The organism is Veillonella sp. 3_1_44, assembly GCF_000163715.1.
In the GTDB taxonomy this organism is placed as follows: Bacteria; Bacillota; Negativicutes; order Veillonellales; family Veillonellaceae; genus Veillonella; species Veillonella parvula_A.
In genome coordinates this window covers 1-57,671 of the sequence record NZ_GG770201.1, presented here as the reverse complement: position 1 = coordinate 57,671, position 57,671 = coordinate 1, and the positions used below count along the sequence as shown (strand labels likewise).

At 41.2% G+C, this 57,671-nt stretch carries 49 protein-coding genes, 1 rRNA gene and 1 other annotated feature (1 of these 51 running past the window's edge); of the genes, 5 read left to right on the top strand and 45 right to left on the bottom strand.

Annotated features, from left to right (window positions below; genetic code table 11):
* From HMPREF0873_RS06885 to HMPREF0873_RS06850, 8 genes are all read right to left on the bottom strand, one after another.
* Window positions 1-2,113: the 5' end (the start) of an ESPR-type extended signal peptide-containing protein gene (locus HMPREF0873_RS06885; protein WP_008715136.1), read on the bottom strand. 2,846 nt of this gene lie to the left of the window's left edge; 2,113 of the gene's 4,959 nt are visible here — the first part of the coding sequence; the start codon lies at window positions 2,111-2,113; its stop codon lies beyond the left edge, outside the window.
* A gap of 499 nt (window positions 2,114-2,612) precedes the next feature.
* Window positions 2,613-4,343, bottom strand: coding sequence for an S-layer homology domain-containing protein (locus tag HMPREF0873_RS06880; protein ID WP_008715135.1), 1,731 nt, complete (start codon window positions 4,341-4,343; stop codon window positions 2,613-2,615).
* 736 nt (window positions 4,344-5,079) lie between these two features.
* Window positions 5,080-6,267, bottom strand: coding sequence for a flavodoxin domain-containing protein (locus HMPREF0873_RS06875; RefSeq protein WP_038125740.1), 1,188 nt, complete (start codon window positions 6,265-6,267; stop codon window positions 5,080-5,082).
* Between the two features lie 309 nt (window positions 6,268-6,576).
* Entirely contained in the window at window positions 6,577-7,116 is a 540-nt protein-coding gene (locus tag HMPREF0873_RS06870; RefSeq protein ID WP_012863703.1) for a hypothetical protein, read from the bottom strand.
* 230 nt (window positions 7,117-7,346) lie between these two features.
* Window positions 7,347-8,417 carry a 3-isopropylmalate dehydrogenase gene (leuB, locus tag HMPREF0873_RS06865; RefSeq protein ID WP_008715132.1) on the bottom strand — a complete coding sequence of 357 codons (1,071 nt, stop codon included), beginning with the start codon at window positions 8,415-8,417 and terminating at the stop codon, window positions 7,347-7,349.
* A gap of 284 nt (window positions 8,418-8,701) precedes the next feature.
* The gene (locus tag HMPREF0873_RS06860; RefSeq protein ID WP_008603290.1) at window positions 8,702-9,193 is read right to left on the bottom strand and encodes a 3-isopropylmalate dehydratase small subunit; all 492 of its coding nucleotides are present in this window, start codon (window positions 9,191-9,193) and stop codon (window positions 8,702-8,704) included.
* Between the two features lies 1 nt (window position 9,194).
* On the bottom strand, window positions 9,195-10,454 hold the full coding sequence (leuC, locus tag HMPREF0873_RS06855) for a 3-isopropylmalate dehydratase large subunit (RefSeq protein ID WP_008715131.1): 1,260 nt from the start codon (window positions 10,452-10,454) through the stop codon (window positions 9,195-9,197).
* A 1-nt stretch (window position 10,455) separates the two neighbouring features.
* Window positions 10,456-11,994, bottom strand: coding sequence for a 2-isopropylmalate synthase (locus HMPREF0873_RS06850; RefSeq protein WP_038125739.1), 1,539 nt, complete (start codon window positions 11,992-11,994; stop codon window positions 10,456-10,458).
* A gap of 154 nt (window positions 11,995-12,148) precedes the next feature.
* Window positions 12,149-12,350, bottom strand: a binding site (T-box leader).
* 157 nt (window positions 12,351-12,507) lie between these two features.
* Between HMPREF0873_RS06850 and HMPREF0873_RS06845 the strand changes: the two genes are divergently transcribed.
* Window positions 12,508-13,023, top strand: coding sequence for a DUF308 domain-containing protein (locus tag HMPREF0873_RS06845; protein WP_008603296.1), 516 nt, complete (start codon window positions 12,508-12,510; stop codon window positions 13,021-13,023).
* 135 nt (window positions 13,024-13,158) lie between these two features.
* On the opposite strand, the gene HMPREF0873_RS06840 is transcribed toward HMPREF0873_RS06845, so the two are convergent.
* Both HMPREF0873_RS06840 and HMPREF0873_RS06835 read right to left on the bottom strand, forming a co-directional pair.
* Window positions 13,159-13,572, bottom strand: a complete 414-nt coding sequence (locus HMPREF0873_RS06840; RefSeq protein WP_024062104.1) for a hypothetical protein — start codon at window positions 13,570-13,572, stop codon at window positions 13,159-13,161.
* Between the two features lie 387 nt (window positions 13,573-13,959).
* Window positions 13,960-14,592 (bottom strand): hypothetical protein, encoded by a 633-nt coding sequence (locus HMPREF0873_RS06835; RefSeq protein WP_038125738.1) that lies wholly within the window; start codon window positions 14,590-14,592, stop codon window positions 13,960-13,962.
* 185 nt (window positions 14,593-14,777) lie between these two features.
* Between HMPREF0873_RS06835 and HMPREF0873_RS06830 the strand changes: the two genes are divergently transcribed.
* The 3 genes from HMPREF0873_RS06830 (at window position 14,778) to HMPREF0873_RS06820 (ending at window position 15,913) form a co-directional block, all read left to right on the top strand.
* On the top strand, window positions 14,778-15,059 hold the full coding sequence (locus HMPREF0873_RS06830) for a type II toxin-antitoxin system RelB/DinJ family antitoxin (RefSeq protein WP_004697933.1): 282 nt from the start codon (window positions 14,778-14,780) through the stop codon (window positions 15,057-15,059).
* 6 nt (window positions 15,060-15,065) lie between these two features.
* The gene (locus tag HMPREF0873_RS06825; RefSeq protein WP_008603303.1) at window positions 15,066-15,338 is read left to right on the top strand and encodes a type II toxin-antitoxin system YafQ family toxin; all 273 of its coding nucleotides are present in this window, start codon (window positions 15,066-15,068) and stop codon (window positions 15,336-15,338) included.
* A gap of 227 nt (window positions 15,339-15,565) precedes the next feature.
* On the top strand, window positions 15,566-15,913 hold the full coding sequence (locus tag HMPREF0873_RS06820) for a hypothetical protein (RefSeq protein WP_008715128.1): 348 nt from the start codon (window positions 15,566-15,568) through the stop codon (window positions 15,911-15,913).
* 57 nt (window positions 15,914-15,970) lie between these two features.
* Here HMPREF0873_RS06820 and HMPREF0873_RS06815 read toward each other — a convergent pair whose 3' ends face one another.
* From HMPREF0873_RS06815 to HMPREF0873_RS06755, 13 genes are all read right to left on the bottom strand, one after another.
* Window positions 15,971-16,462, bottom strand: a complete 492-nt coding sequence (locus HMPREF0873_RS06815; protein ID WP_232192017.1) for a hypothetical protein — start codon at window positions 16,460-16,462, stop codon at window positions 15,971-15,973.
* Between the two features lie 218 nt (window positions 16,463-16,680).
* Window positions 16,681-17,421 carry an ABC transporter ATP-binding protein gene (locus HMPREF0873_RS06810; protein ID WP_038125737.1) on the bottom strand — a complete coding sequence of 247 codons (741 nt, stop codon included), beginning with the start codon at window positions 17,419-17,421 and terminating at the stop codon, window positions 16,681-16,683.
* 1 nt (window position 17,422) lies between these two features.
* Window positions 17,423-18,190, bottom strand: a complete 768-nt coding sequence (locus tag HMPREF0873_RS06805) for an ABC transporter ATP-binding protein (protein ID WP_038125736.1) — start codon at window positions 18,188-18,190, stop codon at window positions 17,423-17,425.
* Window positions 18,183-19,706 carry an ABC transporter substrate-binding protein gene (locus HMPREF0873_RS06800; protein WP_038125735.1) on the bottom strand — a complete coding sequence of 508 codons (1,524 nt, stop codon included), beginning with the start codon at window positions 19,704-19,706 and terminating at the stop codon, window positions 18,183-18,185. Before HMPREF0873_RS06800 ends, HMPREF0873_RS06805 begins: the two co-directional genes overlap by 8 nt.
* 66 nt (window positions 19,707-19,772) lie before the next feature.
* Window positions 19,773-20,582, bottom strand: a complete 810-nt coding sequence (locus HMPREF0873_RS06795) for an ABC transporter permease (protein ID WP_008715125.1) — start codon at window positions 20,580-20,582, stop codon at window positions 19,773-19,775.
* Window positions 20,575-21,525, bottom strand: coding sequence for an ABC transporter permease (locus tag HMPREF0873_RS06790; protein WP_038125842.1), 951 nt, complete (start codon window positions 21,523-21,525; stop codon window positions 20,575-20,577). Before HMPREF0873_RS06790 ends, HMPREF0873_RS06795 begins: the two co-directional genes overlap by 8 nt.
* A 232-nt stretch (window positions 21,526-21,757) precedes the next feature.
* Complete coding sequence (locus HMPREF0873_RS06785) at window positions 21,758-22,345, bottom strand: hypothetical protein (RefSeq protein WP_038125734.1); 588 nt, start codon at window positions 22,343-22,345, stop codon at window positions 21,758-21,760.
* Window positions 22,346-22,612: 267 nt separating this feature from the next.
* The gene (locus tag HMPREF0873_RS06780) at window positions 22,613-23,374 is read right to left on the bottom strand and encodes an SDR family oxidoreductase (protein WP_008715120.1); all 762 of its coding nucleotides are present in this window, start codon (window positions 23,372-23,374) and stop codon (window positions 22,613-22,615) included.
* Between the two features lie 112 nt (window positions 23,375-23,486).
* Complete coding sequence (locus HMPREF0873_RS06775; protein WP_004694327.1) at window positions 23,487-24,245, bottom strand: SDR family NAD(P)-dependent oxidoreductase; 759 nt, start codon at window positions 24,243-24,245, stop codon at window positions 23,487-23,489.
* Window positions 24,246-24,612: 367 nt separating this feature from the next.
* Entirely contained in the window at window positions 24,613-25,614 is a 1,002-nt protein-coding gene (locus HMPREF0873_RS06770; RefSeq protein WP_024061032.1) for an electron transfer flavoprotein subunit alpha/FixB family protein, read from the bottom strand.
* Window positions 25,614-26,603, bottom strand: a complete 990-nt coding sequence (locus HMPREF0873_RS06765; RefSeq protein WP_038125732.1) for an electron transfer flavoprotein subunit beta/FixA family protein — start codon at window positions 26,601-26,603, stop codon at window positions 25,614-25,616. The genes HMPREF0873_RS06770 and HMPREF0873_RS06765 overlap by 1 nt, the downstream gene beginning before the upstream one ends.
* Before the next feature lie 4 nt (window positions 26,604-26,607).
* Complete coding sequence (locus HMPREF0873_RS06760) at window positions 26,608-26,886, bottom strand: ferredoxin family protein (protein WP_008715118.1); 279 nt, start codon at window positions 26,884-26,886, stop codon at window positions 26,608-26,610.
* Window positions 26,883-28,190 (bottom strand): FAD-dependent oxidoreductase, encoded by a 1,308-nt coding sequence (locus HMPREF0873_RS06755; RefSeq protein WP_008715116.1) that lies wholly within the window; start codon window positions 28,188-28,190, stop codon window positions 26,883-26,885. The genes HMPREF0873_RS06760 and HMPREF0873_RS06755 overlap by 4 nt, the downstream gene beginning before the upstream one ends.
* A gap of 388 nt (window positions 28,191-28,578) precedes the next feature.
* On the opposite strand from HMPREF0873_RS06755, the gene HMPREF0873_RS06750 reads away from it, so the two are divergent.
* Window positions 28,579-29,040, top strand: coding sequence for a helix-turn-helix transcriptional regulator (locus tag HMPREF0873_RS06750; RefSeq protein WP_008715114.1), 462 nt, complete (start codon window positions 28,579-28,581; stop codon window positions 29,038-29,040).
* A 169-nt stretch (window positions 29,041-29,209) separates the two neighbouring features.
* Here the strand turns inward: HMPREF0873_RS06750 and HMPREF0873_RS06745 are convergent, their stop codons facing one another.
* The 22 genes from HMPREF0873_RS06745 to rrf form a co-directional block, all read right to left on the bottom strand.
* Entirely contained in the window at window positions 29,210-30,532 is a 1,323-nt protein-coding gene (locus tag HMPREF0873_RS06745; protein WP_008603324.1) for a pyridoxal phosphate-dependent aminotransferase, read from the bottom strand.
* A 436-nt stretch (window positions 30,533-30,968) separates the two neighbouring features.
* Window positions 30,969-32,837 carry a TonB-dependent siderophore receptor gene (locus HMPREF0873_RS06740; RefSeq protein WP_038125731.1) on the bottom strand — a complete coding sequence of 623 codons (1,869 nt, stop codon included), beginning with the start codon at window positions 32,835-32,837 and terminating at the stop codon, window positions 30,969-30,971.
* Window positions 32,838-32,857: 20 nt separating this feature from the next.
* Window positions 32,858-33,769 (bottom strand): ABC transporter substrate-binding protein, encoded by a 912-nt coding sequence (locus tag HMPREF0873_RS06735; RefSeq protein WP_008715111.1) that lies wholly within the window; start codon window positions 33,767-33,769, stop codon window positions 32,858-32,860.
* 1 nt (window position 33,770) lies between these two features.
* Complete coding sequence (gene cobN / locus HMPREF0873_RS06730) at window positions 33,771-37,394, bottom strand: cobaltochelatase subunit CobN (protein ID WP_008715109.1); 3,624 nt, start codon at window positions 37,392-37,394, stop codon at window positions 33,771-33,773.
* 3 nt (window positions 37,395-37,397) lie between these two features.
* Complete coding sequence (locus tag HMPREF0873_RS06725) at window positions 37,398-39,425, bottom strand: VWA domain-containing protein (RefSeq protein ID WP_008715107.1); 2,028 nt, start codon at window positions 39,423-39,425, stop codon at window positions 37,398-37,400.
* Between the two features lie 2 nt (window positions 39,426-39,427).
* Window positions 39,428-40,357: an ATP-binding protein gene (locus HMPREF0873_RS06720; RefSeq protein WP_008715104.1), complete on the bottom strand. Its 930-nt coding sequence runs from the start codon at window positions 40,355-40,357 to the stop codon at window positions 39,428-39,430.
* Between the two features lie 96 nt (window positions 40,358-40,453).
* Window positions 40,454-41,299 (bottom strand): ABC transporter ATP-binding protein, encoded by an 846-nt coding sequence (locus HMPREF0873_RS06715; RefSeq protein ID WP_008603335.1) that lies wholly within the window; start codon window positions 41,297-41,299, stop codon window positions 40,454-40,456.
* Window positions 41,299-42,336, bottom strand: a complete 1,038-nt coding sequence (locus HMPREF0873_RS06710; RefSeq protein WP_008715103.1) for an iron ABC transporter permease — start codon at window positions 42,334-42,336, stop codon at window positions 41,299-41,301. The genes HMPREF0873_RS06715 and HMPREF0873_RS06710 overlap by 1 nt, the downstream gene beginning before the upstream one ends.
* Window positions 42,329-43,282 (bottom strand): ABC transporter substrate-binding protein, encoded by a 954-nt coding sequence (locus HMPREF0873_RS06705; protein ID WP_008715102.1) that lies wholly within the window; start codon window positions 43,280-43,282, stop codon window positions 42,329-42,331. The genes HMPREF0873_RS06710 and HMPREF0873_RS06705 overlap by 8 nt, the downstream gene beginning before the upstream one ends.
* Window positions 43,283-43,325: 43 nt before the next feature.
* Complete coding sequence (locus HMPREF0873_RS06700; protein ID WP_008715101.1) at window positions 43,326-45,308, bottom strand: TonB-dependent siderophore receptor; 1,983 nt, start codon at window positions 45,306-45,308, stop codon at window positions 43,326-43,328.
* A 143-nt stretch (window positions 45,309-45,451) separates the two neighbouring features.
* A complete protein-coding gene (locus tag HMPREF0873_RS06695; RefSeq protein ID WP_008715100.1) occupies window positions 45,452-47,395 on the bottom strand; it encodes a TonB-dependent receptor in 1,944 nt (647 codons plus the stop codon).
* Window positions 47,396-47,413: 18 nt separating this feature from the next.
* Window positions 47,414-48,175 (bottom strand): ABC transporter ATP-binding protein, encoded by a 762-nt coding sequence (locus HMPREF0873_RS06690; RefSeq protein WP_008715099.1) that lies wholly within the window; start codon window positions 48,173-48,175, stop codon window positions 47,414-47,416.
* Window positions 48,175-49,221 (bottom strand): iron ABC transporter permease, encoded by a 1,047-nt coding sequence (locus HMPREF0873_RS06685; protein WP_008715097.1) that lies wholly within the window; start codon window positions 49,219-49,221, stop codon window positions 48,175-48,177. Before HMPREF0873_RS06685 ends, HMPREF0873_RS06690 begins: the two co-directional genes overlap by 1 nt.
* Window positions 49,222-49,233: 12 nt before the next feature.
* Window positions 49,234-50,256, bottom strand: coding sequence for an ABC transporter substrate-binding protein (locus tag HMPREF0873_RS06680; RefSeq protein ID WP_008715095.1), 1,023 nt, complete (start codon window positions 50,254-50,256; stop codon window positions 49,234-49,236).
* On the bottom strand, window positions 50,256-51,593 hold the full coding sequence (locus tag HMPREF0873_RS10080; protein WP_008715093.1) for a TonB-dependent receptor domain-containing protein: 1,338 nt from the start codon (window positions 51,591-51,593) through the stop codon (window positions 50,256-50,258). Before HMPREF0873_RS10080 ends, HMPREF0873_RS06680 begins: the two co-directional genes overlap by 1 nt.
* A gap of 8 nt (window positions 51,594-51,601) precedes the next feature.
* Complete coding sequence (locus HMPREF0873_RS10075; RefSeq protein ID WP_232192016.1) at window positions 51,602-52,708, bottom strand: TonB-dependent receptor; 1,107 nt, start codon at window positions 52,706-52,708, stop codon at window positions 51,602-51,604.
* A gap of 130 nt (window positions 52,709-52,838) precedes the next feature.
* Window positions 52,839-53,591, bottom strand: a complete 753-nt coding sequence (locus tag HMPREF0873_RS06670) for a TonB family protein (RefSeq protein WP_038125730.1) — start codon at window positions 53,589-53,591, stop codon at window positions 52,839-52,841.
* 4 nt (window positions 53,592-53,595) lie between these two features.
* Entirely contained in the window at window positions 53,596-54,000 is a 405-nt protein-coding gene (locus HMPREF0873_RS06665) for a biopolymer transporter ExbD (RefSeq protein WP_004694375.1), read from the bottom strand.
* Entirely contained in the window at window positions 53,997-54,608 is a 612-nt protein-coding gene (locus tag HMPREF0873_RS06660; protein WP_004694376.1) for a MotA/TolQ/ExbB proton channel family protein, read from the bottom strand. Before HMPREF0873_RS06660 ends, HMPREF0873_RS06665 begins: the two co-directional genes overlap by 4 nt.
* A 630-nt stretch (window positions 54,609-55,238) precedes the next feature.
* The gene (locus tag HMPREF0873_RS06655; protein ID WP_038125729.1) at window positions 55,239-56,411 is read right to left on the bottom strand and encodes a M48 family metallopeptidase; all 1,173 of its coding nucleotides are present in this window, start codon (window positions 56,409-56,411) and stop codon (window positions 55,239-55,241) included.
* Window positions 56,412-56,565: 154 nt separating this feature from the next.
* Window positions 56,566-56,937, bottom strand: a complete 372-nt coding sequence (locus tag HMPREF0873_RS06650; RefSeq protein WP_004694380.1) for a CGGC domain-containing protein — start codon at window positions 56,935-56,937, stop codon at window positions 56,566-56,568.
* Window positions 56,938-57,403: 466 nt separating this feature from the next.
* Window positions 57,404-57,520: ribosomal RNA gene (gene rrf / locus HMPREF0873_RS06645) — 5S ribosomal RNA — on the bottom strand.
* Window positions 57,521-57,671 lie beyond the last annotated feature (151 nt).

The following is a 57,671-nucleotide window of genomic DNA, read 5'->3' as shown; positions in this document are numbered from 1 at the left end:
GTCCTAAGTTAATATCTTTTTTAAGTTTAACATTTAGTTGAGTACCATCAGATTCTACACCAATATTATTATCTGTCAAGTCCGCAGAAGCGCCACCCTTAATAGATAACTTATCACCCAATTGCTTATTAATATCTGTACCAGTATCACCAGCGAAGTTCAATCCTTTTGCAATAGTAGTATTGATATTTGTGATATTTGTTGTATTGGTATCTTGTTGTACTTTGGATGCGATATCTGTCAATGTAACTTGTTTTTTATCGCCTTTATCATTAGCTACAGTCAATACCATGTTGCCATCACTGTCAACTTTATATTTACCTTGGCTATTTAAATCAGGGTTTGCTACCAAACGATAGTCCCCTTTTCCCACTTCGGTAAATACATTACTCAAATCAACATTGACTTTACCTGTATCGTTACGTTCCAATGTCAAAGTTTTACCATCATTGGATACACTACCACTTGTAACAAAGTTATTTTTAAGGCCTGTCACATTAGCGGTCAAACCGTTTGTACCGGTTAGATTTGCAATGCCGTCACCATTAGCTTGATAAGTTGCTGTACCACCGGTCACGTATTTATCCTTTGCATCAACGATACGGTTGATATCTCCGATATTAGCACCATTTGTAATGACATCTCCACCGCTAGCAACGCCTGTAATCTGTTTGTTCCCCGCATTAATACCATCTTTTACGATTTTTGGACCTCCGGTAATAGTCACACCGTCAGTATTCATAACCGTATTACCAGTTGTTACACTAGTCAGATTGTTAAGTTCTTTAGCCAATTTAACATTCAGCGTATTTATTCCATCGGATACCACACCAATATTGTTGTCGCTCAATTTAGATACATCTGTTACCCCGCCAACAACATTAGTTTGTGCACCTAGTCTTTGAATAAATTTATTATCCGTAGCTCCTGCAGCCTTTACATCACCTGCATACACTACGCCTTTATTCACTTCAGTATTCACCGCATATAATTGGCTACCATTTATAGCATCGGTAGATGTAGCAGAAAGACGTCCAGCTGCTACGTTAGTAATGGTACGCTCTACACCTGTCTTGCCAACACTTACTGTAGAAGTAGGATTAATGCCTGCAAAATTATGTATTTCTCCATTGACCGTTTCAGACGTAGTACCAACTGCTGTTGCAGTTTCAGATCCAGAACCGATAGCTACAGCATTTTCATTCTTTGCATTTGCTTCATTACCGATAGCTACACCATTCTTTACTGTTACGTTAGCCTTATTACCTATTGAGGTACCATTTAATCCAGTAACAGAAGTCGAAGACCCTATGGCAGTGCCATCTACTGCAGTAACATTCGTGAGTCTACCAAGTGCCGTTGCTCCTAAAGCTTTTGCTTTGGCTTGATAGCCAACAGCTGCAGACTGCCCACTCGTAGCATTTGACCATGTTCCAATCGCCACACTAGCATCATCTTCAGCCACCGCATTTGTTCCCATAGCAATAGACCATCTTCCCTTTGCCTGCGCATTACCACCAATTGCATAAGCATAGGTATTTGTAGCTTTCGCTAAACTTCCCATCGCCAAAGAAGATTCTTCTTGAGCATGAGCAACGCTACCAATAGCAATAGCATGAGTCTTATCCGCTTTTGCGTCTCCACCAATAGCAGCAGCATATTCTCCAGAAGCTTTAGCATTTGCACCTACAGCAACTGCATTTTTAGCTGATGCATATGCTACGCCACCAATAGCAGTAGCATTTTGAGCCGTAGCATTTGAGCCTCCACCAAGAGCAGTCGAATATTGAGCCGAAGAATTACTATGAGCACCTATCGCCAAAGCAACTGCACCTAAAGACTTAGCATAACCACCTATTGCCACATTATTAGGATCAGATCCTGTCTCAGTTCCATTTCCCAATGATATACCTGATCCTGTTCCTTCAGGAATTACTGCATGAACAGTGTTCAATGGCAGTGCTATACTTCCCACCAATGCAAGTGCACATAAAACAGTACACGCACTCGTTCCACCACTTCCGCTGATTTTTCCACGATTATTGGCAAATTCCGAAACAACCACATAACATTTTTTCACCCGACTCCAAATGACTTTATAAATCCGGTTCATAACACTCCTCCTAAATTTTTTCTGTTACACTAACTAATTACACTAAAAATACACTATATATTAAGATAAAAGATATATACTCTCTGCCAAAAACACCTCTTCAAAAACAGGTAAGTATATATTTTAAAATCATTATTACATTATTATTATAATAATAATTCAAGAACCCCAAAATCTTAATTATTATGCAATTCTATTTATAGTGCTAGAAAACAAAATAAGGCTACTTTGATTTGTAAAAGTTTTGTAGAAAAACCATATAAATCAAGGCAGTCTTTTTTAAATTTCATTATAACATAAAGAAAAACATCTGAAAAGGAGCATAAAAGAGGCTTCGTCAAATATTGGGACATTTATCTCACAAATCTTTTTTCATTAAAAGTAGAATACGTATTCAAAAAACATATAAGATAATACAAAAGCATATTAGACAAAAAAACAGGATGTATCAAAAGATACATCCTGTTTTGAGTTTTTACAAACTCTAGAAAAGTTAATTCTATTGATTATTGTATATACGGGAACCGTATACGTCACGTTCATTTTTAGGTTCGTTATTAACGCGAACACGTTCAGTTTTATGACGATCGTTATCATCACCAGAAATACGATCAACACGGAAGTGGTTAAGACGAATATTTTGTAATTCAGGACCGAATTCATTCAATGCACGTTTCATGTTGTCGTCAATAGGAGCACCATTTTGAAGTGCACGGTACAACATGGTAGCGAATTCGTAACGAGTCATCTTAACATCGCCTTTGAATGTGCCATCAGGGTAGCCAACAAGGATACCATTACCAGCCAATTGGCTAATATATTGGTAAGCCCAGTGGTTGCGAGGAACGTCTGGGAATTCAGCAGTTTTGCTTGGATCAATTGCATGTGGAGTCAAGATTTGTAACAAGTTATTATATTTGTTTTCCATATCTTGAAGACGTGCGTTCAATTCAGCAATTTCACGACCCATAGCTACGCGGGAACGGGATTCAGGGGAACGTTTACCTAGGCGAATAGATACACCTGCGTTCAATTGAGTTTCACCAGTACCTACAGTGCCACCAACGGAGAACATTGTATCTTCGTTAGGGCGGTAGAATGCGCCCAACGCAGCGGAGTTAGCATTATGGTAGTGACCATAACCAGCAGCAATTGTCCATTTGTCATCTGGGTTGAAGTCCAATGGATGCAATGCAGCCAATGCAGCGGAACCTGCGCCTACTTTGTTAACACGTCTTTCAACAGTACCAACACGATTAGTCAAGTTCTTAATATTGTTATTAATTTGGCCAGGTGTGGAATTGTTGATTTGTGTTTGTAAATCATTAGCTACGGAATATAATTGGCTACCGTTTACAGCATCTGTAGAAGTAGCGGAGATTTCTCCAGCCGCAACATTTTTAATTTGACGTTCAGCACCAGCTTTACCTACAGACACGGAACCATTAGCTGCAGAACCTACGCCAGCAAAGCCACCAAAGGTATGACCAGCGATGGTTGCACTACTTTGAGCTGTAGCTTCACTTGTAGTGGAACCTGTACCTAAAGCGATAGAGTTTAAATGTGTTGCATTTGCATGATCACCAATCGCCATAGCATAGTCAGCTGTAGCACTTGCATCAGAACCAAACGCATTAGAACGCACGTTAGTTGCCTGTGCACCAGCGCCAAATGCTTGAGCATGATCACCAGATGCAAGAGCAGAGGAACCCATAGCAACAGAATGATTATTGGTTGCTTGTGCGCTAGAACCAATCGCATTAGATTTATAGCCAGATGCTAACGCTTCATAGCCAATAGCTTGTGAGCGAACTTCGGAAGCCTTTGCACGTGTACCAATAGCAGTAGACCATGTACGTTGTGCTTCAGCAGAATGACCAATAGCAATAGATTCATTCATCAACGCTTTGGAAGAATTACCCATTGCTAATGCAGAGGTACCTGCAGCAGTATTGTTAACACCAATAGCAACAGAATTACTTTTCCAGTCACCAGTTTTCTTTGTAGCATCATCTGGCTCATTTTCATAATCACGATCACGGAAGTTTGCAGCAGATTCTTTTACAGTATTACCGCTACCATACGCAACTGCATTATTAGTACCTGTAACAACATTAGTGTTGTCCATTACAACAGAAGCAGCGTCTACCGGATTAACATTCGCACCAACAGCAGTGACAGCAGCTAATACAGCAAACGCTAATTTTTTGGAATGTTTCATTTCTCTCATCTTACACCCTCACTAAATTAAAAAATCATCCAAATTACAATACAATTTTTCATTCTCTCTATGTTCCGTCTCTCACCTCGGTCTGAACAGGTGATATTCTAAATTAGCATAAAGAAATACCCCTATATCAGTTTAAGAAAAATTTATATTGTCGATTACTCGCATAGAATATCAAAGTTTTACGATATACACAACCCTTTTTTCTAACACAAACCAAATTACCAAGTCTTTATACCTATCAAAATCCGCTTTATTCCTAGCTTTACAGGGAAATAAATTTTACTCATTATTTCCCCTTATGAGTTAAATTTTTCGCAACTTTGTAAACTTTTCTCATATAACAAACTGTATAACTTATAAATAAATAACCACCTTATAAGTACGCAAAATATACCTTATATCCTCATTAATTCACATTCACACTTAATTCATGAATTATATGTGAATTAAACTGTTTTGTATATTTAATCAACAACTTAACATTTTATTATAATTTTATATTTCTATAGCGCCAGTATCTATCAATGCAAATCGGTGCCCCAAAAAACGCTAACGAGAATGTTATGAGAATAAACATGACAAATACAATTTATATTGACTAATATTTTATGTATATGTTTAAAAAAAGAAGGCCCCTATTCTTCATGAAAATACCCCTTTTACTGATTATCCAGTAAAGGGGGTACATATCAAAAATAGGGGTTTTATAACAAGAATCTTTCTTTATTATATGTAATTATGCTAATAAGGCGCTTACAAGTGCTTCTGCTTTATTAAAATCGGATTCTTCTGGGTTCCAGTTGCATTTGATTTCAGGTTCTACTACAGAGAATCCATATTTAGTCAACTCTTCACGGAGTACCTTTGTAGATTCACCAGACCAACCATAGGTACCGAATACAGCAGCCTTTTTATTTTTAAATTTCAACTCACGCAAGAAATCGAGCCAACCAGCTACGGAAGATAATACGCTATTACCTACTGTTGGGGACCCTACAGCAATGGCTTTAGACTTAAAAACTTCCGTCATGATGTCATTTTTATTGGTTTTGCTAATGTTAAAAATCTTAACACGTGTTTCAGGGGATTGTTTCGCAATTTCTTCAGCAATCTTATGGGCCAATTTCTTGGTGCCATCCCACATCGTGTCGTATACAATTGTGACTTGGTCTTCTTGATACGCTTGAGACCATTCATAGTATTTTTCTACGATTTGCATTGGATTTTCGCGCCAAATTGCACCATGACTTGTAGCGATGATATCGATTGGCAAATTGAGTTTTTGAATTTCTTCAACTTTGGCTTTTACCAATGGAGAGAATGGGTTCAAGATATTAGCGTAATACTTCATCGCCTCTTCCCATAGACGGCATTGATCCGCCTTGTCTGCCCACAGTTCTTCTACGGCAAAATGTTGACCGAATGCATCGTTGGAGAACAAGATATTGTCCCCTGTCATATACGTCGCCATGGAATCAGGCCAGTGAAGCATGCGCATTTCTACGAACACCAAGGATTTTCCGTTTCCAACATCTACGGAATCCCCTGTTTTAACGGTTTTAAAGTTCCATTCAGGGTGATGATATTGACCAACCAAGGACTTAACAGCATTTTCCGTACAATAAATAGGCGTATTAGGGATTTTTTCCATTAAAGCAGGCAAGGAGCCACTGTGATCTACTTCGCCGTGGTTACATACGATGAAATCAATCGTATTCAAATCAATTTCAGATTCCAAATTATCAATGAACTCAGAGGAATGAGGTTTCCATACAGTATCAATGAGGACCGTCTTCTCCTCTTCAATCAAATAGGCATTTTGGCTAGACCCATTATTAATGGTGTAATCGGAACCGTGAAACTCTTGCAATTCCCAGTCGATTTTACCAACCCATGATACGTTGTTTTTAATGTGCTTTCTCATAATAACCTCCATGTTCTGTGAAAGTTGATGTGCTTAACTCAGATTTTTTAATGAACCTATATAGAAACACGAATGATAGAAGCAACTTTCACCGATAATACCAAATATATGGCCAAATGTTATATCAATGGATACAACATAAATCGGTCATTAACTATAGTTTTATTATATCGATATCACACAATTAAGTCTGTACCTGTAGGTACAGTTTTGAGAATTATTATAAAAACCACTCATAGGTAATCACATGCCGTACATTAGTACACATCGATTTCCCATGAGTGGTTACGAGTATATGTAATTATATGATTATTTATTACCCGATTTAGATAGTCCAGGGATAGCTTTATAGATATATAATGCAATATATCCATCAACCAAGCTATGAACGATGGTACCGCCACCTACAAGAACAAATACAACGTAGATGAGATCAATGTTTGGCATCGTAGTGGTAGTATAGAACAATAGGCATGCTAGTACCTCACCAATAGCGTGAACGATAGCACAAGCAAGGTTAAACGCAACAAAGGATAGAGCCCCTGTTAATACGCCTGGATGATGTTTAATATAGTAAGCCCCCATCAAGGCAAAGATGATATGAGATGCAGCGCGCATAACGATAACAAGTGGGAAGCCTGCTACAAAGAAGCCGAGCGTAGAACCTATCACGACACAAGCTGCCATCTTTCTAGATAAGAACATAGCTAAGAATATAGGAACATGACTCGCCAATGTATACGATGCCGGTGGGATCACAACTTTCAAAGGCATCACGATAGGAATCATGATGGCTAATGCCATCAATAAAGCAGTAATGGTTAAATTTCGATACATTGAAGAATTCATAAAGGCCTCCTTAAAGAATATTTTGCCATTCATCTACCAATATAGCACTCTAATATATGAAGAACAACTACGTATACCGCTAGTGTCCTACAAAAAAGAGAGGGCCTTACAACCCCCTCTTATTTAATTGGACAAATATATTATAATACCTATATCTTAACGCTTATAATACGATTTTAAAAATGACGTAACTCACGTTAATAACTTTCAGAAATCTTAATTCATTACTTTTATAAACGTTCAATTACGGCTTGCGCCATTTCTGTTGTACCTACCCGTTTCAAACCTTCACGGTAGATATCGCCAGTACGGTAACCATCAACGAGCACTTGTTCTACAGCACTTTCAATAGCGTCAGCCACTTGAGGTAAATCAAGGGAATGACGGCACATCATCGCAGCGGACAAGATTGTACCCAACGGATTCGCCAAGTTTTTGCCCATGATGTCCGGTGCGGATCCGTGGATTGGCTCGTACAATGCAGTACCTGTACCCATAGATGCAGATGGTAAAAGCCCGATGGAACCAGAGATAACAGCACCTTCGTCGGACAAGATATCGCCAAATAAGTTCGTTGTAACGATAACGTCAAACTGTGCAGGATTTACAACGAGTTGCATTGCTGTATTATCTACATAAAGGTAATCTGTTGCGATATCCGGATTAGCAGCGGCTTTCTCTTGAGCGATTTTACGCCATAAACGAGAAGAAGCCAATACATTTGCTTTATCTACGGATACAACCTTTTTGTTACGTTTACGAGCTGTTTCCATAGCGATGTCCATGATGCGCTCTACTTCATAACGGCTGTACGTTTCTTTATCCCAAGCGAACTCGTTAGCACCTTCACCTTGTGCCTCTTCCCGTTCACCGAAGTAAATACCGCCAGTTAACTCACGAACGATAACGAAATCTACATCTTGCACGAGTTCCTTTTTAAGTGGAGAATACTCTTGCAAGGATGGATAGATTTTTACAGGACGCAAATTACAGAACAAACCAAGCTCCTTACGAAGACCTAGAATTGCTTTCTCAGGACGGATAGAAGGATCGACATTATCCCATTTAGGACCGCCTACAGCACCGAGCAATACAGCATCAGCCGCTTTACAAGCCTCAATCGTATCCTCAGTCAAAGGCACACCATACGCATCGATAGACGCACCGCCCGCTTTCTTATCAATCCAATTAACCTTTACACCGGCTTTCTCAAAAGCCACACCACACACAGCCTTCGCGGCCGCAATAATCTCAGTACCGATACCATCACCAGGAATCAATACGATACGCTTTTCGCTCATATTACCTCTCCATATAGTAAAAGATTGTAAACCTCATGCTCTTCCCCCAGTGCCCTTTGCGAAGAAACCGCAATAGAACTTAATGGGACAAGAGCTGGCATATGCCTTGAGACCGACTTAGCTCGCTCCTCATTCCCCCTCTGCCATAAATTCATTCAAGATATTGTTAGCTAGAGGGATTTAAAGTTTTGCTACACAAAAGTAGAACAGTTGGAAACGAAACACGTGTCGAAACCGACTTAGCTCGCTTTGGAGGCTTGAGATACGTGTTTCGTTTCCTCCTGCTACTTACGGTTTTTAGCAAAACTTACAAGACCACCAGCTGCCGCAATGTCTTGAATGAATTGTGGCAATTCAGTCCCTTGGTATTGTTCGTTTTTCGTCAAGTTGTACACGATACCTTTAGACAAGTCTACGCCGATTGCATCACCAGCATCGATACGATCTACTTGTTCGCCGATTTCCACAACTGGTAAACCGATGTTGATAGCATTACGGAAGAAGATACGAGCAAAGGAGTGTGCAATGATAACAGGCACGCCTTTTGCTTTGATAACGCCTGGTGCGTGTTCACGGGAGGAACCACAGCCAAAGTTTTTACCAGCTACCATGATTTCGCCAGCTTTCACATTGGGAGCGAAAGTAGTATCAATATCTTCCATCGCATGTTCGGCCAATTCGTTCCAGTCAGCAATCGCCAAGTAACGAGCCGGAATGATTACGTCTGTATCTACATCGTCGCCGTAGCGCCAGATTTTCTTGCTTTCAAAATCCATATTAAACCTCCTCAGGGCCTGCAATGCGGCCTAATACAGCACTTGCTGCCGCCACGTAAGGGCTTGCCAAATATACTTCAGAATCAACGTGACCCATACGACCACGGAAGTTACGGTTTGTTGTGGAAACGGTGCGTTCCCCTTCAGCCATGATACCCATGTAACCGCCAAGGCAAGGGCCACATGTTGGAGTGGATACTGCGCAGTCAGCTTGAATGAAGATGTCCAACAAACCATCTTTCATAGCTTGATCGTATACATCTTGGGAACCAGGAATTACGATACAACGAACGAATGGAGCTACTTTGTGACCTTTGAAGATTTCTGCAGCTGCTACCAAGTCTTCGTAACGGCCATTTGTACAAGAACCGATGATAACTTGATCGATTTTAATATCCTTGTCGATTTCGTTGATGTAATGCGTATTGGATGGCAAATGAGGGAATGCTACAACTGGCTGCAATTTGGACAAATCGATTGTAATAGTTTGGGCATATGCTGCATCAGAATCTGGAGTGATTGGCTCAACAGGGCGATTTACGCGACCTTTGATGTATTCTTCAGTAATTGCGTCGTAAGGGAATACGCCACATTTACCGCCCGCTTCGATAGCCATATTACAAATTGTAAGACGGTCAGCCATAGTCATATGCTGTACGCCTTCGCCGGCGAATTCAAGAGCCATGTAACGAGCGCCGTCTACACCGATTTGACCAATCAAGTCAAGAATTACATCTTTCCCCGTTACCCATTTATTAGGTTTGCCAATAAGCTCAACCTTAATAGTTTCAGGCACTTTGAACCAAGTTTTACCTTCTGCCATAGCAACGCCTGCATCAGTGGAGCCTACGCCTGTGGAGAATGCATTCACCGCACCATATGTACAAGTATGGGAGTCAGCACCGATCATCATTTCACCAGGACCGATAAGCCCTTTTTCTGGCAAAATAACGTGCTCAATACCCATACGACCAACTTCAAAGTAGTTCGTAATGCCATGTTCGCGTACGAAATCACGCATTACTTTCGCTTGTGTAGCAGATTGAATATCTTTATTTGGCGTAAAGTGGTCAGGCACCAAGTAGATTTTATGACGATCAAATACAGGTTTGCCGATTTTTAAGAACTCTTTGCGAGCCGGTGGGAATGTGATGTCGTTCATCAATACCGCGTCCAAATGACACTCGATGATTTGGCCTGGCTTTACAACATCAAGACCCGCGTGGCGAGCCATATTCTTTTCAGTAATGGTCATACCCATATTATTCTTCCTCCTGTTGTTCTAGCTCCATAGCTAGGAATACTGAGTTTACTGCATTAATATATGCATTTACACTTGATTTAACGATATCGGTGCTGATACCACGTCCATGATACAAGCGACCGTTATATTCTACCTTGAGAGTTGCTTCCCCAAGAGCATCTTTACCAGCTGTGATAGCGCGGATTTGGTAATCTTTCAAGCTGATTGGCAAGCCGACCACACGTTCAACCGCTTTAAGGGATGCGTCTACTGGACCATCACCAACGGCAGCATCAGCTTTTTCACCTTCTGGAGTCATGAGACGAACGTCAGCATAGGCATAGCCTTTTTCACCCAATTTGTAATATTGAGCCACGAGTTCGAATGCTTTTTTGTGATGAAGATTATCTACTACGAGGGCTACGATATCATCATCGTATACTTGTTTTTTGCGGTCTGCCAATTCTTTGAATTTACCGAAGAGATCATTGATTTTCTCTTCTGTGAAAGATTGGAATCCAAGTTTTGCCAAATGATCGGCAAAGGCATGACGACCAGAGTGTTTACCCAATACGAGATCTGTTTTTTCAGCACCTACGGATTCAGGCGTCATGATTTCATACGTTTCAGGGTTGCTCATCATACCATGTTGGTGAATACCAGACTCATGAGCAAAGGCGTTAGAACCTACAATTGGTTTATTTGGAGGAACTACAACACCTGTTAAACGGCTCACAAGTTTAGATACTTTCGTAAATTGTTTTGTATCAATATTCACTTGAAGGTCATCGAAATAATCATGGCGTGTTTTAAGAGCCATAACAACCTCTTCAATTGCTACATTGCCTGCACGTTCACCTAGGCCATTAATTGTGCCCTCTACTTGACGTGCACCTGCTTTAATAGCAGCTAACGTATTCGCATTAGCAAGGCCTAAATCATCATGACAGTGAACGGAGATAATGGCATTTTCAATGCCTGGTGTATGTTCTTTGATATAACGGATTTTGTCACCAAATTCGTTAGGGTTCATGTACCCCACGGTATCTGGTACATTAATAATTGTAGCGCCACCAGCGATAGCCACGCCGAATACTTCACACAAGAAATCCAAGTCTGTACGAGCCGCATCTTCACCGGAGAATTCGATTTCATCAAATTTGCCTTTTGCAAATTCCAAGATAGATTTAACGCGATCCAATACCTCTTGACGAGTCATTTTCAATTTATATTTCATGTGGATTTCGGATGTAGCGATAAACACATGCAAACGGCTGCGCTCTGCATCTTTCAACGCATCAGCCACCTTTTGCACGTCCTTTTCGTTGGCACGGGCCAAACCACAAATCGTTGTGCCTTTAACCTCGCGGGCAATCGTTTGTACCGCGTCAAAATCTCCAGGGGATGCAGCTGGGAAGCCAGCCTCGATTACGTCGATGCCGAGGCGTACTAGGCCTTTCGCAATTTCAATTTTTTCAGGAGTTTGTAAAGATACACCTGGTGTTTGTTCCCCATCACGAAGGGTTGTATCGAAGAAATATACGCGATTCTGTTCCATAATAGCCACCTTTTCTATCCTCATAAAACATAACACTTTATTATATCTATCCATAGTGAAAGTTTGTAACATCGCCAATGTCGACACCATATATAATCAGTGATTTACTAGACTTTCACAAATAAAAAAGCCCCTCAGAACAACCGTCGTTGCTCAAAGGGGCGTTATATTCATAACACGGTACCACCCTAATTGGGACTCGTTTCGGGTATAACGGAACCACCGTCGATGACTACTAACGTTCGCCACCGAAGCTCACGGGAGAGTGTCAGCGTACAACCTCTATTGCCTCGCACCAACCGGCAACTCTCTGAAAGCAGGATCTGTAAACCTTTATACCCATTCATAGCTCGTATTTAAGATATAAAGGTATTATACGGTATTCTATAGAACTGTGTCAACAGGATGGACATGTGAGTTTTGTGAAAACACAGTTTTATCGTTACAATTTGACATCCCCCATGATCTCATGCATACTGTAAATAAGCAGTACCAATGATTGGAGGAATTATTATGAGTGGTTCAAGCAAATTCTTCTTTATTTTATCGGGTATTGTAAGCATTATCCTGGGGATATTCTTACTCTTAAATCCCGTTATTAATCTCATAGCTTTTGCCTGGCTTTTTTCTATTATCTTTTTCGTCAGTGCGGTCAGCTCTATTATAAATTATTTTACGTTATCGTCTGAATTACGTAGCGGCTGGTATCTTATCAGCGGCATTATCAATGCTCTATTCGGTATCTATTTAATATCCGGCGGATTTGCATTCCTACCATTAGTACTCCCAACCACAATCGGCATCTGGATGGTAATTGACGCCATCTTTATTTTCATTAAATCAAGAAAGTCCGACAGCATGGTATCACTCATGGGACGTAATGCAAAATGGCTTGCACTAATTCTTTTACTATTAGGCCTATTACTCATATTCGAGCCGATCGCTTTTGGTGAAGCATTTATCTATTTCATCGCCTTCGGTTTCTTATTTGACGGAATTTATTCCATCGGTGAGGCTTTTAAAAAATAGAATATAACTAAATAATTACACTATAAGATTGACCATGTACTGCCAAAACAGCTGTCATAAATTACGATGTCTATTTCGTATTTGTGGCAGCTATTTTATTTGAAAGTATCTATCCAAAAGCATACCTCTACGCAATCAATCTAAAAAGCTTATCCACTCTAAATGCTCAAAATTATTTAGTATTCTCTTATCCATTTTTACAACTTGATTAGTAAGTTCTATTCGATTATTAACAAATGAAATATCTGTATACCATTCCTTTAAACTAGCATACACATCATTCTCTAAATCAATAATGATGGTTTCAATAGGATCCCAGGTCTTGCATCTTACAGACTCTACCATAACCATACTACTACCTATGAAAGTAACATCCCTACCATAAATCCAAAACGGCAATGCTTTCCCCTTTATAGAAATAGAATATATAGCATCTCCATGAGGCGGTTCTGTTTCATATTGCGCTTTTATATTGTACTTTTCCATTATCTCATTGCTAGCATTTTCTATATATGGCAACGTTGAAATCTTATAATTATCTGCGTTCATATAAGCTCCGTTATTTTTAATATGAAGCACACCAAAGAGGACTGTATATCGCTATTTGTGTAAAGAGTATTTTGCTATACTTATTACGAAGAGAGTCTGTTGACGTGAGTTAGGTTCATCTCCGCGAGGAGGTGATACTATGACAAATCATGAAGTTACCTATGTAATTATCATAGTTCTGTTATCAGTAGTCACTATCATTGCACTAGTTAAGTAGTACAACGATAAACGCCTAACGTATAGAGGAGTGCAGTCCTCTAACACGTTAGGCGTCATCATAATTTTGTTCAGTTTTAGATGAGCCTAACGCCCTAATCACGTTAATGGGCTCTCTTTATATGTATATTATAAGCTAATCAGGCTTAAAAAGATAGTACAGCAATAAACTTAATTAGTACCTACACTGTTAATCATTTCTCTAGCACGCTCAACAGAAACTGGCTCATTAAATAAGAACACATGATTTTGTCCTTCATGTTCCCAAGATGCTAAGTAAACAGCGTCATCTACCATTCGATAGGTTATCGTCATCCCATTTATAATCTCTGTTTTCTGAGGTACATAATCCTTATAGTCACCTGCGATATTACCTGATACGGTAGATACTCGGTATTTAATATACTGCGGCATATCATCTACACGGTCAAAATATATTCCTTTTAAAAGCTCATGATAGGCATACACAACTTGTAATACATCGTGATCCACAATAGATACATGTACGGGACGTAATCCCTCTAAACCACTTGGCAACTGCGGTTTAAAGTTCAAATGTTGCTTAGCCTCATATAGGGTATCAAACACCTCTAGAGATTGACCTTTACGAGTGCTTCTATAATCCTCATCAGTTATAGTACAACTACCAAGTCCATTGGGACATGGGAACTCATTTCGATCACCATAAGGCTGATCATAAATAGAATTACCATTAAGACGGAATCTCATCAACTCATCTGCGGACACAACATTGATGGAACCTATAAAAGCTAGCGTAGCTAACATACATACAACCTTTTTCATGATACAATCCCCTGCAAACAAACTATATATAGTAAGTTAATTATATCACCTAAAAAGCTAATATTTTTTATATTCATAAGTATTTTTCGTCCAGGAAAAGATATATATTATGCTTGCAATTCGCAGTTATAAGATTGCAATTATATAGCATGTGCATTACAATAGAAGTAACAGGAGGTGATACTATGGCAAAAACAGCCTCTATCAGTTTGCGTATCGAGCCAGCTGTAAAAGCACAATTAGAAGCACTATATGCTAGCTTTGGCATATCCGTAACTGATGCGATTAATATTTTTCTCCACACATCACTAATGGAAGGCGGATTTCCATTTCAACCTAAACAACCTCGTTATAATGCAGAAACAGAAGCTGCTATTCAAGAAACGAAAGATATATTGGCAGGAAAAGTAAAAGCAAAATCATATGCTAATGTAAAAGAAATGATTGAGGATTTAGGATTGGAGTAATCAGTTATGTTGAGATTAGTGCTTAGCAGTAAGTTCAAAAAGGACCTAAAGCGCTCAAAAAAACGCGGTAAAGATCTCAATAAACTCTATTCAATCATCAATAAATTACAGAATCAAACGCTATTAGATCCTGGTTATAAAGATCATCCATTAACAGGAAACTACGAAGGCTTTAGAGAGTTACATATCGAGCCAGATTGGCTTCTAATTTATGCAATTAAAGATGACATATTAGTATTATCTTTAACTCGCACGGGTAGCCACTCAGATTTATTCTAACTAAGCTTAAGAGGAATGTGAAAGCATTCCTCTTTTCTATTCCCCAAAAAATTTATACCAGTTATTATCATAAATCTATCCTATTTGATAGTATCTATCGCAAATCATTCTACTATTCAAAATTATTGTAAGTGCTATAATGAACTTATAAAAATGAACAGGTGTTCCTATGATAGTAAGTGCATCTTTCGAAACTCATATTTACTAGTTATATTAAGGAGATTATCATGACACATACACAATTAACACAACTCGTACAAGCTTTATTAGATGCACCTACAAGCAATGAAACAGTAAAGGAATTCGCTCAATCTTGGATTAATGCAGAAGGTACACCTAAACAAGAAGAACTCACGAAACAACTCGTATCTGTAGCAGAACAAAATATTGCACTTATCGACGAAACAATTGGCTTTGCTGGCTCTGAACTCGCTACACAAATCCTTGGTGCAGAAAGCGCAGCTAACCTATTACAACACGCTAAAGACATCAAAGCTGAAGGCGCCAAATTCTGTGACTGTGATGCATGCGTAGCTGCTAAAAACATAATTGATTTGAAAGCGGAACTTGAATAATATAAATGAATAGAAAGAGGCTCCTTAAAAGGAGCCTCTTTCTATATGTTAACTTATTTATACCCTTATATAATCACCTTGAGCTTCACCATTTTCATAAATTTTAGCTTTATCGTCTAATCTACTTTGCTCAATAATTAAACTCAATCCGTATTTATATTTAAATTCATTATCCTGGTTTGTCAAATATGCTAGCTTATCCTCATCTTTTATCACATCATCACGGTTCCACCAAGGCTTTATCTTTATAACAACAAAATTTTTCTCATTATTGCCACGTTTATGAATAATAATATCTGGTCTAATACGACTCTCCCCCATACTTTTTTTATCAGCTACATTTCGATTATATTCACAATCTACATGATATTCAGTAACAAACAACTCCAAATAATGACTAAGTTTATGTGAAATAGATAGTTCACTAACATGTTCATCATTCTTCACCGGTTCATCAGCCTCATAATTTATTAAATACTGATCATTATTATGCAACATATCTAATGACTCCCTCAACACCGCTAAGAACTCATCTATCAGCTCCATCATATATTCTCCTAACAATATAATCTCTCCAACAACAATTTAACTTATATTATTTATTATTCTCCCCTTTTATATAAACTCCTCTATCAATACAACTAATTTATTGATACCAACAATTTTATCTTAATCTACTTAAATAAAAAGACCCTTTATTGTGATATGTCCCCCTTTACTGGACAACCAGTAAGGGGGGGACATATCAAAGCATAGGGGCTTTTTTTCTACTCACTCGCTTCCACAAGTGATTTTGTATATGGGTGTACCGCTTCTTTAAGTCGTTTTGATTCGATAGTTTCTACGATTTGCCCATCTTTCATAACGATGATTCGATCTGTTACGGCTTGTAACAGGCCAATATCATGGCTGACGAATACGTAGCCGAAGGGTTGTTCCGAATGGAGTTTTTGTAATAGGTCTAACACTAGTTTTTGATTCACCGCATCAAGGGCTGATGTAGGTTCGTCAAAGAGTACTAGCTTGGGGTTCATCAACATGATCCGTGCCAATACGACACGTTGTAACTGACCACCGCTGACTTCGTGAGGGTATTTATACACCGTATTTTCTGGCAAGTCTACTCGTTGCATCCATTTACGGATATCGTCCTTTGCTGACGCCACATCCATAAGCCCATAGTTGATATACGGCTCTAAGAGAAATGCTTCTAAGTTCATTCTAGGCGGAATCACCGCCAAGGGATTTTGGAACATCATCTGCATAGAGCGATATATTTCTGTATGATTTTGAATGGAATGGATATCCTCACCAAAGAGTCGCAAGGTGCCAGATGTAGGTTTTTCTAGCAGGGCAATTATCCTAAGCAATGTACTTTTACCAGAACCACTACCACCAGCAATACCTACCCGTTCATTCTCCGCTACAGAAAAAGATATATCATCAACAGCACGAACCGTATGATTGTGGTTTGTATATTGTTTACAGATATTCTCGAGTTGAATCATACTACACCACTTTCATTACAGAATCTAACAAAATACGAGTATACTCATCTTTTGGGAATGCCATAACCTCTTCGGTGGAGCCTACTTCAACGAGCTGTCCCTTATTCATAACGCCAATACTATTGGCAATGCGCGCCGCCGCCTTGATGTTATGCGTTACGATAATCACTGTTGCACCAAGGGCTTGTGTTACCTCTTTCATAAGGTCCAATACAGAGGCTTGCACCAGCATATCTAAGGCACTAGTTGGTTCATCAGCAAATACGATGCTCGGCTTCAAGATAAGGCTTAAAGCTATTGCCAATCGCTGCTGCATGCCACCGCTCAATTGAAACGGATAGGACTGCAAGATACGCTCTCCGTCGGTTAAGTGAACAAGATTAAGCATATCTATAACGCGGCTTACATCATAGCTTTCATCATGAGCACAGAACAAATCCTTAAAGTGATTTTCTACGGTGCGATTTGGATTTAGATAGGCGCTGGGATTTTGAAAGATCATAGAAATCTTCGTGCCCCGCAATTGTCGCCAATCACCATCACTCAATGTAGAAACATCGGTTCCGTTTAGTAAAATTTGGCCGCTAATGGTAGCTTGTTTGAACATGCCAAAGGCGGCACGAACTAACGTAGATTTACCAGATCCGCTTTCACCAACGATGGCAAAGACCTCACCATTGGGCACGGAGAAGGATACATCGCGTACCGCTTGCTCCGCACCATATGAAATTGTAACCTTATCAAATACGATACAATCAGATTTATTCAATAGTAGAATCCTTTGTTAATAAGTAGTAATCGATAGGATGTACTGGTACATTTTTAACTTTTGTAGTAGATACAACTGTTGCACTTGGATATAACAAGTAGATATCTGCCACGTCATCAACTAAGATTTGTTGCGCTTGTTTTGCAATATTAGAGCGTTCGTTTTGATCAAATGTTACAGACAATTGGTCGATTAACGCATCTACTTGAGAATTAGTGTAGCCGCCAACGTTTGCTTTCGCACCAGTTTTGTAGAATAAGCTGAGGAACCAGTAAGGATCGTTTGTAGACATAGTCACTACATTGCGTTCTACTAAATCAAAACCATCTGTACCAAGTGTATCTACTTCATCAGGGCTTTGTAATTTCTTAAGAGTTACAGCAATACCAGCTTTTTTCAATTCTTGTTGGATTTCTTCGTATAAGCTTGTGTCTTTACCCCAAATAGCAATAGTAATCGCTAATTCTTTGCCATCTTTTGCATACATGCCGTTTGCATTCTTAGCGTAACCAGCTTGAGTCAAGATTTGGTCAGCTTTCGCCACATCTGTCATCGGTTTATTAGCAATCGCATCATAACCTAAATTGGCAGATGGAGGGAATGGTGCCGCCCCTGGTGTAGAGCCATTGCCGATGATTTTAGCCATGGAATCATAGTTAATGATATGAGCAATAGCGGAACGCACAGCTTTATCATGCAATGGAGATGCTTCTGTGTGGTTTGCTTTCAACATAAACACACGAACGCCAGCAACGTCTTGAATATTAAAACCGTCTTTGAACAAGCTGCGGTTAGCAGAGTCCACTTTTTGAATTACGTCTACGTCTTTAGATTGCAACGCCATAGCGCGTTTGTTATTGTCTTCGATGTCTTTTACAGTTACAGTATCAAGACCTGGTTTGCCACCCCAGTAATCTGCGAAGGCTGCGAGTTCAATTGTTTCACCTTTTTTGAAAGCAGTGATTTTATAAGGGCCTGTAAGAACTGGTTTAGATGCTACGTCTTTAAGATCTGCAGTATCCATGATAACGAAAGCAGGTTCAGTCAAACTGGACAACAAAGAACCATTAGGCTCTGTAGTTTTAATAATCAAGTTTTGACCATCTACTGTGATGGACTCAATTTTAACAGCTTTAGCGGAACGAGCACTTTGTTTCATCGTATACTCAATGGACTCTTTTACCTTTTGAGGCGTCATCGGAGTACCATTGTGGAATTTTACGTTTTCACGGATGTGGAATTTCCATGTTGTAGGGTCCACATTTTCCCAGGAGTCTGCCAATTGTGGAGTAAATTTCATATCTGGTGTTACCGTTGCCAATGTTTCACCAGCGCCGATACGCGTCAATGTCCACGCGTCCCATTCGTGAGTTGGGTCTAATGTTTCACCAAACCAATACAAACCAACATTCATATGCTTCCCTTGTTTGCCATCTTTAGCAGTATCATTGCCACAGCCGACCAAGAGAGCCACCATACATAGCATGGACAAACATGCTAACAACCAACGTTTCATAATATCTCCTTTAAAATACATTGCCTCGTCGAGGCTTTCACCATAAAAAATCTATACACAGCACGGTTAACGAGATACATCAAGGGCATCGCGCAACGCATCACCAATATAGTTAAATAAAACAACGGTAATAAAAATAGCGAGCCCTGGGTAAATTAGCAGCCACGGTGCCGTTTGTAGAAAATCTCGGGAACTCAACAGGATCGCGCCCCACTCCGGATCCGGCGGTTGTACACCGATGCCGATGAGCGAAAAACTGGCTACCAAAATGATGGCGTCCCCTAAATGTTGAATAATAACGATCACCAACGGTGGCAATACATTCGGCAGAATATAGCGCCACAGAATTCGTAGATTTGAAGCACCTGACATACGAGCAAAGGTAATGTACTCCGCGTGGCGTTCAATCTGTACGAGGCCTCTAGTGATACGGGCATATTCCGCCCATTTCGTAATGCACAAGGAAATGATTACATTCGTTATGCTAGGTCCCATAATACCGATGAAAGCAATGGCAATCACCATGTTCGGGAACCCTAGTACCAAATCAATCAAGCGAGATAACCAACGGTCAATGCTAGGTGTAGAGAATCCTGCTAACCCACCAATAGCGATACCGATGGCCCCACTAATGCCAATGATGGTGAAAGCAATCCCTAAAGAGGCTTTACCACCGTACAGAATACGAGACCACACATCACGACCGAGTTGGTCAGTACCTAATAGATGGGTACTACTAATGTCTTGTAAGCGGTCCGCGATACTCGTCGTTTCAGGATCAAAGGGTGCTATATAGGGAGCACATAAGAAAAATACGATCCACAGAGCTGCTAATACTAACATAGCGTATAAAGTATAGGGCTTTTGTCTATTCATAAGAGCCTCCTTTTATAGCGGCTCTTCGCTTCGGATTCAGCCAAACACTCAATACATCAATGATGATATTTATCACGATAAACACCAAGGTAATCCAGATGATATAACCTTGCATCAATACATAATCGCGAGCCATAATGCCTTGTACCATCATGTAACCAATACCTTTTATAGAGAATACCGTTTCAATAACGGCAGAGCCACCTAGCATAGCGCCCATAGTTACCCCCATCATAGGCAACAACATAAGTCCCACATGAGGGAATATGTAACGGGTGTAGACCATCCATTCTGGCAAGCCCAATGCTCGCGCCCCCTGTACAAAGGGCTGTCGCGACACTTCTAAAATAGCATTGCGCAATCGACGAATGTAGAGACCACATATCCATAAAGCAAGGGTTACCGCGGGCAATACATAGGCAGAAAAGCCATTGGTATTCGTTATCGACACTAGCTGTAATTTAACACCAAATAAGTACAGTAATAATAAACCGACCCAGAACCCAGGGATTGCTAATGCTAGAAATGTAACGAGACGAACCCCATGATCAATCCATGAGTCTTGATACTTTGCAGATAACATACCGAGCGGTATGGTCACCACTATCCCCATAACAAGAGCTAAAGATACGAGCCCCAATGTATTTGGTAGGGCCCCTTTCAACAACGTGGCCACAGGTACTGCATAAAGTATAGACTCACCAAAGTCGCCTCGCACCAGTTGGCCCAGCCAGCGTACATATTGCTGCCACCACGGGTCGTTTAGGCCTAACTGCTCTCGTATTTGTGCAACCACAACTGGATCTGGTGTAGCCCCTACAAGATTAAACTTCATCGACACGGGGTCGATAGGAGATAATTTTATCAATACAAATGTACCGATAGTAACCACCAATAAAATACCTACAATACTCGCTAAACGCTGTAGTATTAATCGATACAACACATCACCTGCCTTCTTTATCACAAAATAGCTATATTTACATTCTATCAACGTAATACTTAGATAGATATACCCATATGGGTATTTAGAATCATTATCATTATGAAAGTTTTGCATAGCAACAAAAACGGCCCCTCATATGAGGAGCCGTTCCATATAAAACCCTTACAGTGTCCATGCGAGTGCTTCACCACAGCTCGCATGCCTATCCCATTAGGCCTGGACTTTTATATTATTTTGTATGTTGTTTTGGAGCTACTGTATTAGCAACGATCGCTTTAGCCATGTCACGAGTTACAGGGCGTTCGAAGTACATCCCATGAGTTTGTCCGTCTTTTGTCCAACCTATGAGATATACCATTTTATTACCGCCTTTGAAAACAACCTTTGTGCCGTTTACTTTTTCATTAGCTGTTACACGAAAATCGTTATAATCGCCGCTGATATCTTCTTTTATTTCATTGGCTATGCGATGGACGATGCGTTTGCCTGCAGCTTGATTACGAGTAGCATCTTCACCAGCTTGGTAAACATAAACCACTTGCAATACATCCTTATCAATAGTACTTACAGATTCAATATTGTAACCTACAGGTAATACCTTAGGCATTTGAGGTATAATGTTCATATATCTAGCCGCTTCATCTACAGTAGAAAACTCATGAAATGGGCTTGGCATACCAACCATTGGCGCTTCTTGTTGCGCTACCACAGATTTAGGTTGATCTGGTTTTACATCAAAAGTACCTTGAGCACCAGCAACAGTATAAGAACCTACACATGCACAGGCAACTGCCATCAATACAAATTTCTTCAACATGATTATAATCTCCGCTCTTTTACATATACATCTGTACAAACACAACACATGTATTAAGAATATTATAATTTATAAATATATTTTACAAAATATTCTTTATCAAAACTTATTTTATAATTATACCCTAAATGATAGGGAATTTCAAGTAGTTGTTTCTCATATAAAATCCTGAGTTCTATATTAGCTACTATACAAACATATATTCAAAATGGATAGTAAGGCGCTAACAAGAAGTATCTATGTCTATATATAATCCATCCCTATCTACTATTTGGCAGCAGCTAGGTAATTAAATTTTGGTCCGCTGAGCTTAAACTCAAAGCTAGTTAAATCCACCTCACCAACACATGCATCACTATCATAAAGGGTGAGCAAAAAATCTGCGGTCTGTTCACTGCTATGATACTTTTCAAATGAAGCATCGTAATCAAATCCGCTTTTACCTGAAGCTACATCGCAGAACTCGCTTTTAGTAGCAGCAGGCGCTAAGATTTTAGCCTGCATTTTAGCATCTACATCCTGTGCAAGCTCATGATATAAGCCCTCTGTGAAAGCACTTACAAAAAATTTCGTTCCACAATATGGTACTACTCCGGGCGCTAAAAAATATCCACCCACGGAGGAAACATTTATCAACTGTGTTTGTTTACATTTATAATCTCGCACGAATAAACTGGAAAGTATCGCAAGTGCAGTTACATTTAAATCTATCATTTTTACCATTTTTTGAATATCATGATTGCCCATGAATCCAAAATCACCAAAGCCTGCATTATTAATAAGTGCCTTTAACTCATAGCTTTTAAGGTCATCCCAAAGCGCTAAAACATTTTCGCTACGCGAAAGATCACAAGGTTTTACAATAACGTCTGTATCAGGTGAAATATTAGCAATCTCATCTTTCAAATTCTCTAATAGTTCTGCTCTTCGTGCAATAACGATCAAATTTTCTCCACGACGTGCAAAAGCTTTTGCCGTAGCTGCTCCTATGCCTGAACTTGCTCCTGTAATAACGATATATTTTTTCATTTTTTTGCCTTTCCTTTATAAATAAGAGTATCTGGCTTTATTGCACTTGCTATGCCTCCTTAGTTAACATACGAGTCCTTTACTCAGCTTTCACATTAAATCATAGGATGTCTTATTTCTTATGCACCATAAACCCAGCTGCTTGTTGGTTAGCCATAATTGTGACATCAGAAATTTGCAAGCGTTTAGGTTGGTTTGTTACGTATAGCACAACGTCCGCCACATCCTCAGGTTGGATGGCATCGATGCCTGCATAGACGGCTTTAGCTCTTTCCGCATCACCGTGAAAGCGGACTTCACTAAATGGAGTCTCTACAATGCCCGGTTGAATGGTTGTGACCTTAATATCCGTTGCAATCGTATCCATCCGAATACCGTCGCTCAACATCTTAACGGCGGCCTTTGTAGCGCAGTAAACAGCGCCTCCTGGATATGCATAAATACCAGCAGTAGATCCCATATTCACAATATGACCTGCATTTTTATCGATCATATAAGGTAGTACGGCTTTTGTTACATATAAAAGACCTTTCACATTCGTATCGATCATAGTCACCGCATCATCGACAGTACTATCTTGGAAAGGATCCAAGCCTTGTGCAAGACCTGCGTTATTTACGAGGACATCAACGCCACCAAAAGCCTCAATTGCTGCTGGAACCTTGCTTTCAACATCCTCACGACTACGCACATCAAGAACCAAAGTCTCAACGCGCACGCCATACTCCTTAGACAAACGAGCCTGCACCTCAGCCAACACCTCAGCACGACGGCCGGAAATCAAAACATTATCGCCATACTTTGCATACGCCTCGGCAATACAAAGACCAATACCAGACGTTGCACCAGTAACAAAAACATTACGAGCCATAAAAACCTCCTTATCAATCCGAACTATATCTATACCCTAATTATACCACTTTAATATGTAATGGACTCTAGTCCACTACGCGTACCACACTCTCCTACTCCCCAAAATGACATATTGACGCATTTTAAGGTAAAACGCATAGAAATGAAAAAGGATTACCGTTCTGAAAACGACTTTCCCTTTGTATAAATAATATGTCGGAGCATTTGTTTATAATACACTAATATTTGAGCTCTACAGCAGCAGTAAGACAAATAGGGATGCCTATTCGAAGCCGCCTTGGGCGCTACGCGTACCCATGAAGGCTGAGGATAGGTATCCCTATGTCTTATTTAGTCTGATAAGTAGAGCTCAAATACTACGTCTTTTATTTCAAATGCGCCAACATATCATTTAACACTTCCATGCAATCCCCCACAATCCCATAGTTAGCGTGTTGGAAGATTTCTGCATTTGGATCGTTGTTGATAGCCACGATTGTGTCAGCCCCGGAGATACCGCTCACGTGTTGAATAGCACCGGAGATACCGAATGCCAAGTATAGTTTAGGGCTTACCGTTTTACCTGTTTGGCCTACTTGGTATGGCAATTCAATCCAACCCTTTTCAACAAGAGGACGTGTAGCACCTACAACGCCGCCGATAGCATCGGCAAGTTCGTAAAGCTTATCAAAGTTTTCTTTAGACCCCATGCCACGACCACCGGCCACAATGATATCCGCTTCTTGAATGTTGTACCCAGCTTTGCTGAACGGAATGAAATCAAGACGCTTCATGCGAATATCTTCAGGTTTAAGGTCGAATGGTTCAATTTGAATGCGGCCCCAGCTATCTGCAATGCGTTCCGGCTTCTTAAATACATTAGGACGGACAGAACCCATTTGTGGGCGATGATTTGGGGAAATAATTTCAGCTAAAATATTCCCCCCCAAGGCAGGGCGTGTCCATTCTACAAGGCCTTCCTCAGTATCTACTGTCAAAATGGTACAGTCAGCTACGACGCCGTTTTTCATGCGACCAGACATACGAGGTGCTAGGTCACGACCATTATTTGTTGCACCTATCAAAAGGATATTAGGCTTATGGTCTTCAAAGAAGTCCGTCAAAACCTTTGTATAGCCATCTGTTGTATAGTATTTCAAAAGAGGGCTTTCAAAAACGTGAACAATATCCGCACCATGTGCCACAAGTTCCTCCGCCTCGGATTGAACATTCTCACCAAGCAGCATAACTTGAACGAGTTGTCCCAATTCCTTAGCAATACGGCGAGCTTGACCGATAAGTTCGTACGTAACCGGATGTACTACGTCATCGATGGTATCCGCTACGACAAAGACGTCTCTATATTCATCAAAATTTGTCACTCCCATTATCGATCACCTCCTTTGGAACCTTCTTCACCTTTAACAGCTGCTAAAACCTTAAACTCACTGGAGGATACACTTTCAACAGAGGCAGCCCGCTGCACAGGATCTTTTACATCTACGCCCTCATCATTGGTATCTACAGGCTCTTCAACCAGTTCTTCGCTGGGCACTAATAGATGAGAAAACTTTTCTGGCTTGATATTATAAGCCAATTCAAGAATTTTCTTAGCCCCTTCGTCCACAGATGAAAGCATTTCTACCTTGCCCCGAAGCGGTGGTTGGTATACCTTGCGCACACGTGTAGGAGAGCCATTGAGACCAATACGGCTTTCATCAATATGCGGCATATCTCGCAATGTAATATGCGTAATTGTATACCGTTTGGCGTAAATTGAGCTCCAAAGACCGGGTTGGCGAGGCTCATTGAGTTCAGCCGTAGCCGTTACCAATAGAGGCAAAGGAACTTCCACAATTTCATAACCATTTTCATGTTCTCGTTTCACAATCGCCTTTTGAGCTGCTTGGTCTACGGATAATTCACAAGCATAGGTAGCTTGCGCCATGCCCAATTCCTCAGCAATTTGAGGCCCTACCTGAGCCGTATCACCATCGATAGCCTGCTTGCCGCAGAAAATGATTTGGAACTCGCGATTCATGGTACGTTGAATATGACGAATGGCAGAGGCAATTGTATAGCTTGTCGCCAATGTATCAGCGCCGCCAAAAGCACGATCTGTAATGAGCACCGCATCATCTGCACCGAGGGATAAACACTCGCGCAGTGCCGCCTCGGCTTGTGGAGGCCCCATAGTGACAACGGTTACACGGCTACCTTCATATTGGTCTTTTACTGCAAGAGCTGCCTCTAACGCATGCATATCATAAGGGTTTACAATACTAGGCAGACCTGTGCGGATGAGATTATTCGTTTCTGGATCCAGCTTAATCTCAGATGTATCTGGAACCTGTTTGATACATACTAATAACTCCATACACTCACCCCTGTCTAAATTCTACGCCCTTAGCGTTACGCGGATATTTCCAAGTTTTTACGATGGTTTCGCCACAGAGAACACGACAGGTACCGCATTCAAGGCAACCAGCGAAATCAAAGGCTAAATCGCCATTCTCTTGTAATGTATATAGACCGGCAGGACAGCCATTTACGAGTTTCATTTTCTCTTCCAGACCAAAGCCGGCGCCATCCACAATGATATGAGGAGACGTTTCATCTACATAGTATTTATTGGCGCCCAAGCGCTCTTCTAATTTCATAGGGAACGCACCCCTTTCCAAGCATCACGAATCAAGGTAACTAAACCTACATCACTTACACTACTCATCAATTTTTTCATCATTGGTACTGCCCCATCACCGTTTACAGTGAATACATCGCGCATCACATTATTCACAAGAGCTGGATACTCTTTGAATATACGAGGGTTGGATGCGAGGAAGGCAGGCATATTTTTATAAAGTTTCATGTCCTTATATAGCCAAGAATTCTTGATTTGACGTTCATACAATTTAGCAACGCGCTCCATGTTCTCATCGCGCAAGGCTACGTTAACCGCATCCGCTGCACACATACCAGATTCGATGGCGAGGTCCATCCCACGAATGGTATACCCCAGGTTCATACACATGCGCGCCGCATCACCGACGATAACATACCCATTACCGCCCAACTTAGGCAGCGCTTTAAATCCGCCTTCTGGCACGAGATGCGCACTATGCTCCTTCAATTGACCATTTTTTAATAGTGGTGCGATTCTTGGATGGTTTGTGAAAGCTAACAGCATATCATCTACCGATTTAGTAGCTTTGCCGATATCTTCAAGGCCTACAACCATACCTACGGAAAGGCTGTCTTTATTCGTATAAATAAAGCCACCACCTAATAGGCCATCGGTCATATCGCCCAATGTAAGCCACGCCATCCCCTCATCGCCAGATAGCATAAGGCGATTTTCAAGATCCTCTTTTTTGAGTTTATATACCTCTTTTACCCCTACAGCCATTGTTCTTGGATCTGTAGGACCTGTAAGACCAGCCTGTTCCAATAATAATGTATTAGAACCTTCTGCGATGACAACTAGTTTTGCATATACTTCGTCATCGTGACAACGAACCCCTATTACGCGGCGATGTTTTCCTTCGCCTTCGGTAATAAGCTCTGTTACCTGTACATTAGATACGAGGAGAGCCCCTTTTTTCTCTGCCTCTTCTGCTAGCCATTTATCAAATTTAGCACGCAATACTACGTAGGATTCTTCATTAGGTTCACCATCTTCGTAACTATACTCGATGGTAGTCATTTCATTACCTGTGCCTATAGAAATGCGCTCTTTTGTTACCTTTCGTTCCAACGGCGCACGGTCTCTAAAGTCCGGTACAAGACGCTCCAAAGAATGTGTATAGATGCGTCCACCCATCATATTTTTAGCACCTGGTGCGGTTCCACGTTCGATAAGTAAAACTTTTACCCTCTGCTCCGCTAAGCGTAATGCTGCCGCAGAACCCGCTGGCCCTGCGCCAACAACGATAACATCAAATATTTCATTGCGATCAATTGCCATATACTCAGCTCCTTTAAATGAAAGCTTAGACTTACATAAGTTCATATAGTATATATATTTCTCTATTTAGAACCAAAATACCTTTAAAAATTATCACAGAAAGATGAATATATTCTATATTTTTCAGAAATATATTATAAAAGTCTCTACAGGTTGTATATATACTCATTATATATTAATACTAATGTATACTTTCCCTTCTAAATAAGTGCAATAAAATTCATCAATTCGTGAAATTTATAAGTAAGTCTAGCTTTCACGGTAAAAGTAGCGTATGATAAAGGTAGCAAAAACCCTATACGGAGCAAGACGCGTATAATACGACCGCATAATGCAAGTCCACGGTCAAGGTTGGGAACTCGTTATTTTTTAATTAAGAGGAGGCCCTATGGACCCGTTAAAAATCTTGAAAGCATTATCCAATCCGCATCGGTTAGATATTATATTGTGGCTAAAACACCCGGAAAAAGAATTCGGTGTACAAGTACACGCCAATACGCTTATCGACTTTCCATATAGTGTGAGCGTTAAGAGTATCCAAAAGCGCTGCGGTGTATCGCAATCTTCTATTTCTACATTTATGAGCATCTTAGAGAATGCTGAACTTGTAGAATCGCGTAAAATCGACCAATATACCTATTTCCGTCGCAACGAAGAAGTTATTCGCGAATTTGGCGAATGGTACAACAAAGAAGTATCCATCCAGTCTGATGAAATTGACAAATTATTAGAAACGGTTATCTTAGAAGACACTTCATATCCATCAACTGAAGAAAGCTCTATACCTAGCGAGCAACTGGCAGTCGAAATACGTACTAAGGGACCGCATCATGATGAAGAAAGTAAATAAAAGCCCTTCCCTACTTACCATATCTAGGGAAAAACGAAAAGAGCTATAATTTTGAATATTATAGCTCTTTTTTATGTAATACTATACCATACATAGTATCTTTATAACTCATAATGATAACTTACAATGCAAAAAGAGTGCCTCCCTTTGGGAATGGCACTCTTTACGTTTATACATTTCGTTGTGCTTCATAAGCTCTGAATAGTTTAGATAATAACTCAGGAGCCAAGCGCAATAGTTCTGGATTTTCACAGAACGACACGCGCAATTGTGTTTTACCAGGGTTATTATCACCATTTTTACCGCTATAGAAACCATTGAGCGGCGCCATGAGGAGTGTATATTCCTTACCATCATCAAGGCTCACTGCACCGTGTTCGGCGCACCAGGACGCGAACTCTACACCGTCAAAGCCAGGTTTTGCCACCTTTCTCACGTCGATTACAAAGTAAATAGATGCTTCAGGGCGAGACACGATAAAATCCGGTTCTACCTCTTTAAACCCTTTATGGAGCTCAAAGATCATTTGACGATAGTAGTCGCGTTGTTGCTCATACCAGTTGTGCAACTGCGCATAGGACTCATGCTTCAAAGCGCCAAAGATATATTGGCCCAAGGTGTTAGCGCTAAGGTTTGCCGTATATTCCGCAACAGATTTTTCATAGCATAATTTATTATCCGTAATGATAGCTCCAATGCGAAGGCCACACGCATTCCAAACCTTACTAGCTGTTTCAAGGCTAATACGGCGGCCTTCGATGCCAGGCACATCTTTATCGGTTAAAGCCCAAATACTAGATGTTTCTTTCCCCTTTTCATAAGCCAATTCGCGGTACGCTTCGTCAGAGATAATCCACAAATTATGTTTAACGCACAATTTTGTATATTCAATAAGCGTTTCTTTGCTAAACAATTGACCTGTAGGATTATCATAAGGAATGATGAGCAACGCACCAGGTTTTGTGTCGATAATGCGCTTCTCTACAGTCTCTACGGACGGCAATTCAAACTCACCATTTTCATTAAGCTCCCGCTCTACAGTAACCGTTTTACGGCCTATGCGAAGACCTACTGCATCATAGTTTGTATAAGAAGGGTTGAACATCAAGAGAGGGCGTTCCTCTTCGCCTGCACCACCACATACGCCGAGCATGATGATTTCCATCGCCATGGATGCACCGTCTGTTACGAGTACATCGAGGCCTGTTGTATCAAAACCTTGACTGCGCAAAATATGTAGAAATGCTTCACGGCATTCATCAGTGCCCGTAGTTGGTACGTATGGCACAATGCCATTGTGGAACGGACTATTAACACCACCCAAATCAAACAACCTACGCTGCATGGCGGGATGCATAGGACGCATTACATTGCCAATAGAACCATTCACCAAGATAGGTGGGTTCTTACGTTCCAAGAATTTAATTTGTCCTAGGCGAATGCCAGACGGCTTGCGAGCCATCATATACGGCGATAATTCTGGTTGTTTCATTTCGATCCAACTCCTCTAAAAATCAACCTTCTCCATGGGAAGGTTTTGATAACTGTGAAAGTAACAAAACATTTACTATACAAGCAAATATATGTGTACATCACAAAACATAAACTATGAATACCTATAGATAGATACATAATATTATAGAGCTTTTACTATAGAAAATCTATAGTTTTATAACATATACTTATTTACCTATACCTAATTTATCGGTTATTGAAAATAACTCTCATGGTACTTAGTGCGGTCTCAATATATCATCAAAAATTATAATAAAAATGAAAGAGCCCCATAAGAGGCTCTTTCACCATGATATAGATTACATTTTGAAGCTATACAAATAACTATGATGTAATTGTCAATTATTAGTATAGCTTTATAATCGAACGATTACAGTAGTTATATCTATTAGCCATTGCAGTAGTTATATCTATTAGATAGTCACTTCTACACCTAGACGGAAGTTGCGACCTTGACCTGGCCACCAGTCACCAGGGTTGCCCCAACGAACGCTAGATTGTTCTGCATAGTATGTATCAAAGATATTATTGATACGACCAAATATAGTAACATTTTCGCGTACCCGATAGTTAGCGCTGATATCCGCCAACCAGTACGTTTTACGTGGGAATACATTATCTGCAGGGCCAGGACGATTAATGATACCGCGGATATCCAAATGAGCATCCCATTTAGCATCGTTGTAATCAAGGCCTGCATTAACAGCATGTTTTGGCACATACCCATCGCGATTTGCTTTGCGAGTTGGTGTCGCATCAATATGAGTATACGTATAGCCAAGGCGTGCGGACAAGTGGTTCGTCAATTGTTTACGCACATCCGCATTGATACCACGAGCTTTTTCAGTGTCAAAATTGCGATATTGGCCTGTAAAATTTGCTGGATCTGTCATAACCCAACCGATTTTATCCTTCGTACTACGGCTGAAGAAACTAAGATTACTATTCCATGTTTTACCGAATTTGTGGTGTACACCTAAATCAAATTCATGACCTGTTTCCGGTTTCAAATTGCGGTTGCCATTGAAGCCATCAAATAATTGGTATGGTGTAGGGGCTAAGAAGTACTCTTTATACGCAGCATACACATTTGTCTTCTCATTTACATCATAGCCAAGGCTGATGGATGGAGATGTATGCGTACCGAAGGAGGAATGATGGTCAACGCGGATACCAGGTGTTACAGTCCACTTAGGAGCAAATTTCCATTCATCTTGAATGAAGTAAGATGTATTCGTAAGCTTCACCCCGCCCATATTAAGCACCTTATCTTGTCTCCAATCAAAGCCGCCTACTACAGTATGGTCTTTTGCTTTATACGTAACTTGATCACCAATACCACGAGTCTTCACATCCGTTAAGTACCCATCATATGTTGTTTTATAATGATTGTTCATCAAGTATAATTGATGGCTCCAGCGATTGCTGATTTTGTTGTTCCAAATCGCACGCAAGGAGTCATTTGCTTCATTACCATAACGAATATGGTTAAGGGCACCCAAATGGTCGGAGTACATTACATCACCACGATATGTGTCGTAAGATATTTTTACATCGTTCTTATCATTGATTTTATTGCCCACCATGAAAGATGCAGTATGGCTGTTACCATGTTGCGGAATACGCACACCATGGCCATCTTTGTAGGAGCCAATGATATCTTTTTGTACGCCTACACGCCAGTACCAATTGTTTTGGCTACCTTCATTGGTAATTGCGTATTGCTCTAAATCATTGCTGCCACCCATCACGCGAAGCTTAGTTTGTACACCTTGCTCAGGTTTTGCAGTAATTACGTTTACTACACCACCGATGGCGCCGGAACCATACAATGTAGAGCCTGCACCACGTTGAACTTCAATGCGATCAATACTAGACATATCTTTCAAAATAGTCATCGGCGGATTCACACCAGCCGCCCCCATATTGATGCCGTCTACCAAATACAATACTTGGTCAGACCCATTGATGCGGAATGCATTAGAGTTCGTGTAACCTACGCCACCACCGTACGTATTAATATCTACGCCCGGTACGATGTTCAAGGCTTCGTTCATATTCGTAGCATGGCGCTCACGAATATCGTCGCCTGTTACTACGCCTACACTAGCTGGCACTTCTGAAAGCTGTTGTTCACTACGAGTCGCCGTAACAACAATGGTATGCGCTTCTTTCGCTTCACCAGCGTCAACAGCTGATACACTAGGAGCACTCAATGTGCTACCAAATACGAGAGCTAACCCTACGTACATGGATAATCGTTGCATTCTTGATACTTTCATAAAAACCTCCACACATACATTTACATACTATATATATTTTGTGCCATAGAAACCATTGCACGAGTCATAAATTGGGAATAACTCATGACCTGCGAGGAATCTACGAGGAACACACGACGATTGGCGATGGCCTTAACACCTTGCAAAGCAGGGTCAGAATAGAGTTGTTCTGCCGTTGCTGGCGTAGTGCCATCCGAGGTATAAGCCACCGATGGGATGATGATAATGTCTGGATTCGCTTTGATTAAATCCTCTCGCGTCCCATTATCAAAAGGCCCCAAGCCTAATTGGGCGGCCGCATTGGTAACCTTCAAATATTTAGTCATATCATCAAAGGTTGACCCCTTGCCACCGGTTAAACCAAATTGCGTATAAAATGCTACTACAGGGCGTTCACCGGTATGTTTATTGGCTAACTCTTCGACAGTTTTCAAATCTGCGTCCATGCTAGCAATCATCTTTTCATCCGAAGCGTGTAAGAGTCCTGCAATTTCATGGATAACTGCTTTTGCTTCTTCTACCGTAGTCGGCGTCTTATAGACATAAACGGGAATCTGCATATTCCGCATTTCCCCAATCGCATCTGGGGACATCCAGTTTGGAACTAATACTAGATCAGGCTGTACAGAGAGCATAGATTCAGCAGTTGCTTTCACATGTTTCCCAACCTTGGCAGACTCGTCAGGCACATTGTTAGGCACGGTGCCAACAGCTGCCACTCGGCTCGGATCAACCAAAGATAACACTATATCCTCTGTACTCGCAGCGATAGGGACGATGCGCTTCGGCTCACTAGGTACAGTAACAGTTAGACCAGTGCCATCCGTAACCTGATGTGTCGTACCCGTTGTCCCCGTCTGCGTAGGACCACAACCGACCACTAAAAGTACCATCATTACTATGGTACATATAATAGAAATTCTTTGTTTCATGCTAACGACCCTCTATAACCCCTTCCATGGAAATAAATAATGACTGCAAATCTTGTAACATCTCTGGGGATGCGTCCCAATAACCACGTTGAGAAGCCTCTAACAAGATTTCTGTAATGCGCTGCAAAGCCCAAGGATTTACATTCCGCATCCATTCTTGCACTGTTTTGTCTAAGGCATACTTGTTAGCATATCCTTCGTAAACCCAGTCTGGTACAACATCGCTAGTGACGTCCCAACCAAAGCTATGAGATACTACATTTGACATGTCCGATGCCCCTTTGTAGCCATGTTTCATCATGGCTTGAATAAACTTAGGATTCTGCGTTTCCCCTTGTACGACGCGGCGAATTTCATCACCTAAGGGCCTCATCACAACGCGGCTGCGGTCTGAACTATCTCCCACATAGGCTCGAGGTGCGCTGCCCTTTGCTGTCTGCACCGCTGCAATGAGACCACCGTGATAGCTATAATAATCATCGGCACTCATAATATGCGTTTCCCGATTATCTTCATTCTTAATGGTTACATCCATCGTGGTTAATCGACGCTGGAACAGCCTCATGTCCTGAGGAATGTCCTTGTGCAGATGAAAGCTACTCCACTTGCTGTAAACTTGAGCAATATCTTGTAAAGACTCCCAGTTTTTGCCTTCAATCAAGGCACCTACACCCGTGCCATAAGCTTGGGGCGGATCGCCAAAGATGCGGAGTCTAGCCTTTTTAGTAGCCAATAGAGGGTCCTCACCTTGCTCAACGAGCCAGTCCACATCATCGTGAATATGCTTTTTCACGTAGTTGTCTTCCAACGACTCATCTAATTCTGCCACCATTTCAACGGCTTTGTCGAGCCAGCCGATAGCAGTAGGCATCATATCTCGAATGAGGCCACTGATGCGGCCCATCACATCGATGCGAGGGCGCTGCAATTCCTCTAAAGGAATCACTTCTAAACCTGACACGCGACCGCCCGATTGCCATTTAGGTCGAACTCCTAACAAGTAAAGGAACTCACCCAAGCACTGACCATGACTTCTAGAATTGCTAGTAGCCCATAGGATGATGCCAATCGTCTCAGGATACCGTTGTTCATTCAAAATATAGTCAGCGATAACTTGATCTGCTAACTCTATGCCTAATTGATAGGCTATCTTCGTCGGTAAAGCTCTTTCATCTAAACCATAGAAGTTACGCCCCGTAGGCAGTACGTCGACTTGACCGCTCGAGGGGGCTCCACCTGGACCGGGCTCTACATATCTGCCCTGTAAGGCATTTGAAATAGAGGTTAGCTCGTTCTTGGTGTCACCTAATTTTGGAATATACTCTCGAACGATCGCATTCGCCAAAGGTTCTAACCGTTCGAGCACTGTATAATCTGGTATATTGATCACATGCCTTACAAAGCTACGCAATTCATTCCAAATTCGATCTATGGTAACACTATATCGTATACCATCTAAATGAATTTCGCCAGCATGTTCCGCCATATAAGACCAATCATAACCTAATTCTTCTGCGATGGTGGCAAGGCCTGACGCGATTTCACCTTGAGGAGTGCTTACAATAGCAGTAATAAACTCTTCTAATGCTTCCCCTTCAGGACCTTGCCCCAAGATGTGCAAACCATTGCGCATCTGCATATGTTTCAAGTCGCTCAGCTTTTCGTGGACCTCTGTAATTATATCGTCCACCGTCATGGTAGAACCTCGTTCTTTATCGATGAGATGGCACTCCATGGCCTTTTCTCGAATCACTTCACCTAGAGTAGAGACACTTTCAGGATGTTCCCGCTCAAAATGACTATGTTCATCGAGTAAGGCCTCTAATTCTTCGAACTCATCATAGAGGCCCGCTGTCGTCATCGGCGGCGACAAGTGACCCACTAAGCAAGCCGAACTACGCCGCTTGGCTTGTATGCCTTCCCCAATAATGGTTGTCCAATACGGGTAAATATTTGGCAAACTGGAAATGCCGATTTCCGGATAACAACTAGCGCTGAGTCCAGCCCCCTTACCGGGCAGCCATTCTAGAGAGCCATGGGTACCAACATGGATAACTGCATCAGCTTCAAAGACATCGCGCACCCAGTGATAAAACGCTAAGTATTGATGTGGTGGAGGCAAGCAAGGATCGTGATAAATGGCCGATACATTCTCCCCAAATCCACGGGGTGGCTGTACCGTAATCCACAGATTGCCATTGGAGAAACCTGGGATAATCACGTCATCATCGTAGACGAATACATCCCCTGGGGCTTCGCCCCAAGATTTAACCATTGCTGTCTGCGTATCTTCCGGCAGCGTAGCAAAATATGATTTGTAATCATCGCTACTTAACCGACCTTCTGCAGAGGCTAGCAGTTCATCGGTGAGCATGGAGCGGTCATTCGTCATATGAGACGTTACCACATCCATCAAGTCTGCACTTGTTTCTGGCACCGTGTCGATGGTATAACCTTCCGCCTTCATATCTCGCAATAACCGTAGCACCGACTCAGGTGTATCAAGACCTGCGGCAGAGCCAATGTTGGAGTTCTTAGGCGGATAGTTATGTAATATAACGGCCACTTTTCGCTCCGATACAGGGATATGGCGCAATGTAGACCATTTAATAGCTCGTTGTACAATAGCAGCGATGCGTTCTTTCACAGGCAAGTACACATAGTGTCCACGCTCATCATAGGTTTGGCATGCCACAACACCGCCTTGAATAACCCCATCTATCTCAGGCTGAGATATAGATAAATTCACGTCTAAAGGTGTTACACCTTGTGGATTCTCGGCCCAAGATTTCTCATCCATGTATATGGTATAACCCTGAACGATAGGAACATCCTGTAGCTTTAACTCCTCCAAGGTTTGAGCACCTAAGGACTGAAAGGAAAATTTACAAGTATTTATGAGCACATCAAAGGGGAATTCATTCTTCCCAAAAAGATGGTTCATGGACAGCTTCATATTTGGAATACCTACGCGCGGATTCGAGCCATACTGACCATAAAAGATAATCGGATTGTACTGATGTTTGTAAATCTCTTCAAATAAGGCCTGTTGATACTCAATATCCCCCATGATCCATTCGTCACGGTAAAAGTAGACCGCTATAGATGGCCAATCTCGATGCCCTTCGGCATCCATAAACTCATCATAAGTTTCGTAGATATTGCCTTCTCGACCCATAATGGCTTGCCAAGGAATAGGATCTGGCTCTTCCCATTCAGAGGTAGGTTTTGTACTGAAAGCACCATTGATTAAGCGTACATAATTCATAACCCCACTGGTTCGGCGGTAACTTTCAAGAAGGACCCGTTTATCCTCATCCAAATTGCGATATAAAATATCTGTTTTCTTAGGTTCTACTACATCAATCCAGTATTTAGGATGATGTGCATATAACCAGCGTTCCAGACGTTCTAAGAAGGGCGAGTCTAAACCAACCCCCATATTCGTTACCAGAACTACATCGGCAGCGCGTAAGCGACTTTCAAAGTCAGCATCCCATTGAGGAGGCTTTTTCATATTGCAAAGGTCCACCTCGCCCTGTAAGAGTTCCGGGTAAGTAGCAACAGCTTTTTCTATATATTGGATTTGTTTTCCTAAATTAGAAATATACAGGAGACGACTCATGATCTACCTCCGCGATACGCGCAAAATACTATCTGACGTAATAGAGTCCATCGCATAATAACTGCCATTCATTAATTTACACAATTCCTTAGCTAAGCCGAGCTTGATAAAGCCCGTTTCCGTATCGATAACGATACAGTATACTGGCAAGGTCCCTAAAATACGAGCCCATTGTTTCGCCTCCCCTACAGGGTCCTCAGAAGCCCCCGAAGTAGCACGACCATCGGTAATACAAATCATTTGAATCCGCTCCGCCGAATGTCTGCGAAGCAATCTATCACACATAGTATAGGCGACTCGTAAACCTTGGGCTAAGGGCGTCTTGCCCCCCGTTGGCAATGTAGCTAACAGTCGTTCTGCTCGCTCTACACTACGGGTGAAAGGCAATAATATCTCTGCGGAGTCCTTGCGAAATACAATAAGTCCCACCGAATCACGGTGAACATAAGAGTCACGCAAGAGGCTCAAAATCGCACCTTTTGTCGCCTCCATGCGATGGCGAGCTGCCATAGAGCCACTAGCATCCACTACGAAAAGCTGATACGCACCAATCCTCTTTTCCCGAGCCTTTCGGCGGTAATCTTGAGGTTTTACTACAATAGATAGCCCTTTTAAATCATGACGCTCTGCTTGTGGGTCCATTTGACATAAGCATTCCGATGTAACAGATTGCTCCACTACATTTAATGGGGTATCTACCTGTAATTGTTTTACCCTTTCAACGGCCCGCAATCGTTGATACGGTGCGGCTGCACGCAATGTGTCAATTAAAGCCAAATCCTCTAAAGCCTGTTCATCTTGATACGCTCGAATCATGCGCCCCCTAGTATCCTTTGTTTTAGTCATAAGGCGCCGACCAGAACCTTTACGATACTGACGGTCTACCGTTTTAGAAGATTGCAATTTCCATTGAAAGAACTGGTTAGCTATACGGGCAACAGTATCGGGCAAACATAAAGAAGATATTCCATTAGATGTGTCACTATAAGTATTCATTGAATCAGAAGTTCCCCACTCATTCGCTGTAGACTCTAATGTTTCTGAATGATTGGACTCTTTTGATTTACAATCATCAAAATCCATATCACTTGAGCCGTCATGACCATCGCTATTTGAATTATCTAGCCCATTAGCGTTTAACTCGTCAGAATGGGATTCATCACGCTTGGAATCTCTGGAATCAGAGTTATCAGAGTCGTCTACATCCGAATCATCTGTTGCTGATTCGGTATTCTCCTGCAACTGGTTTTGGTCACTTGCACTATTAGATGTCTCTCCTTGTGAGGTCTGAGATTCAGGTGTATCATTGCGCTTCATGCGATGAGGCAGTACATAGAGCGCGGCTCGTTCCGCATGAGATGGCTTGCAGTAAGAACTACCATCAAGAACTGCCAGTGATTTCATAACTTGTAATAATACATACTCTGCTCCATGACCTACGGTTCGAGCTTGCAATGCATAGGATATAGCCAGTGAAAGCATAGCATCAGGAACAACTATAGATTGAACTCGTTTAGAATCTATTAGGCTCAATAGATCCTCAGATGAAGGCTCAATTTCATCTCGCCTTCGTTGTAACACCTTCACCTTAGATTGTAGTGTAGGTGCGTCCATAGATACATGCACATCTACGAATTCCCACTCCGCATCATCTAAGGTTCTATCTTCATGGTTTATGGTCATAATCAGTAGTATTTGACGACGCTTCGCTTCTACCAATAGTGCATGACGGACTTCGGGCGACAGAACGTGAGCATCATCGACAACCCAGCATCGATTACTCGTATCACCTAATAAGCCAGATGCCATAACCATCTTACCCTGTGCAAAGGATGCTTCAAAATCGATGGACTCTTGTAGTTGTGAAGTATCTATATAAACAGGTATCAAACGATATGGAATTTGCCATTTCTCGAGGCACTGACGAAGTACATAGCTTTTACCAACACCGGTACCTCCAGAAATAACAATGGTATGAATCTGGTCGTTTACAAGGCCTATTTCGAGGGCCTCTTGTACAGATGTTTCCATAACTAGCCCTCAAGCACTGCCGATACCACTGTATCAATGCGCTCCTCATCGTAACCTTGTTCTTCAAAGGGCAAGCGACGTAAGCGATGTTTTAACGCTAATCGTGCCGCCACCTTGAGGTCTTCCGCTGTAATTTGGTTGCGACTGTGAAAGGCTGCATGAGCACGAGCCGTATGCATCATCGTAATGTCTGGGCGATGTCCATCAACGCCGACACCTATGCTGATACTCGCTATTTGCAACAACACATCATCAGATGGAATGATGCCTGGCAATACTTCACGAGCTTGTAATAAACGTTCGTGCAGACTACGTTCTGATTCCTTGTAAGACGCTACAAAGCTTTCAGCATTGTCGCCAAAGGCGAGGCGACGCTTGATTACCTCCATACGTTGTGCCGGGTCCTGTTCTCCATAGACCATAACAGATAGTCCGAAACGGTCTAGCAGTTGAGGTCTGAGGTCGCCTTCTTCAGGATTCATCGTTCCTACGAGGATAAAACGAGATGGATGAGAATGGCTCACCCCTTCCCGCTCTACCGTATTCACCCCCATAGCCGCCACGTCTAGCAAAATATCTACAATGTGGTCATCTAATAGATTAACCTCATCTACGTAAAGAATATTTTGATGGGCTGCGTGTAAAATACCCGGTTCAAAGGCTTTTACACCCTCTTGCAATGCCTTTTCCAAATTTATGGATCCTACAACGCGATCTTCTGTAGCATTGATAGGTAGCTCAACAACAGACATCGCTGATGCGCCTGTTTCCATAGGAGGTAACAGATTCGCTAACGCACGTACAGCCGTAGACTTAGCAGTGCCTTTTTCGCCTTCAATTAAGACACCGCCGATTGATGGGTTTATGGCATTGAGCAACAAGGCCAATTTCATTTCATCTTGACCAACAATAGCAGTAAATGGATATAGCATACGCCTAACCTCACTCAGATTCGCAATACAAAATAGTCACCATACATAATAAATCAATAACCCTAGGAAAACTCTAAGTATCGTAATCCATTCTAACTATTTCAGATTTGGATCAATAGACATTTCTGAAGTAACTTCGGTTTGTTTGAAGTCATCAATCTTTGTAGTTCCTTTTGGGAATACAAAGATACGTTGTTGTTTAAAGTACGGATCATCGTAAACCGCGGCCGATAAACGGAACGCATTTCGTAAATTTTCTGCCGTCAATACATCTCGAGGTGCACCTACATCAACGATGTGACCATCACTAACTAAGACGAGTTTAGTGCAATATTTTGCGGCTAATTCTAAGTCATGAACGACAATTAAAATCGTTTTACCTTCGTCACATAATCGGCGGCCTTCATGAAAGATATCGTCAGCATATACTAGATCGAGGGCAGCCGTCGGCTCATCTAGTAATAGGACCTCTGTTTGTTGTGCCAAAGCCTTTGCTAAGAATACCCGTTGACGCTCACCGCCACTCAAAGATTGTACAGAACGATTCCGCAGATGATAAACGCCTACCTCTTTCATAGCCTGTTCAACGATAACTTTATCTTCAGGGCCTTCTTGTTCCCACCATTTCAAATAAGGATAACGAGCGGTCATTACAATATCGATGGCTTCATAATCGAAGGAAACATTTACAGACTGTTGCATATACGCCACATGATGAGCGATTTCTTTATCGCTCAAAGAAGAGATGCTTTTACCATCCCACAAAACATCTCCACCAGATGTAGGATAAAGGCCACGTAATGCTTTTAACAACGTTGTTTTACCGGAGCCATTAGGGCCGATAATGCCTACGAACTCGCCTCGGTCAATAGCAAAGGATGCCTCTTTTACAATGGTTGTATCTCCTAATGTGACAGATAGAGATTGAACATCTAGTTTCATTAGGCCCCTCCTTTACGACGCAAGCGATGAAGTAAATATAGAAAATATGGTGCCCCTAATAGAGCCGTCATGATACCTACGCGAATCTCAACTGGCTGAGCAATAACGCGACCTAATGTATCACAGAATACGAGGAATAGTGCGCCTCCAACGGCCGCCATAGGCAATAGTATTCGATGATCTGGCCCTACTAAGATACGTACAATATGTGGTACCACAAGACCTACAAAGCCAATAGAACCACTGACGCACACCGCAGTAGCAGTAACGACAGATGCCAAAAACAGGAATAACATGCGGTACACCATAACAGGCAAACCCAAGGCACGCGCCTCTGTATCGCCAAGGACAAGTACGTTGAGGTGACGACCGAGCATCATCAAAATGACACTACCCGTCATGATAGGTCCTACCGCCAATAGAACATGGTCCCATCGACGATAATCGAGGCCACCTACCATCCAGAATAAAAATTCCCGCAAGCGATATTCATTAATCATCGTCAAGATGCCCGATGTAAAAGCACCGAGCAGCATACTAACAGCTACACCAGCAAGCAACAAGGTGGTCGTGTCGAGCTTGTTATTACGCCATGTTAACAATATAGTAATCCCAACGGATACAAAGGCCCCGACAAAGGCAAAGGCAGGCATGTAAAACATGCCAAGAGATGTTACACCAAGGGCGATGGCGATAACCGCACCGAGAGATGCCCCTGCGGATACACCCATAATACCTGGATCAGCCAACGGATTCGAGAATACCCCTTGCATAACGGCGCCAGCGATTGCCAAGGCACCGCCTACGAGCAGTCCAATGATAAGGCGTGGCATGCGGATAAACCACAGTACCGCCTCTTGTTCAGCAGAAATAGGTTCAGTAAAACTCACTGGTATGCCCATACCATTCAAAATACTTTGGACGCCCCCTCCAATAGGAATCATAATGGTCCCTACATGGAGTGCCAATAAGCTCACTATACATAGCAATACCCCAATCAGAGTGATCGCCATGATGCGTTGTTTCTGTTTAGTCATGAGAATTCCTTTCTAATTGAGGATACACAGTATGCATAATGGCTAGCATTGCTTCACCAATATGCTGATTCATTGTATATAAGTACGCTGCCGGTAAGGGCTTAACGCGATTTTCCTTAATAGCAGGTAGATTTTGAAAGGCTGGATTCTTTAAATATCTATCCGCCAAATTCTTGTCCATTCCCTTATAGGATGGAATAAAAATATAGTCTGGATTCATGGCTAGCACAAGCTCCTCCCCAAAGGGTATTCGTGGTGGTAATCCAATCCGATCAGGTGCATTATAGATGCTCATATAGTGACACATATCATCAAAAAGGCTTCCTGTGCCCGTGTATCCGTCCATAGATGACACAAAGAGAACCGTCTTGCGCTGCTCAAGTGGAATAGATTCCGCTAGGTGCTTTATTTCATCTATTTCACGATGAATCTTCCGATTGTAAAAGCTACCCTTTTCATCTTCCCCGATAATATGAGCAATCTCCATCACATTCTGAATCACTCCGTCCACCGTAGAAGGGGTAGGTACCACAACAGTGGCTATACCCATGTGCCGTAAACCATAGATAACATCAGCCGATATATAATCTGGCGCTATAACGAGATCCGGTTTCAAGGCTATAATTTTCTCCAAAGGATACGAGCTCAACACAGGTTTTACCAACTTTGCGCGCTTTGCCTCTAGCGAATATTCCTCATAGGTAGACAATTTATTAATGCCTGCTAAACGCTCTGGTTCTATAAGTCCTAATAAAATTGTGTCAAATGCAGAGGACAGTGATAAAATCCGCTTTGGATGCTCTGGAACAGCAACTTGAACGCCATCGTGACTTTCCACATAACGAGTATATGGCGTTACACCATCCTCAGATTGAGGTCCACAACCTGTTAAACATACACAAAGGAGTATCATCAAACATATGAAAAATCCAATTTTCTTGTTCATGATGATACTCCTTGTATAGTTCTAATTAGTGATTACATAAAGTCTAGAATTTTTGAGTATAGCTGAGTTGGTAATTAAATGGTTCATCCCAGTATTCCCAGTCACCGTTGGAAATAACATTGTGACGGTTCAACAAGTTACGTGCATCTAGCCGCAAGGATGAGTTTTCATTGAACTGATACCCTACGTACGCATTCCAAGCTACGAGATTAGGATTAATGCCGCCATCGCGGTTCTTCATCCGTTTTGTAACAAAGTTGATGCTAGTACCTGCAGTCCAGGTTGAGCTGTTATAATGGATTCCCCCGGTAAATTGCAATTTAGGATTAGCTTGTTTCCAATAGGTCTTATCGATTTCTCGTTGTTTAGGATTGGAATACGATGCTCCCACAGTCATTTTTAAGTGATCTGTTAATTTACGGTCATATTGAGCTTCGATACCAACATTTCTATAACGACCACCATTTACGCGAATCGTGTTTTTACCATTGCTATCCGGTTTCCAAGAGAAGAAGTTTTTAAAGTCCATATAGAAGAGCGCTACTTTCCAGCTGTCTTTGTTAGTAATGTGTTTATAGCCTAATTCATAATTCCAACCTTCTTCAGGTTTCAAATTGCGTCCACTAACAGAGGCATAGCCTTTATTAATTTTCTTGAAAGTATCGCTTAGATTCGGCATTCTAAAAGCTTTACCAACATTTATATACATGGATGATTCCTTGTTGATACGATGTTGTAATTGGAACTGAGGAATTAATACGCGCTGATTTTTCACAGGGTCTTTAATATCCGAATAACGCAAGCCTAAAATACTAGTCCATTTAGGATTGATTTGATAAGAGTATGTACCATAAACGGCATAACTATTGCGATGTGGATTTCCATAGTACGGACCAGATGTGGTGCGATATGTTTCTCGTTTACCAAGTACACCCGCAATAAAATAGTCCTTACCACCGCGGAAATCCCATTCATGTTGTACATCAAAACCATATTGTCGAGCAATATAGTTATTATCACTCAACGTATATGCCTTTTTGCTATGTACGCGACTTTTACCATACAAATCTCTATCGTTGTAGAAGATTGTACCTGTAGTATTGCCATCTTTATAAACTAAAGACGCATTATTTTTAGTATCTTTATAAGCATATGTTGTAGAGTGAAGCTTTTGCTTAATAGGATTCGTTTCTGTACTTAACTGTCCAAAAGAAGAATTACCTTCAAAGCGGCTAAAGTTCAAAGTCAACTTATCATTTAATTTACCGCTCATAAATACACCTAAAGAATTCCCTTTGTTACGAGCTGTATAATATTCATACCCTCTAGCATAACCACCGATATCGGAGCGGATAGGGGTTTCTGGATCTTGAGCGCCAAAGAAGTTACGTTCCACACCTATTAAGAAGCGAGGCGTCCCATAGTTAATTTTATAAGTTTGGCGGCCCATATTACCAAAACCTATCGTAGCAGAGCCCCCTTCTTTACTTGGAGTCTTAGTAATTACATTGATAACACCACTCATAGCATCAGCGCCATATAAAGCAGACGCTGCACCTTTTAATACTTCAATGCGTTCAATAGAGCTAGTCGGAATAGAGCTAAGTCCGCCCTTGCCATTGAGGTTCATCGGTACCCCATTCATGAGAATCAAAGAGCCCCGTTCAAGACCACGGATATTCACACGGCTATCCATAGCCCCATATTCAAGACCAGATGCACCATAGGAAAAAGACGTAATGCCGGGTACCATATTAACCGCATCAAATGCATTTTTGGCACCACTATTAGCTAAGTCCTTTTGAGTAATAACATCCATCGCAGCCGGCGTATCTAAATCTAAAAGAGCCATGCGATTTGCTGTTACATTAATAGTATGGATTTCAGATGCTCCATTAGATTCACTCGATGCAGCTGTAGTGGGAGTCTTATCAGCACTTACCTCTGCTGCATATCCATTCACAGACAATCCTATCAATGCTAAACCCACAAGTATAGATATACGATGCTTAATTTGTTGTCTCATACCAAATGCCTCACTTAACACATATATACATTCACACAATTATATAAACTACATATTTGTATTATTACACATTTATTTGGCCCGCACAAAACCCATACCCCTACCGCTACTGCATTCTCGGGGGATTGTATCATTAATACATATTAAAATTTTTGTGTATAACTTAATTCATAATTGAATGGTGCATCCCAGTATTCATAATCTCCATTGGATACCACATTATGACGATTCAAAAGATTCCGTGCATCAAGGCGTAATGTAGCATCTTTATTAAAGTGATACCCAACGTAAGCATTCCAAAGAGCAATGTTAGGGTTCAAGCCACCATCGCGATTGCGCAAACGTTTGGTTACAAAGTTCAAAGATGTGCCTGCATCCCAAGTAGAGCTTTTATAATGAACACCGGTTGTAAACTGTAACTTAGGAGCCGCTTGTTTCCAATAGGTTTCATTCATTTCCTTTTGTTTTGGATTAGAATAAGAACCACTTACACTCATTTTGAGTCGATCTGACAAATGTCTACTATACTCAGCTTCAATCCCAACATTGTGGAATTTACCACCGTTTACGCGAACGGTTGGGCGACCATTTACATCAGGTTGCCATTGGAAGAAGTTCTTGAAGTCCATATAGAACACGTCCACCTTCCAGCTATCCTTCTTATTAAGGCGTTTATAACCTAATTCATAGTTCCAACCCTCTTCAGGCTTAAGATTTTTACCACTTACTGCTGTGTATTGGCGGTTTACACTGCGGAATGTATCACTCAAGCTAGGCATCGTGTAAGCTTTCCCTATATTTAAGTACATGGAGGAATCTTTATTGATGGTATGCAACAATTGGAACTGAGGCGTTAACACATGTTGGTCCTTAATAGGATCACTAATAGCTGTATAGCGCAAGCCCAAAATGGCAGTCCATTTTGGATTGATTTCACGAGAATAGCTACTGTACACCGCATAGGTATTACGATGAGGCCGTGTATACACAGGGGCCTGTGTGGCGCGATAGGTTTCTTGCTTACCTGTAACACCGGCAATCAAATAATCCTTACCGCCTCTAAAGTCCCATTCATGTTGTACATCTATACCATATTGACGAGCTACATAACTGGTTTCGGTCGGCTTGAACTGTTTAGCACTATGAACACGGCTTTCACCACGCATAGTACGGTCATTATAAAATAATGTTCCCGTCGTATTATCGTCCTTATAGATCAGGGATGCATTGTTGCGGTCATCCTTGTAATGATATGTCGTAGAATGACGAGCCTGTCTCATAGGATTTGTTTCTGTACTAATCAGACCAAAGGAGGAACGGCTTTCATCGCGACTATAATTTAAGGTTATCTTATCTGAAAGCTTACCACTCATGAACACGTCTAAGGAATTACCCTTGTTGCGCGTAGTGTAGTAATCATAACCTTTACGGCCTGTATAGTCATACCGCACCGGTGTAGATGGATCTTGAGTCCCCCAGTATTTTCTATCGATACCAACGAGAAATCGATCAGTACCATAAGAAATATCAAATCTCTTAGAGCCTCGATTACCTACAGCTACCGTAGCAGAACCACCCTCTTTTGACGGCGTCTTTGTAATAATATTTATAACACCACCTAAAGCTTCTGCACCATATAAGGTAGAGGCCGCCCCCTTCACGACTTCGATGCGCTCAATGGCACTGGTAGGCATAGAGCCAATTCCGCTCTTACCATTCAAGTTCATAGGTACACCGTTTACAAGAACAAGTGCACCGCGGTCGAGGCCACGAATATTCGTACGGCTATCCATGCCACCAAAATCTGCGCCAGACGCACTAAAGGAATTAATGGTTACACCCGGTACATTGGCGACCGCATCAAAGGCAGTCTTAGCGCCGCTATTTTGTATATCCTCTTGGGTAATAACAGAAGTCGATACCGGTGTATCTAAATCTAATAACGCTGTACGATTAGCTGTAACATTTATGGTAACTTCTTCTTCATTATTGTTCATTGTTACATCTGCAGCATAACTATTAATTGACATAGTAGTTAATGCCATAAGCACTGCTACATAGACTTGTTTATTCATTCGTTTCATCATCCACGCCTCTTTTTTTAATTATTCCATATTATATATAATATTTAATCGTCCATTTGGTAATGTTTGTACCGTGGCGGACACGCCGTAGATGTGTCGGATGGTCTCCTCTGTTAATACTTCGTGAGGGGGCCCTGTACACACTACGGAGCCGTCTTTTAAGGCAATGAGACGGTCGCAATAAATAGCTGCTAAATTCAAATCATGAATAGCGGACACTACTGTTGCATCAAGGCGTTTTACAATCGTCATCAGTTCCAGCTGATACTTAATATCTAAGTGGTTTGTCGGTTCGTCTAGCACTAGGCATTCTGTGCGCTGTGCCAAGGCACGTGCTAAGATAACACGCTGCTGCTCACCACCAGATAAGGTATTAAAATTGCGACTTTCAAAATCACTAAGCCCTACTTGAGCCAGTGCATGTCGAGCAATTTCATAGTCATCGATTTTATCTCTGTCGAGCAGTCCTTTATAAGGGGAGCGGCCCATAAGGACCATTTCAAGAACGGAAAAATCAAAGTTAACCGTACTATGCTGTGCTACTACAGCCATTTTTAAAGCCGTGTCGCGATGACTTAAGGAACTCATTTCAGTGCCGTCAAAGAAAATCTTGCCATGATTAGGTTGAAGCACGCGATATAAGCATTTCAAAAACGTACTTTTACCACTCCCATTAGGTCCTATAATTCCTACAAATTCCTTGTCTCGTATATCTAGGGAAATATCATGGAGGATCGTTTTCGGACCAAATGAGACTTGGATATTATCTGTTTGAATATTCATTATTCCCCTCCAAATCCATAGTTCTTACGCACCAACATATACACAAAGGTTGGCGCCCCAATGAGCGAAATGAGAATACCAATTGGCAATTCTGCGTGAGGAATAATGCAGCGGCACAAGCCATCCGCAATAACGAGGAAAATGCTACCCCCTAATGCGCTGAATGGAATCAAGGTCCAGTGATTCGTGCCGATTGTCATGCGCACAAGGTGAGGAATCAAGAGTCCTACAAAACCAATCATACCCGCAGCGTACACCACAAAGCCAATAATAAGTGAGCTAATAATCAAATAGACTTGTCGATATCTATGCAAATCACGACCTAAGGTGATGGCCACCTCATCGCCGAGAAGCATAATGTTTAAAACTCTGCTTTGAGACCAAAAGAATAGAATGCTCACGAGTACAACGATGGCAATAAATGGCAACATGTCCCATTTAGCGCCCGCAAAGCTACCCATCAACCAGTACGTAATAGTTTGGATGCCTTCCTTATCGTCCGCTAAATAGACCACAAAACTAGAGAAGGAGCTACATACAGCGCTTAATGCCAAGCCCCCTAAAATCAATTTCACCGAATTTGGTCGGCCACCCAAGTTCGAGATAAACAACACGCCGAAGGAAATCGCCATGGCTCCAATAAAGGCCATAACGCCGACGAAGTTCTCACCGAACATAACACCTACACCAAATAAAATAGCTACCGTAGCGCCAAGGGATGCACCCGATGAAATACCCAAGATATATGGATCCGCTAGTGGATTTTTAACGATAGCCTGCATGATAACGCCAGATACCGCAAGACCTGCCCCAATAATAGCGGCCATCAACAACCGCGGCATACGCAATAACCATATAATGGTCTGCTCTGGACCATTCATAGGATCATCGATAGCCAAAGGGCTAGAAAATTGATCCATTACAATATTAAAAATTTGAGAAAGTGAAAACTGTACTGTACCAACAGAAAGTCCCCATAGAATGGCTACCGCTAGCACCCCTATGAGGACAAATCCGCCAGCAGTATATCCAATACGTTTTAGCATACTGCTCCTTTATTAATGAATTAAATCTGGTACCCCTTCTGAATATAGATTAGGGTACAACCCATGCGATACGATGTCGATACCATCTGATAAACGAATACCAGGACTATATACAGCGAGCAATGGCAAGAAATGAACGCGCTTATTGCGCAATGCATTAACACCTTGTAAACCTGGCTGCGTTAGTACATAGTTCATAATCACATCCGCTTGGCTATATTCACCATCAGATACAATCAAGAATATAACGTCCGGATTCTGTTCAATTACATCCTCCATACTAATAGTCGGAGTTTCCGTGTCGATTACATCGGCATGTAAAGAATCCCCTATATTACCTGCTAATGTCTTATGTCCATACAATCGAAAATGCTTACCTTGCACCTCGACAAACAATGCCTTTGGTGGCTTCTCATGAGCCGTTTGGGCCACTGTATGTGCTACAGATTGTTCCATATCGTGAATCAACTTTTCTGCTTCCATGTTACGGTTAAAGATACGGCCTAAATCACGAATATATTGGTACTCCATATCCATGGTCAGTGCAGACTGCGCCCCTAGAGAAGATTCTGCAATATACACATTCGCATGTCGTGACTGCCAAAATGCAGGTGGTCGTAACCCTTTATTAGTAAAAGTAGATCGCCAACCAACTAGTAAATCAGGCTTCATCATTAATACACTTTCTAAATTGGCGTATTTCAGATCCTTGTATGGGATTTTATCGTACGCTTCACGGTATTCTGGGCGCACGTATTTGCGATCTGGAATCCCCATACCCGCTACGATACGATTCCCTTCACCAAGGGCAATGATGGTTTCTATGGAGTTTTGCCACATCGCCACCACACGTTCAGGTACCGCCGTATAGGTGCTTTCAAAAGGTTCCCCTCGGCGCACATAAGACTTGATTGTTACCGGCGGCTGTAGTTCGATATGCGTAGATGTAGACTGATGGTCCTCAACAGTTACCTGCTGAGGACCACAACCTACGCATAGTAATAGACATAGTATTAATGCGCTGAATCTAATCATTAGAATTTATATTTCGCCCCAATCATGAAGGAACGTGCCGGCATAGCCGCACTACCACGACCATTGTAAGCGCTATAGCTTGTTTCATAAGCGCGGTTAAGAACATTGTTCACTACAATGTACGCAGTTAAATCTTTTGTTACATCATAGTTGAGGTTCCAGTCCACGATGAGGAAACGTCTATGAGTGAATGCATAGTCGCTGTTACCAGTGTACCAATTAATCAACAAGCCAGAATATAGACGCTTGTTATCATAAGAAATGTTCAATGCATAGTGGTTTTGCGGACGCAAGCTATTAATAGCCACATTGATATCATCGCTATTGCTATAACCCCAGTTTGGATCAAGAATCCAACCACCTTTAGATAACCATTTATCTTTCATATGAGAATAAGACGCACTCATTGTTACATGTTCATTTAATCTGTGGTCTACTGTAATATTGAAAGATTGTTTGTTTTCTTTCGCATTAACTGCTGTTTTTTCAAACTCACCGGATCTGCCATTCCAAATTGGCAATGTAGCGATGGCATTTTTCATGCGTGTGTAATCATAGTGAACTGCTACAGTAGTATTATTGTTTTTCCCAAATGTATGTAATAGGCCCCATGTGAAAGCATCGCCTCTTTCGTCATCTAACGGTGTATTAAATACTCCATCAGTCGCACTATAGTCGCCTGTTTTAAGCGGTCTTAAGATACGAGTCCACCCAGCGTACATACTAGTCTTCTTGTTAAATTTAACTTGACCATGCAAACTAGGAGTCAAGGCGCTTACGCTACCCTTACCTTGGGAGTCACCGCTGCCATTACCTTGAATACTGCTATAGTGTACATAGCGCAATGCTGGTGTTAATTCCACATTGTTACCAATGTAGATTTTATCTTGTAAATAAGCATATAAAGTATTACGACGAATATCAGAAGACACTACATCACCATTACGTTTAATAGAACGGGAATTCAAATTAGAGCGACTATAGTCGATATTAGCAATAATATCATGCTTATCAAGTTGGCGAGTCCATTGAAGTTCTACACCTGTTTTATTTTCTTTATACCATCTATTTGGGCTACCTGCCATACCGCCTGTTTCAGCAATCCATTGACGCAATGCATCACGACGATCTGGGAATGGTGCCAAATTGGAATCAACCCATGCATTAAATTGCTCCACAGTAGCGCCATTAGGGAATGCCGCAGCATAGGCAGCACGTGCGGCCTCGCTACCAAGTTTAGACCATGTATATGTATCGCGACCTTCATATCGATGATCTAAACGATACAATCTAGCAAAGCTTTCCATTTGACCTTGGCGATCGAAAGTAAATTTCAAATCTGTGTCTAATTTTTAAACTTACTATAAGAGCCGTAGTTACCATCTAAAGCGAATAAATTGTGGTAGCCAGGGTTTCTGGAGTCACCATACAACTTAGGTGCATAACCTTGTGGATTTTCATCTGGATCTACATATTTAGGATCTGTTTTCAACTTGTAATTAGTATCATATTGGCCAACTTCAGCATTGAAAATAATGCGACGCCAATCATCTGCATTCCAGTATTTCCGGCTTGGTGTAGAAATTGGATACCCATCGCGACCTTTTTTGAAGTTCATTGAGAACTGTAAGCTTTGTTTCTTATTGAACTCATGGTCAATACGTGCATTAAATCCTTCTTCGCGCCATTTAGAACCTGTAAGAGTGGCTACTTCACCAGTATCACCATCTTTATACTTCGTATCTTGAGACATAGTACGTGTAGCTGTTACAAAGTAACCAGTAGATGCATTCTTACCTGCCGCACCTTGTACAGTCAAGTTATAACTATGCTTGTTCCAGCTGCCTGTAGCCAAATCAACGGAACCGCTGAAATTGCCTTTACCACGGCGTGTAATGATATTGATGACACCACCTGTAGCATCAGAACCATATTGAGAAGCACCAGGGCCTTTGATAACTTCGATTTTATCAATAGCATCCATATTGGTTACTTCATCAATATTTACACCTGTAGATTTAGAGCCTCTTTCAGAGCTATCACCTAAACGACCAGATGTAATATTGTCTACACGACGACCATCCACTAATACCACAACGCGGGAGTCACCATTGATGGATACACCATTATTGTAGAATTGGTAGCCATACTCACCACCACGATAACCAGGATTTTGGAATGTAACACCTGGAACACGTTTAATCGCTTCAGTTACATCGCGATAATGACGTTTTTCAATCTCCTCACGAGTGATAACCTTTACGTCACCACCAGTACGGTAATAGGATTGCTCAGTAATGGTATTACCATACTCATCCTTTGCCGCATCGGCTTTTACCGAAACATTATGAACCTCATAACCCTTGAAGTTCTCATCATACGCATAGGCTTGATACGTACCTAACGCTAACGTTGCCGCAATAGCAGCAGATAAAATACGACGACTCGTCATAACCCCTCCACACACAATAAATACACAATAAAAAAAATATTAAAACTAATCCTCTAACAAATGCGTTTCTTGTATTTTCTGAATTACAACTACACACAAACATAATTCATACATTATCAGCTATAGAAGATTAGTTAAAACCATAATCTACATTAACCACAATCGTAACTGGCTCACCTGTTGTATTCTCTATACCGCCAGAGCTCTCTACGAGGCTAGCAGCAGCATTATCGAGAATGCTAGAGCCACTGCTACCGATCATATTCGCACCAGCAAAGTTGCCATCCGCATCAAAAGTGATTTCAAAGGAAACTCGTCCACTGAGGCCACGGCGCACCGCCTGTTGCGGCATTACTTTATTACTCTCAACGCGAGCAATATAACCTGAACTATCGTAAGATCCCCCACGACGTTCTACATCACCTGGACCTGGATCACCACCTTTAGAACCATTGCCCTCATTACCAAGGCCTCCATTACCAATAACCCCACCACCACCAGGGCCTGGTACATTGCCACTGCCTGGATTGCCAACAGGATTATCAGTATTACCATTCAAGTTGACTGATGCCGTCTCATTACCACCTAAGTAAGGATTCAGATTTTTTAAGCCTTCTGTCGGCTTTCCCGATAAATTAGGCAACACACTACCTGCTTTACCGCCCCCTGCGACGGGTTTGTCGTCAGGTTGAATCTTTAATTTCTCAGGCTCTTCCTTCTCTTGAGGAGGTTCTTGCTGCCCCATATCGAGATTGATAACCAAGTCTTTTTTTGGTGTTTCTGGAGGTTTTATATGACCAAACCAATCACCTACAACACCCCAATATACAAGATTTAATGCCAATGCAGCTACGAAAGGAATTCCATATCGTTTATCTACCATAGAATCACTTCCGTTCTGTAGCTACGCTAACAAACCGAGCACCACTAATTTTAAGATTATCTAAAATATTGATAACGTCCTTATACGCAATATCCTCAGAGGCACGCACAATAAATGCCTGTTGAGGTTCTTTTGCAACAATACCTTGAATTTCATTGCCCAGTTGATCAGGGACAATCTCACGTTCATTCAAATACATCTTATGTGTAGCTGTTAATGAAATTGTGATAGGCTCAATCGTCTTTGCAGAAGAAGAGGAAGCCTTTGGTAAGTTAAGAGGAATTTGTTCCTCTGTATTCATATACAACGTACTCATCATGAAAAATACGAGCAAGAAGAAAACGATATCAATCATAGGTATAATCATGATGGTAGGTTCTTTTTGTATGCCTACTGAACTACGTTTCATCGTTGACTCCTAATATATAAATCCATAATAGAACCTAATTTTTGCTCTAACTTTGCGATATCTGAATTTACTTTATCTGTGCACCAACTATGGATGGCTAATGCTACGATGGCTACTGAAAGCCCTGTTGCAGTGGCAACCAGCGCTTCGGATACGCCGCCTGTAATAACAGTAGGCGCACCAATATCGCCACCAACGGCCGCGAAGGAGCGGATCATACCAACAACAGTACCCAAAAGGCCAAGTAATGGAGCCATTGTTACCATCATGCTAAGCCAGTTAAGACCACGTTTTAAACGTTCATCCATGTACCCTACCACATCATGTAAACGATTCTCTAAACCTTCCGCACTATATACAGACTCCACGATAGGAGACACGAATCGACTCAATGCATCATCACTATTTTTTATAGAATTCTCTAGAGTAGACCAATTATTACTATTACGACCGGCATCAATGCTATCGGACAACTGCTGTAACTCATGATTGATGTTTCTGTACGTACGAATACGTTCAAATAAAATAGTACATGCTGCTAACATGAATAGTACAAGTGGATACATAACGAAACCACCTGCATTAAATAGGTGAATTGTATACTCCATCATAGCCTCCATATAATATATAAAATTACGTGTTATTTAACAAAAAAATGGTCATCTATATTATTAGATTAACCACCAACATTGACATTATCCTATAAAGTATTTATAAGTACAATAACCCTATACCCCCTACCGTTATGATATTTCTATAGGATTCCATTCTAACTACATATTCCATCCACCTTAAATATACATCTATCCACTATATATAGACAATATTAAGTTCTCGCATAAAAGCTTCATAATTATTATAAAAAATATAATAATTATATCTATTAAAACTATGCTCAATAAGATAATCTCTCATATTTTATAGTTGAAAATCATTATAATTCACGTTCCACCATCAAAAATCTTTTTGTATTTTTATGAGCTTATTATTACTCCATGAATATAATTTATTCACACATGAATAATACTTATACTCCAGACTATCCATATCTTTACGGTCTATTTATTACTCGTATATCCCTCAATATATCTTATAAACTTATTAACTTATACTCAAACTATAAATATTACAATCTATATAAAAAGAGGACTAAGCCTTCATGGGCTCAGTCCTCTGATTATTCTCATTATAATAACATAAATCCTTAAAGCAAATTATATGCCATGTATAGCTCTTATTTATTTTTTAGCTTTATCAGCTTTTACCTTTTTATTTTCTTTTACCTTTTTAGGTTTTTCTTGTTTAACCTTTACTGGTTTTTTTGCATTAACAGCAGAACCTGCAGGTTTTACAAATGCATTATTAAGATTTGTTGCCACTTGTAATGCTACGTCCGCATTTGGCGTAGAAACAATGGATTGACCAGCTACCGTTACAGTGTCACCACTATACGATGCAGAACCTGGTGTCACTTGATTATTATGATACAATCGTGCCAATTTACCGGCCATGTAATAAGCACGCTCTTCGCCTGTGTAACGACCGCTACCTGCTGGAGTATAAATATTATCGCCGTTTACATACACAGTACCATTCGATACATTTACATGATTCCCAGAATATGTGTACATACGAGAAATATTATTGTTCACCCGATCGGACAACTTTGGATGGTTATTAGGTGCTACCACCTGTGAAAGCCCTTCACGATAGTGTTCCCCCACTTTGTTGCGCAGTACTGCCATAGAACCAGCAGCACCACCTACATTATATGGAGATTCACTTAAAATCTTAAAGCCTAACTCATCAGCAGCTTTTTCTTGACTCATCGTAAACACTTGATTGGATAAGTAATTACCTGCCACATTAGATAAAATAGCCGCGCCTTCACTACCACCAGCGGCTATACCGACTGCTGTAGAAAGACCAATTTGTTTCTTAGCGCCATTAATAATATCTTTATGCTCGCCATGAGAAATTTCATGAGCCATTACATAGGCTAATTGATCATCATCCAGTGTATCTAAAGCACCCTTGTTAATAGACATAACACGACCAAGTGTGGCAAACGCATTAAACTCCTCATCAGGATTCGCATAGACAACGTAGGAACGCTTTACACTAGGTGTAGCCTCTAATGTCTTCATAATTCGATTTACACGCTCTTGAGCTGCACTATCGTTTAAATAACCAGTTTTCTCTTTTGTGCGTGCCAAACTCTCCTGTTGCCCCTCTGCAGAATTATCCATTTTATTTAATGCAGTAGATACGTAAGCCATAGCAATAGCACCACCAGCTAAGGATTGTACCGCAGCAGAAGCAGCATTGACAGAAGCCGTTTGCATCACAGTAGGTGCCATTGTCACTGCCATAGCAATAGATAAAGTAGCCGCTGTAAGTTTCTTATTCATTCTCTCAACCTCTCAAAATGATAAATATATCACTCATAATTTACATACTATCTATATAATATAGGTTTAGTGTAAATATAGAATGAATAATGGAACAATTATTCATCTATTATAAGATATTGCAAATTGTTATAGTTAATTCAAGCATTGCTGACTATTGATCTGTCGTTACTGGTTTAGCTGAAAGTACTATCGCTTCTTTACCATCTTTAGAAACAGCACCACCATGTGTATAGCCTACTACATCAAAGCCCGCCTCAGCACACTGCTCTGCGATGCTTTCATAATTTTCATTCTTACCACGCGTACATGTAGAAAGATGTACCGCAGTAACACCTTTTTTCTTGAAAGACTCAATCTTCTTGGCTAGATCCCCACCGCTATGTGTGAACCCCACCAACTCAATATCCTCATCAGCATAACGCTCAAAAGAATCCGCTTTATTCATAAATGCTTTCAAACAACCGCCACAAGAACAGCGCTGCATTGTATCCTCATTCACGAGAACCGCAATTTTCTTAGCCATATGACCTCCTATAAATATGATATAAGCCTAAGTATACCATATCCATGAGAAAAATATGTGCTTCAAAGCACGATAATTAATACTAATTATATAAGTAACTCCTTCAACGTCTACTGCTTTGCTCATTAGTTCCCTTAAAAGAATAAAAATCCATACAAAAAAAGACACACCCTCAGGTGTGCCTTTAGCTTAATCAGCAGCTTCCTATCAATCCTCACTGTGGATTTTCCTTCACTGCTTCGCAGTTCGGTAAATCTTACGTTCGGAAGAAGGTGATGTGTGGGCCCCATACGTCGTTTCACTCCTCTGTGGCCTCACACCCTACCCTTCCCACGCCGTCTTATTGATTTATATAGATAGTTTCTACTTGTACAACCTTGGCTGGAGACGGCTCTTGCAGAGTTAGCTAGTCGAAGACTAGCAAAAAGAAAAGGCCTACCTTAAGGTAGACCTTTTTCTTTTCGTTAATCAGCAGCTTCCTATCCTCCCAGGCCGTCTCCAGCCAAGTACTTTCGGCGTTTATGAGCTTAACTACTGTGTTCGAGATGGGAACAGGTGGATCCTCATAGCCATCGCCACTGAATCTGTCAGAGTTTGTACTCTGAAAACCACATAGAAGTTATATATATTTGTTTGCACATTCTGCTTAATGTTTTATATGTTGCATCCCATACTCAAAGTACACGTCTGGAGGATTGCGTCGAAGCCTGTGGATTTCACTTCGTGAAATCTTA

Bases quoted from the DNA above. Each gene is read 5' to 3' on its own strand.
- HMPREF0873_RS06880 (WP_008715135.1), bottom strand. From the start codon at position 4,343: ATGAGAGAAATGAAACATTCCAAAAAATTAGCGTTTGCTGTATTAGCT.
- HMPREF0873_RS06875 (WP_038125740.1), bottom strand. From the start codon at position 6,267: ATGAGAAAGCACATTAAAAACAACGTATCATGGGTTGGTAAAATCGAC.
- HMPREF0873_RS06870 (WP_012863703.1), bottom strand. From the start codon at position 7,116: ATGAATTCTTCAATGTATCGAAATTTAACCATTACTGCTTTATTGATG.
- leuB (WP_008715132.1), bottom strand. From the start codon at position 8,417: ATGAGCGAAAAGCGTATCGTATTGATTCCTGGTGATGGTATCGGTACT.
- HMPREF0873_RS06860 (WP_008603290.1), bottom strand. From the start codon at position 9,193: ATGGATTTTGAAAGCAAGAAAATCTGGCGCTACGGCGACGATGTAGAT.
- leuC (WP_008715131.1), bottom strand. From the start codon at position 10,454: ATGGGTATGACCATTACTGAAAAGAATATGGCTCGCCACGCGGGTCTT.
- HMPREF0873_RS06850 (WP_038125739.1), bottom strand. From the start codon at position 11,994: ATGGAACAGAATCGCGTATATTTCTTCGATACAACCCTTCGTGATGGG.
- HMPREF0873_RS06845 (WP_008603296.1), top strand. From the start codon at position 12,508: ATGAGTGGTTCAAGCAAATTCTTCTTTATTTTATCGGGTATTGTAAGC.
- HMPREF0873_RS06840 (WP_024062104.1), bottom strand. From the start codon at position 13,572: ATGAACGCAGATAATTATAAGATTTCAACGTTGCCATATATAGAAAAT.
- HMPREF0873_RS06835 (WP_038125738.1), bottom strand. From the start codon at position 14,592: ATGAAAAAGGTTGTATGTATGTTAGCTACGCTAGCTTTTATAGGTTCC.
- HMPREF0873_RS06830 (WP_004697933.1), top strand. From the start codon at position 14,778: ATGGCAAAAACAGCCTCTATCAGTTTGCGTATCGAGCCAGCTGTAAAA.
- HMPREF0873_RS06825 (WP_008603303.1), top strand. From the start codon at position 15,066: ATGTTGAGATTAGTGCTTAGCAGTAAGTTCAAAAAGGACCTAAAGCGC.
- HMPREF0873_RS06820 (WP_008715128.1), top strand. From the start codon at position 15,566: ATGACACATACACAATTAACACAACTCGTACAAGCTTTATTAGATGCA.
- HMPREF0873_RS06815 (WP_232192017.1), bottom strand. From the start codon at position 16,462: ATGATGGAGCTGATAGATGAGTTCTTAGCGGTGTTGAGGGAGTCATTA.
- HMPREF0873_RS06810 (WP_038125737.1), bottom strand. From the start codon at position 17,421: ATGATTCAACTCGAGAATATCTGTAAACAATATACAAACCACAATCAT.
- HMPREF0873_RS06800 (WP_038125735.1), bottom strand. From the start codon at position 19,706: ATGAAACGTTGGTTGTTAGCATGTTTGTCCATGCTATGTATGGTGGCT.
- HMPREF0873_RS06795 (WP_008715125.1), bottom strand. From the start codon at position 20,582: ATGAATAGACAAAAGCCCTATACTTTATACGCTATGTTAGTATTAGCA.
- HMPREF0873_RS06785 (WP_038125734.1), bottom strand. From the start codon at position 22,345: ATGTTGAAGAAATTTGTATTGATGGCAGTTGCCTGTGCATGTGTAGGT.
- HMPREF0873_RS06780 (WP_008715120.1), bottom strand. From the start codon at position 23,374: ATGAAAAAATATATCGTTATTACAGGAGCAAGTTCAGGCATAGGAGCA.
- HMPREF0873_RS06775 (WP_004694327.1), bottom strand. From the start codon at position 24,245: ATGGCTCGTAATGTTTTTGTTACTGGTGCAACGTCTGGTATTGGTCTT.
- HMPREF0873_RS06770 (WP_024061032.1), bottom strand. From the start codon at position 25,614: ATGGGAGTGACAAATTTTGATGAATATAGAGACGTCTTTGTCGTAGCG.
- HMPREF0873_RS06765 (WP_038125732.1), bottom strand. From the start codon at position 26,603: ATGGAGTTATTAGTATGTATCAAACAGGTTCCAGATACATCTGAGATT.
- HMPREF0873_RS06760 (WP_008715118.1), bottom strand. From the start codon at position 26,886: ATGAAATTAGAAGAGCGCTTGGGCGCCAATAAATACTATGTAGATGAA.
- HMPREF0873_RS06755 (WP_008715116.1), bottom strand. From the start codon at position 28,190: ATGGCAATTGATCGCAATGAAATATTTGATGTTATCGTTGTTGGCGCA.
- HMPREF0873_RS06750 (WP_008715114.1), top strand. From the start codon at position 28,579: ATGGACCCGTTAAAAATCTTGAAAGCATTATCCAATCCGCATCGGTTA.
- HMPREF0873_RS06745 (WP_008603324.1), bottom strand. From the start codon at position 30,532: ATGAAACAACCAGAATTATCGCCGTATATGATGGCTCGCAAGCCGTCT.
- HMPREF0873_RS06740 (WP_038125731.1), bottom strand. From the start codon at position 32,837: ATGAAAGTATCAAGAATGCAACGATTATCCATGTACGTAGGGTTAGCT.
- HMPREF0873_RS06735 (WP_008715111.1), bottom strand. From the start codon at position 33,769: ATGAAACAAAGAATTTCTATTATATGTACCATAGTAATGATGGTACTT.
- cobN (WP_008715109.1), bottom strand. From the start codon at position 37,394: ATGAGTCGTCTCCTGTATATTTCTAATTTAGGAAAACAAATCCAATAT.
- HMPREF0873_RS06725 (WP_008715107.1), bottom strand. From the start codon at position 39,425: ATGGAAACATCTGTACAAGAGGCCCTCGAAATAGGCCTTGTAAACGAC.
- HMPREF0873_RS06720 (WP_008715104.1), bottom strand. From the start codon at position 40,357: ATGCTATATCCATTTACTGCTATTGTTGGTCAAGATGAAATGAAATTG.
- HMPREF0873_RS06715 (WP_008603335.1), bottom strand. From the start codon at position 41,299: ATGAAACTAGATGTTCAATCTCTATCTGTCACATTAGGAGATACAACC.
- HMPREF0873_RS06710 (WP_008715103.1), bottom strand. From the start codon at position 42,336: ATGACTAAACAGAAACAACGCATCATGGCGATCACTCTGATTGGGGTA.
- HMPREF0873_RS06705 (WP_008715102.1), bottom strand. From the start codon at position 43,282: ATGAACAAGAAAATTGGATTTTTCATATGTTTGATGATACTCCTTTGT.
- HMPREF0873_RS06700 (WP_008715101.1), bottom strand. From the start codon at position 45,308: ATGAGACAACAAATTAAGCATCGTATATCTATACTTGTGGGTTTAGCA.
- HMPREF0873_RS06695 (WP_008715100.1), bottom strand. From the start codon at position 47,395: ATGATGAAACGAATGAATAAACAAGTCTATGTAGCAGTGCTTATGGCA.
- HMPREF0873_RS06690 (WP_008715099.1), bottom strand. From the start codon at position 48,175: ATGAATATTCAAACAGATAATATCCAAGTCTCATTTGGTCCGAAAACG.
- HMPREF0873_RS06685 (WP_008715097.1), bottom strand. From the start codon at position 49,221: ATGCTAAAACGTATTGGATATACTGCTGGCGGATTTGTCCTCATAGGG.
- HMPREF0873_RS06680 (WP_008715095.1), bottom strand. From the start codon at position 50,256: ATGATTAGATTCAGCGCATTAATACTATGTCTATTACTATGCGTAGGT.
- HMPREF0873_RS10075 (WP_232192016.1), bottom strand. From the start codon at position 52,708: ATGACGAGTCGTCGTATTTTATCTGCTGCTATTGCGGCAACGTTAGCG.
- HMPREF0873_RS06670 (WP_038125730.1), bottom strand. From the start codon at position 53,591: ATGGTAGATAAACGATATGGAATTCCTTTCGTAGCTGCATTGGCATTA.
- HMPREF0873_RS06665 (WP_004694375.1), bottom strand. From the start codon at position 54,000: ATGAAACGTAGTTCAGTAGGCATACAAAAAGAACCTACCATCATGATT.
- HMPREF0873_RS06660 (WP_004694376.1), bottom strand. From the start codon at position 54,608: ATGGAGTATACAATTCACCTATTTAATGCAGGTGGTTTCGTTATGTAT.
- HMPREF0873_RS06655 (WP_038125729.1), bottom strand. From the start codon at position 56,411: ATGAATAAGAAACTTACAGCGGCTACTTTATCTATTGCTATGGCAGTG.
- HMPREF0873_RS06650 (WP_004694380.1), bottom strand. From the start codon at position 56,937: ATGGCTAAGAAAATTGCGGTTCTCGTGAATGAGGATACAATGCAGCGC.